Raw genomic sequence first — 56,954 nt, forward strand, 5'->3', positions numbered from 1 at the left:
TGCTGCGGGCTCTTGCAGGGTGCCAACGGCGGTGGGCAACACCGGGCGTGGCAGCCCGGCTTTGGTGCATTCGCGGTCGAGCACGGCAAGGTCGGTGAGCGACGGCGACTGCAGGGCGTAGAACACCGGCCGGCTGCGATCCAGGTTCAGGGTGAAGGACGACTGGTTGATGGTCTCGGAGCGAACCCACAGGTACAACAGGCGACGCAGGGCGCCGAAGATCAGGCGGCGCAGGGGGGAACGGGTCATACGGTGTGTGCTCTGGATGAGATTTTCGAGTGATTGCTCAGTCGGTTAGTGTGCCGTATCTGCGCAAGTTCAGCAAAAAGCGCCCCGGTCATGAAAATTAATTTAAGTGTGTCATATACTCGGTCCGCCGCTTGCAAGAGATTTGTGCAAGCTGCGTCGGCAGGGGGCCGTGACCTCTCTGCATGCCAGGCGATTCCAAAATAAAAATCCGGAGTAGTTCAGATGTCGTCTCGTGAGACTGGAAGTGTAAAGTGGTTCAATGACGCCAAAGGTTACGGCTTCATTCAGCGTGAAGGTGGCGCGGACGTGTTTGTTCACTACCGTGCCATCCGCGGGGAGGGTCATCGCACCCTGCTTGAGGGGCAGCAGGTCGAATACAATCTGACTCAGGGCCAGAAAGGCCTGCAGGCAGAAGACGTAGTCGGGCTGTAAGCGCCGGGCCACAAGCCTCGAGCCTGGGCCCACAAGCGAAAAGGCCCGCCGCCGGACAACCGGGGCGGGCCTTTTCGAAGAAGCAATTTCAGTTGGTACGCCAGGTGATTTCCTCTTCACCGTCGGCACTGATGCGGATCCAGCGATCGGCATCCTCTTCACCTTCTTCCTCGACCCAGGTGCCCGGCGCGCAGCGCACTTCGACGCTCAGCGCGGCAAAGGCGGCGCGCGCGCAGGCGATGTCGTCGTCCCACGGCGTCTGGTCGCTTTCCAGGTAAAGACTGTTCCATTTGCCCACAGCCTTCGGTAACCAGGTAACTGGAATGTTACCGGCCTTGCACTTGTAGGTCTGGCCTTTCTGCTGCCAGTCGCTGCACGGGCCGAGTGCCTCGGTGAGCCAGGCGGCGATCTGCTTGTGGTCGACGTCGGCGTCTTTCAGGTAAATCTCGATATCGGGTTGGCGCATAGGGGCTCCGGGTGCGCTCAGTCTTGGCGCACAAAGTAATCGTAACGCATCGATACCGTGACCTCGAAAGGCTCGGCCTGGTCGATGACGCGCGCGCGTTTATCGGCGCTGGCGCGCCAACCATGCGGGGTCATGGCCAGCAGGTCGGCGCGGGCCTTGCTATCGGCAAGGCTGAGGCGGAATTTCAGGGTTTCGCTATGGGCGTGCTGCATGCCCGCTGGCACCAGTGCCAGGTGTTTGTCGTCGGCGTAGTCGCGCACTTCATCGTAGAGCTTGTGGCGCAACTCGATCAGGTGCTCGTTGGTCGGGCCGACGCGCATCAGGCCGCCGCCGGGGCTCAGCAGGCGCAGGGCTTCCTGCCAGTCCAGCGGGCTGAAGACACTGGCCAGGAACTGGCAACTGGCATCGGCCAGCGGCACCCGGGCCATGCTCGCCACCAGCCAGGTCAGCGCCGGGTTGCGCTTGCAGGCACGCTTGACCGCTTCGCGGGAGATGTCCAGGGCATAACCGTCGGCCTCGGGCAGCGCTGCGGCGATCTGCGCGGTGTAGTAACCCTCGCCACAGCCGATATCCAGCCAGCGTGCCGGTGCGCGTTCAGCGGCAAGCTCGGCCAGGCGCCGGGCTACCGGGGCGTAATGCCCGGCGTTGAGAAAGTCGCGGCGGGCCTCGACCATGGCCTGGTTGTCGCCCGGGTCACGGCTGTTCTTGTGCTGCACCGGCAACAGGTTCAGGTAACCCTGTCGGGCACGGTCGAAACGGTGGCCGGCCGGGCAGGCCACGCCATTGTCGAGGGTGCTCAGCGCGGCGCTGCAGATTGGGCAGGTGAGCATCAGGCAAGCAACCGGGTCAGGGTCTGGTAGTAGATTTCGGTCAGCACGTCGAGGTCGCTGGCCAGGATCCGCTCGTTGACCTGGTGAATGGTGGCGTTGACCGGGCCCAGCTCGACCACCTGGGTGCCGAGGGTGGCGATGAAGCGCCCGTCGGAGGTGCCGCCGCTGGTCGACGCCTTGGTTTCACGGCCGGTGACCGCCTTGATGCTCGCCGATACGGCGTCGAGCAGGTCGCCCGGCTCGGTGAGGAACGGCAGGCCCGACAAGGCCCAGTCCACGTGCCAATCCAGCTGGTGCTTGTCGAGGATGGCGGCAACTCGCTGCTGCAGGCCTTCGACCGTCGATTCGGTAGAGAAGCGGAAGTTGAACAGTGCGGTCAGCTCGCCCGGCACCACGTTGGTGGCGCCGGTGCCGGAGTTGAGGTTGGAGATCTGGAAGCTGGTCGGCGGGAAGAACGCGTTGCCTTCGTCCCAGTGCTCGGCAGCCAGTTCCGCCAGGGCCGGAGTGGCCAGGTGGATCGGGTTCTTCGCCAGGTGCGGGTAGGCCACATGGCCCTGTACGCCGCGCACGGTGAGCTTGGCGCCGAGTGAGCCGCGACGGCCGTTCTTGACCACGTCACCGACCAGGCTGGTGCTCGATGGCTCGCCGACGATGCACCAGTCCAGGCGCTCGTTGCGTGCTGCCAGGCGCTCGACCACGGCCTTGGTGCCGTGGTGGGCCGGGCCTTCTTCATCGCTGGTGATCAGGAAGGCGACCTTGCCGCGATGGTTGGGATAGTCGGCGACGAAGCGCTCGGTGGCCACCACCATGGCCGCCAGGCTGCCCTTCATGTCGGCAGCGCCACGCCCGCAGAGCATGCCATCGGCATCGATCAGGGCGTCGAACGGATCGTTCTGCCAGGCTTGCACCGGGCCGGTCGGGACTACGTCGGTGTGGCCGGCGAAGCACAGCACGGGACCGTCCTGGGTGCCATGGGTGGCCCAGAAGTTGTCGACGTCTTCGATCCGCATCGGTTCGAGCATGAAACCGGCATCGCCCAGGCGCTGCATCATCTGTTTCTGGCAATCGAAGTCCAGCGGGGTTACCGACGGACGGCGAATCAGGTCGCAGGCCAGTTCAAGGGTAGGCGAGAGGTCGGCTGGGGCCGTCATGGGGAGCTCCGGGGCAAGGCAGGGCACGAATTCGAGGGGGGTTATCTTATAGCAAAAGCAGGGGTTGAGGACCTTGGATCTGCGCTGTTTGTCAGCGCCTCATCGCTGGCAAGCCAGCTCCCACAGGTTGGGTGTTTACCCGTCCTGTGGGAGCCGGCCTTGCCGGCGAAAGGGCGGCAAGGCCGCCCCGGGGTCAGGAGGCCTGGGCCGGCTGTGCGGCATCCACCGGCTTGGGCAGCGACGACAGCATGGCCATGATCAGTGCCGCCAGGTACGGCAGCGACTGCACCAGCAGCATGGCCACCCAGAAACGCATGTCGTTGCTCGGCAGGCCCTGAACCAGGTAGATCCCGGCCGCCGCACCCCACAACAGCAACATGATGAACAGCTCTTCACGGGCTTCGGAAAGCGCCACCAGCAAACCATGGCTGTCGGCGTTCTTCGGCGTGCGGAAGAACGGGATGCTGCTGGTGAAGAAACCGTACAGCACCGCCTTGGCAATGGTGTGCGACAGGGCAAGGCCGGCCAGGGCCGCGGCGAAAGCGTCCTTGAGGTTCACGCCTACCGCACGGCGGTAGAGGAACACGATCTTGCCGACCTTGAAGACGAACAGCGCCAGTGGCGGAATGGCGAAGATCAGCAGCGGTGGGTCGACCCGTTGCGGCACGATGATCATCGCCGCCGACCACAGCAGGGCGCCGACGGTGAAGAAGATATTCATGCCATCGGCAATCCACGGCAGCCAGCCGGCGAGGAAGTGATAGCGCTGGCCACGGGTCAGTTCCGAGTCCTTGCCGCGTAGCAGGCTTGCGGCATGGCGCTTGATGATCTGGATGGCGCCGTAGGCCCAGCGGAAGCGCTGCTTCTTGAAGTCGATGAAGGTGTCAGGCATCAGGCCCTTGCCATAGCTCTCGTGGGAATAGGCCGCCGAGTAGCCTTTCTCGAACACCCGCAGGCCGAGCTCTGCATCCTCGCAGATGCACCAGTCGGCCCAGCCCAGCTCTTCGAGCACCGAGCGCCGGGTCATGGTCATGGTGCCGTGCTGGATGATCGCGTCACGGTCGTTGCGGGTGACCATGCCGATATGGAAGAAGCCCTTGTATTCGCTGTAGCACAGCTTCTTGAAGGTGCTTTCGTTCTGGTCGCGGTAGTCCTGGGGCGATTGCACCACGGCGATCTTCGGATCGGCGAAGTGCGGCACCATGTGCTTGAGCCAGTTGCGGTCGACGCAGTAGTCCGAGTCGATCACTGCGATCACTTCGGCATCCTTGGCGGTATGCGGGATCAGATAATTCAGCGCACCGCCCTTGAAACCGGCCAGGGGCGCGACGTGGAAGAACTTGAAGCGCTCGCCGAGCATCTCGCAGTGAGCCTTGATCGGCTCCCAGACCGCCGGGTCCTTGGTGTTGTTGTCGATGATCAGGACTTCGTAGTCCGGATAATCCAGCGCCGCCAGGGCGTTGAGGGTCTGTTTGACCATCTCCGGCGGCTCGTTGTAGCACGGCACATGCACCGAGACCTTGGGACGGTAGGCCGCGTCGGCCTGCACCGGCAAGAATTCCCGGCGGCGTTTGTGAATCCACACCGCTTCGGCCAGCTCATGGGCCTCGGTGAGCAGCACGATAAACACGCCGAGGGCGCCGAGGGCGAGCAGGAAGCCCACGGTCAGGCTGAACCAGGTGCTGTATTGCTGGCTGTAGTCGTAGCCGATCCACACCAGTACCGAACCGCAAAGGAAGGCGATAAAGGTCAGGAAGGTCCGGCCGCGCTGGCGCAGGGCCGAGCCGTCGATCAGCAGCAGGGTCAGCGAGAGCATCGCCAGTACCACCGAACCGACCGCCAGCACGCGCCATTGCGGAATGGCTACAACCGGGCCTTCAAAGTTGAATTTTTGCTGGCGTGCGGCATTGAATACGCCCCAGTAAGCGCCCACCGAGCCTTCGTCGCTGGCTTTCCACGGCTGGTCGTAGGCTTCGATGACAAAGTAGTTGTAGCCCTGGCGGTTGAGCTTGTTGACCAGGGTGCGCAGGTAGATGGCCTGGTCGGCCTGGGTCGCTTCGGCACCGCCACGCATGCGGCCGTTGCTTGGCCAGCCGACTTCAGACAGCAGCAGCGGTTTGCGTGGGAATTGTTGCTTGAGGTCGCGGGCACGGTCGAGGACGAACTGGCCGGCATCCTTCATCGGAATGAATTCCCAGTATGGCAGGATGTGCGCAGCCACCAGGTCGGCATGCTTGGCCAGCTCCGGATGTTCTTTCCAGATGTGCCATTGCTCACTGGTGGTCACCGGTACCTTTACCGCCGCGCGCACCCGGTCCATGTACTGGATCAGCGCCTCCGGGGTGATCTCCTTGCGGAACAGCGCTTCGTTGCCGACCATGACCCGCACGACACTGCGCGAGCTGTTGGCCAGTTCGATGGCTTTCTCGATTTCCCGCTCGTTGCGCTCAAGGTCCGGGCTGATCCACACCCCCAGGGTCACGCGCAGGCCGAACTCTTCGGCCAGGCGCGGAATCTCCGCCTGTGTGCCTTCCACCGTATAGATACGGATGCTGTCGGTCAGCTTGCTGAGCTGTTCGAGGTCCTGGCGCAGTTCGTCCTCGCTCGGGTACTGGCCCTTTTGCGGGCTCTCGCCCTGGCGGAACGGCGAATAGGAGAAACCGGAAATCTGCTCCGGCCAGTTGGGGGCGGAAACCGGGCGGTTGATCAGCGCCCAGAACCCGGTGAATAGCGCGGCGATGGCCATGACTATCACCAGGTTGATACCAAATTTACGCGATGACATAGATAGTTCGGGTTCCGAAAGGTGGAACGGGCGGGCGCCGGAGGGCGCGAATCCTGCGTGCGTCCTGTCCTGGCAATGTGAGAACAGGTCGGTGGCAGAAGATTGGATTGGCTTCAGGAGCTGAAGTTCTTAGCCCGTACTTTTGTCGTCCAAGTCTTTGGATTGCATGGGACATTAAAGCAGGATTACAACTACCTTTACCAATGCACGACTCAGGCGGCGGGTACAGCAGGGTGCCATCGCGTCGTAAGAGGCCTATAATACGCGCCGGTTTTTTCGGGGTTGGGCCATGAGTACAGAAGATCCACGCTTTGCCGGTGTCGCCCGGTTGTACGGTGACAACGGCCTGCAGCGCCTGCGCGAGGCCCACGTAGCCATCGTCGGTATCGGCGGGGTCGGCTCCTGGGCGGCCGAAGCCATGGCCCGTAGCGGCGTGGGCGAAATCTCCCTGTTCGACCTCGATGATGTCTGCGTCAGCAATACCAACCGTCAGTTGCATGCCCAGGAGGGCAATATCGGCCGCGCCAAGGCCGAGGTCATGGCCGAGCGCCTGCGGGCCATCAACCCGGCGTGCAAGGTGCATGCGGTGGTGGATTTCGTCACCAAGGAAACCCTGCCCGAGTACATCGGTGAGCACATCGACTGTGTGATCGACTGCATCGACAGCGTCATGGCCAAGGCCGCGCTGATTGGCTGGTGCAAGCGCCACAAGGTCACCATCATCAGCACCGGTGGTGCTGGAGGGCAGATCGATCCGACCCAGATCCGCGTCGCCGACCTGAACAAGACCTTCAACGACCCGCTGGCTTCGCGGGTGCGTTCGACCCTGCGTCGCGATTATGGTTTTTCCCGCACGGTGACCCGCAACTACAGCGTGCCCTGTGTGTTCTCCACCGAACAGTTGCGCTACCCCAAAGGCGACGGCAGCGTCTGCCTGCAGAAGAGCTTTGTCGGCGAGGGGGTTAAGCTGGACTGCTCCGGCGGCTTCGGCGCGGTGATGATGGTCACTGCAACCTTCGGCATGGTCGCCGCCAGCAAGGCGGTGGAAAAGCTTGTGGGCGGCGCCCGCCGCCCGTCCGAGCGCAAGGCTCAGGCGCCCGCGGCGAGCTGAGACATGCGTTGCAGCACGGCGTTCAGGCCGTTGCTGCGCGAAGGCGAGAGCTGGCGGCCCAGGCCCAGCTGATTGAACCAGGCAGGCAGATCCAGTTGTGCCAGTTCGGCGCTGGACAGCCCTTCGATCCGTACCAGCAGCAGCGCCAGCAAGCCGCGGATGATCCGCGCATCGCTGGCACCCTTGAAGCGCCACTGGCCGTCCTGCTGCTCGGCCACCAGCCAGACCTGGCTTTCGCAGCCATGAACACGATTGGATTCGGACTTTTCCTCTTCGCTCAAGGGCGCCAGACGCTCGCCCCATTGCATCAGCAACCGTGCGCGCTGTTCCCAGCCGGCCGCCTGTTCGAAGACATTCAGGGCTTCCTGTGCGGCCATCGGCAGGCTCATCGCAGCAACTCCAGGGCTTGATCCAGAGCTTCGAAGAAACGCTGCAAGTCGTCGGAGTCGTTGTACAAGCCCAGGGACACGCGGATCGCACCGTCCAGGCCGAGGCTTTTGAGCAATGGCATGGCGCAGTGATGGCCGGCGCGCACGGCGATGCCTTGTTCGGTGAGCATATGGGCCAGATCAGCGTTGTGCACACCGTCGACTACGAAGCTGGCCAGGGCCAGTTGCGGCTGGCCAAGCAGGCGGATGCCTTCGCGGTCGTTGAGGCCGCGCAGCAGATGCCGGTGCAGGCCGGCTTCATGCTCGGCGACCGCATGGGCATCGAGCCCCGCCAGGTAATCGAGACTGGCTCCGAGGCCGATCACGCTGGCAATCGGCGGGGTACCGGCTTCGAAGCCCAGCGGCGCCGGGCGAAAGCTGGCGCTGTGGTAGTCGGCGATCTGCACCATCTCGCCGCCGAATTGCCAATGACGCAGGCGCGCCAGGGCCTCGCTGCGGCCGTAGAGCACGCCGACGCCGTCAGGGCCATACAGCTTGTGGCTGGAGAATACGTAGAAGTCACAGCCCAGCTGGCGTACGTCATGACGGCCGTGGACCACGCCCTGGGCGCCATCGACCACGGTCAGCGCGCCCTGGGCCTGGGCATGGGCCAGCAGGGGCTCCAGCGGCTGCCAGGCACCAAGTACGTTGGACAACTGGCTGACCGCCAGCACCCGGGTGCGCGGGCCAATCAGTTGCAGGGCGATGTTGAGGTCGATCAGGCCGCGGCTGTCCAGTGGCAGCACCACCAGCTTGAGTCCGCGGCGCTGTGCCAACTGTTGCCAGGGCAGCAGGTTGGCGTGGTGCTCCAGGGCGCTAATGGCAATTTCGTCACCGGCCTCGAACAGCGGCTCAAGCCCATAGGCGAGCAGGTTCAGGGCCGAGGTGGCGCCATGGGTGAAGACGATTTGCTGGCTGTCGACGGCGTTCAGCCAGCCGGCGACCTTTTCCCGGCTGCGTTCGAAGGCTTGGGTCGCCAGGGCGCCGGGCAAGTGTTGGGCACGGTGCACATTGGCAGCACCATGGCCGTAGTAGTGGCTCAGGGCATCGAGCAGGATTTGCGGTTTTTGCGTGGTAGCGGCGCTGTCCAGGTAGGTCTGGTGCTGGCGTTGCAGGGCGTCGATGGCTGGAAAGTCAGCGCGCCAGGGGGAGGGCTGGAACATGATGATCGGACCTGAAAATCGGGCCTGGCGTTAGGCCAGACCCGATGGTACCACTTAGTTGTGGGCGTGCAGCGCTTCGTTCAGCTCGATGGCCGACTTGTGGGTCTTGCACTCCACGGCACCGTTCAGCGAGTTGCGGCGGAACAGCAGGTCGGTCTGGCCGGCCAGGTCGCGGGCTTTGACGACCTTGACCAACTGGTTGTTCTCGTCCAGCAGGTTCACCTTGGTGCCGGCAGTGATGTACAGGCCGGCTTCAACGGTGTTGCGGTCGCCCAGCGGGATGCCGATACCGGCGTTGGCGCCGATCAGGCAGCCTTCGCCAACCTTGATGACGATGTTGCCGCCGCCGGACAGGGTGCCCATGGTCGAGCAGCCGCCGCCCAGGTCCGAACCCTTGCCGACGAAGACGCCCGCGGAAACGCGGCCTTCGATCATGCCCGGGCCTTCGGTGCCGGCGTTAAAGTTGACGAAGCCTTCGTGCATGATGGTGGTGCCTTCGCCGATGTAGGCGCCCAGGCGTACACGGGCGCTGTCGGCAATACGCACGCCGGCAGGGACTACGTAATCGGTCATTTTCGGGAACTTGTCCACCGAGAACACTTCCAGCAGCTCGCCCTTCAGGCGCGCTTCCAGTTGCTGCTCGGCAAGCTCCGCCAGGTCGACGGCGCCCTGGCTGGTCCAGGCCACGTTCGGTAGCAGCGGGAAGATACCGGCCAGGTTCAGGCCGTGTGGCTTGACCAGGCGGTGCGAAAGCAGGTGCAGCTTCAGGTAGGCTTCCGGGGTGGACGTCAGCGCGGCGTCTTCGGCCAGCAGGGTGACTACCAGCGGCTTGTTGCTTTCGGCCAGGCGGGTCAGCAGTGCGGCCTGGGCAGCATCGACACTCTTGAGGGCTTCGGCCAGCTGGGCAGCCTGGCTGGTGCTGAAGGCGATCGCCTGGTTGCCGCCTTCATAGCCCAGGACCGGGGCGATGGCAGCGACCAGTTCGGCAGCCGGGTTGATCAGCGGTTGTGCGTAGAAGACTTCCAGCCAGGCGCCTTGACGGTTCTGGGTGCCGACACCGAAGGCCAGGCTGAACAGGGAAGTGGACATGCAGTTACCTCTTGCGAAATTGAATGAAAGCTCGGCGCCGGGTTACTGAAGGGCGGCCGCGTACAGATCAGGCTTGAAGCCGACCAGGGTCCGCTTACCGAGGTCGAGCACAGGGCGCTTGATCATCGACGGTTGGGCCAGCATCAGTTCGATGGCCTTGAGCTGGTCGAGATCGGCCTTCTGGGCGTCGTCTAGTTTGCGGAAGGTGGTGCCAGCACGGTTGAGTACTGTTTGCCAGCCATGTTCATTGCACCAGCGCTCAAGGCTCGCACGGTCAATGCCCTGGGTCTTGTAGTCGTGGAAATCGTAGCCCAGGCCCTGGTTTTCGAGCCAGGTGCGGGCTTTCTTCATGGTGTCGCAGGCCTTGATTCCATAAAGGTGCAATGGCGTGTCGCGTTTGGTCATGTCTTGCCCCCCTGGGAAAAAATGGTGAAGGATTATGCCATGGTCGGCGGCTTTGGGTTGGCGTTGCCACGGCTCTTTGTAGCATTGTGTTACAGGTTCTGGACGGTTCTGCGACTTTTGTGCAGCGGTGCGCCGGCAGCCTAAGCGGCTAATATGTCGTTTCAATGGCAATGCCGTGCCCAGCCCCGCATAAGTTATTGAATGCGTTTGAATTGAACAGGACTCGCTGAATGCAATCAGCCTACACCGTTCTCATCCTGCTGATGCTGGTGAGTGTTTCCAAACTGGTCGGGCGGATGATCCCGCTGCCCCTGCCGCTGGTACAGATTGCCGCTGGCGCCTTGCTGGCGTGGCCGACCCTGGGCCTGCACGTGGCCCTGGACCCGGAATTGTTTCTGTTCTTGTTCCTGCCACCGCTGCTGTTTTCCGATGGCTGGCGGATGCCCAAGCGCGACCTCTGGCGGCTACGCGGGCCGATCCTGACCCTGGCGGTCGGCCTGGTCCTGTTTACCGTAGTAGGTGCCGGCTATTTCATTCACTGGATCCTGCCCAGCATTCCTCTGCCGGTGGCCTTTGCCCTGGCGGCGGTACTGTCGCCCACCGACGCCGTGGCGGTCTCGGCAATCACCCAGGACCGCCTGCCGACGCCCCTGATGCACATGCTCCAGGGCGAGGCGCTGATGAACGACGCCTCGGGCCTGGTGACCTTCAAGTTCGCCCTGGCGGCGGCAATCACCGGCGTGTTCTCCCTGGCCGAGGCCAGCCTGACCTTCGTGCTGGTCGCCGTCGGTGGCCTGGCCATCGGTGTGGCCCTGAGCTGGCTGGTCGGCCGCCTGCGCGCCTGGATGATCGCCCGCGGCTGGGATGACCCGGCCACCCATGTCGTGTTCATGTTGCTGCTGCCGTTTGCCGCTTATGTGCTGGCCGAGCGCCTGGGTGCCTCCGGCATTCTCTCGGCGGTAGCGGCGGGGATGATGCAGAGCTGGCTCGACCTGCTGCCCCGGCAGACCAGCACGCGCCTGCTCAACCGCAGCGTCTGGTCGCTGCTGGAGTTCGCTTTCAACGGTCTGATCTTTCTGTTGTTGGGCTTGCAGTTGCCCGACATCATCAAGGCGGTGACCAGTCACGAAGCCTCGCTGTGGCCGACCTTGCTATGGCGCTGCCTGGATGTAGTGGCGATCTTTGCGGTACTGCTGGCCCTGCGCTTTATCTGGGTGCAGAGCATCTGGCGCCTGATTGGCGTGATCCGCCGCTGGCGCGGTAAAGAAGACCTGGTGCTGGTGCCCAACGCCCGTTCCTGCTGGTTGTTGACCGTCGGCGGCGTGCGCGGGGCAGTGACCCTGGCCGGTGTCATGTCGGTGCCGCTGTTGATCAGCGCCGGCAAGGACTTCCCGGAGCGTGATTTGCTGATTTTCATCGCTGCCGGGGTGATTCTGCTGTCGCTGGTCGCCGCCTGCATCGCCTTGCCGCTGCTGTTGCGCGGTGTCACCAAAAGCCCGGATGACGCCCTGCGCCAGGAAGCCCAGGAGGCCTGGCGACGCACGGCCGAGGCGGCGATTCACGCGCTTGAGGCAGAAGATCTGGCCGAGGCCGGTACCCCGCTGGATGCCTCCCAGGCAGCCCTGGCGGCTGAACTCAAGGCGCGGTTGATGGCTGAATACCGGCATCAGCTCGATACCTTCAACGACAGCGCCGAAGCCCAGGCCCTGGCCGCGCAAATGGACCAACTCGAACGGCGCTTGCGCCTGCGCGCGCTGCGGGCCCAGCGTCTGGAGCTGTACAACCTGCATCGCCAGCATCAGATCGGTGATGACGTGGTGCGTCAGGTGCTGGGGGAGCTGGACATGAGTGAGGCGAATCTGGGGCCGGTGAAGTAAAGCATCGCGGGGCAAGCCCGCTCCTACCATCATCTGTGGGAGCGGGCTTGCCCCGCGATGGGGCCGTTTACTTCTGCAAGAACGCGCGAATCCGCTCGGCTGCTTCTACACACTCGGCCAATGGCGCTACCAATGCCATGCGCACCCGCCCGGCACCCGGGTTGACGCCATCCACTTCGCGCGACAGGTACGAACCCGGCACCACGGTCACGTGTTGGGCTTCGAACAGGTCACGGGTGAACGCGGCGTCATCGCCTGGCACCTTGGCCCACAGGTAGAAGCCGCCGTCCGGACGCTGAACGTCCAGTACCGGGGCGAGGATCGCCAGTACTGCATCGAACTTTTCGCGGTACAGGTCGCGGTTGGCCAGCACGTGTTCTTCATCGTTCCAGGCGGCAATGCTCGCCAGCTGGGTTTGTACCGGCATGGCGCAGCCGTGGTAGGTGCGGTAGAGCAGGAACGGCTTGATGATCTCGGCGTCGCCGGCCACGAAGCCTGAGCGCAGGCCCGGCAGGTTGGAGCGCTTGGACAGGCTGTGGAACACCACGCAACGCTTGAAGTCGCTGCGGCCCAGTTCCACGCAGGCGCTGAGCAGGCCCGGCGGCGGGCTTTGCTCGTCGAAGTACAGCTCGCTGTAGCACTCGTCGGCGGCGATCACGAAATCGTACTGGTCGGCCAGGGCAATCAGCTTTTTCAGGGTCTCCATCGGCACCAGGGCGCCGGTGGGGTTGCCTGGGGAGCAGAGGAAAAGTATCTGGCAGCGCTGCCAGGTCTCGGCCGACACCGCGTCGAAATCCGGGTTGAAGCCGTTGCTGTCCAGGCACGGCAGGTAGTGCGGGGTGGCGCCGGCCAGCAGGGCTGCGCCTTCGTAGATCTGGTAGAACGGGTTGGGGCTGATCACCAGGCCGTCGTCGCTGCGATTGACCACGGCCTGGGTGAAGGCGAACAGCGCTTCACGGGTGCCGTTGACCGGCAGCACGTGTTTGTCGGCATCCAGCCAGCCGGCCGGCACGCCAAAGCGTTGTTCGCACCAGCGGGTAATGGCCTGGCGCAGGGCCGGCAGGCCGACAGTGGTCGGGTACACGGCCATCTGCTTGAGGCTGTCGGCCAGGGCTTGGGCGACGAAGGCCGGCGACTCATGCTTCGGTTCACCGATCGACAGGGCAATGGCGCGTTTGTCCGCTGCTGGCTGAACGCTGCCGAGCAGCGCACGGAGTTTCTCGAACGGGTAGGGCTGAAGCTGGTTCAAAGCATTGTTCATCGGCGCAAGGTCTCGTCAAACGGTCAAATGGTCAGGCGGGTCAAAGGCACCCCGGTCGCCTGGTCGACGCGCAGTTGCTCGACGATCGCATCCTGCAGGCGGCTGCACAGTTGCGGGTCGGACAGGGGCTGGTTGTCGGCGTCGGTAATGAAGAACACGTCTTCGACCCGTTCGCCGAGGGTGGCAATCTTGGCATTTTGCAGCGACAGGTCGAACTCCAGGAAGATTTTGCCGATCCGCGCCAGCAGGCCGGGGCGGTCGGGGGCGCTGAGTTCGAGGATGGTCACCGGGCGCTGGGCATCGTTATGGATGGTCACCTGCGGGGCAAAGGTGAAGTGCTTGAGCTGGCGCGGTACCCGGCGCTGAATGATGGTCGGATAGTCGTCGGGGTTGCGCAGGGCGTCGGTCAAGCCGTCGCGAATCTGCTTGACCCGCACGGGATTGTCGCCGATAGAGCCGCCATCGTTGTCGAGCACGATATAGGTGTCGAGGGTGAACTGGCTGCTCGAGGTGATGATCCGCGCGTCATGGATGTTCAGGTTGAGCTGGTCCATGGCCGCCACGGTCACGGCGAAGAAGTCGTGCTGGTCGGGGGCATAGATGAAGATCTGCGTGCCGCCCTCGAACTCGCGCTGGGTGGTTTCCTTGATCAGTACCAGTGGTCCGCCATCGGCCGGCTGCTGAAGGATGGCATCGCTGTGCCAGGCGACGTCGGCGGCGGTATGGCGCAGAAAGTAGTCATCGCCCAGCTGCGACCACAGTTGCTCGACGTCGTCCGGGTCGGTGCCCTCGCGAATGAGGATGTCCAGGGCCGCGCCCTGGGTCTGGCGAATCTGTTCTTCGCGGTCCAGCGGGTTTTCCAGGCCGCGGCGCAGGGCGCGCTTGGTCTCGGTGTAGAGCTGGCGCAGCAGGCTGGCGCGCCAGGAGTTCCACAGGCTCGGGTTGGTGGCGTTGATATCCGCCACGGTCAGCACGTAGAGGTAGTCCAGGCGGGTCTCATCGCCGACCAGTTGGGCGAAGTCGTGGATCACTTGCGGGTCGGAGAGGTCCTTGCGCTGGGCAGTGGTCGACATCACCAGGTGATGTTGCACCAGCCAGACAATCAGGCGGCTATCCCAGCTCGGCAACTGATGGCGTGCACAGAAGGCCTGGGCATCCACTGCGCCCAGCTCCGAATGGTCGCCCTGGCGGCCCTTGCCGATGTCGTGGTAGAGCCCGGCCAGGTAGATCAGCTCCGGCTTGGGCAGGCGGCCCATGAGCTTGCTGGCCAGCGGGAATTTCTCCGAAACCGGGGTGTACTGCAGTTTGCGCAGGTGCTTGATCAGGTTCAGGGTGTGCGCATCGACTGTATAGATGTGGAACAGGTCGTGCTGCATCTGCCCGATGATCAGGCCGAACTCCGGCAAGTAGCGGCCGAGAATGCCGTAGCGGTTCATTCGTCGCAAGTTGCGGTGGATACCGATCTCGCACTTGAACAGCTCGATGAACAGGCTGGTGTTGCGGATATCGTTACGAAAATCGTCGTCGATCAGGTGCCGGTGTTCACGCAGCAGGCGAATGGTGTCGGCGCGCACGCCCTTGATTTCCGGGTGCTGGGCCATCAGCACGAAGATTTCCAGCATGGCGAACGGCGTGCGCTTGAAAACGTTGGTGCGCACTGCCTCGATATAGCCGTCGTGGAGCTGGAAGCGCGCATTCAGCGGCTGGGCGCTGCCGCTGTCGTCGTCCAGGATGACTTCTTCGAAGTGTTGGATGATCAGGTCGCTGAGCTCGGCGATGCTCATCACCACCCGGTAGTACTGCTGCATGAACTGTTCGATGGCGCGCTTGGGGTTCTCGTCGCCAAAACCGAGCAGGGCGGCGATGCTGCGCTGGTGATCGAACAGCAGGCGGTCTTCGGCGCGCCCGGCCAGCATGTGCAGGGCGTAGCGCACCTTCCAGAGAAACTCCTGGGACGAGGCCAGCAGGTTGTTCTCGCTTTCCAGCAAGAAGCCTTCGCCGGCCAGGGCATGCAGGTTGAGGGTGCCGTATTGGCGGCGGGCGATCCACAGTACCGTCTGGATGTCGCGCAGCCCGCCCGGTGAGCCCTTGACGTTGGGCTCCAGGTTGTACTCGGTGTCGTTGTACTTGTGGTGCCGGGCCTTTTGCTCGGCACGCTTGGCCAGGAAGAATTCCTTGCTCGGCCACATGTGCGCGGTGCTGGTCACCTCGAGCATGCGCTGGCGCAGGTGCTCGGGGCCGGCGATGGTGCGGCTTTCCATTAGGTTGGTGACAACCGTCAGGTCGGCGCGGGCCTGTTCGGCGCATTCATCGACTGAGCGCACGCTCTGGCCCACTTCCAGGCCAATGTCCCAGAGCAGGGTCAAAAAGCGTTCGATCGAGTCACGAAAGACTTCATGGTCGGCGCTGTCGAGCAGGATCAACAGGTCGATGTCGGAGTAGGGGTGCAGCTCGCCGCGCCCGTAACCGCCGGTGGCGATCAGGGCAATATCGGCGTCTTCGCTCCAGGTGAACTGATTCCAGGCCTGTTGCAGGATGTTGTCGACGAACCAGGCGCGGTCCTCGATCAGCCGGCGGATCTCGCGACCGCTGCGAAAACGGTTGTCGAGCACCTCGCCGGCCTGGCGGATGGCTTTCTTGAAGGCAGCGATGGGGCTTGCCTTGAGGGCCAGTTCCGCCTGGAACTGGCCGCGATCGAACAGCTCGGGATCCACCTGGGGCATCGAGAGGCTTTCCTGTAAGAGTCAGGCCGATGTGCGCGGAATAGTGTCGTCTTTACGCAGGGTGAAGATTTCGTAACCGGTCGCGGTCACCACCAGGGTGTGCTCCCACTGGGCCGAGAGCTTGCGGTCCTTGGTGATGGCGGTCCAGCCGTCGCCCAGCACCTTGGTGTCGGCCTTGCCCTGGTTGATCATCGGCTCGATGGTGAAGGTCATGCCTTCCTTGAGCTCCATGCCGGTGCCGGCGCGGCCGTAGTGCAGGATCTGCGGCTCTTCGTGGAACACCTTGCCGATGCCGTGGCCGCAGAACTCGCGCACCACCGAGAAGCCGTTCTTTTCCGCGTGCTTCTGGATCACTTCACCGATGTCGCCCAGGCGGCAGCCCGGCTTGACCAGTTCGATGGCCTTGTACATGCATTCCTGGGTGACCTGGGACAGGCGCTCGGCCCACACCGGCACGCTGCCGACGTGGAACATGCGGCTGGTGTCGCCGTGGTAGCCGTCCTTGATCACCGTGACGTCGATGTTCAGGGTGTCGCCATCCTTGAGCGGTTTGTCACCGGGGATGCCGTGACAGACCACGTGGTTGACCGAGGTGCAGATCGACTTGGGGAAACCCTTGTAGTTGAGTGGCGCCGGGATCGCTTTCTGGACGTTGACGATGTAGTCGTGGCACAGGCGGTCGAGCGCTTCGGTGGTGACACCGGGCTTGACGTGCTCTTCGATCATCTCCAGGACTTCGGCGGCCAGGCGGCCGGCGACGCGCATCTTTTCGATGTCTTCGGCGGTTTTGATGGTAACGGTCATTACAGGCTCTCTACGGCGCAGCAAGGCGCGAATAATCTGGGGAAAGGCCGGATTCTAACAGAGCCATGCCCGATTCAGGCGGCTATGGCGCTGATACAGCCTTTATATAAGGGCCATTCTGGCGCTAATGGGCGGTGTGTGCAAAAGCCTGTGACGTTCTATGGTAATTCGGGTTTCGCTTGGCGGGCTTCTGTGGTATAAAATGCGCCGCTTTCCGGGGATAGCTCCGGAAGCACTAAACCCACACACGTGTCGACACGATGACCTGGGTGCCTTCGATCTTAGGGTCGCGGGTTGGTCATTGGGATACGTGGAGGCCCAACCCGACTTATCAAGGAACTATCATGTCCCAAGTCAACATGCGCGATATGCTGAAGGCCGGTGTGCACTTCGGTCACCAAACCCGTTACTGGAATCCGAAAATGGGTAAGTACATTTTCGGCGCGCGTAACAAGATTCACATCATCAACCTTGAAAAAACCCTGCCAATGTTCAACGAGGCACTGACCTTCGTAGAGCGCCTGGCCCAGGGCAAAAACAAGATTCTGTTCGTCGGCACCAAGCGTTCCGCTGGCAAGATCGTTGCTGAAGAAGCAGCACGTTGCGGTTCGCCGTACGTCGATCACCGCTGGTTGGGCGGCATGCTGACCAACTACAAGACCATCCGTGCTTCGATCAAGCGTCTGCGCGACCTGGAAGTCCAGTCCGAAGACGGCACTTTCGCCAAGCTGACCAAGAAAGAAGCCCTGATGCGTTCGCGCGATCTGGAAAAACTGGATCGCAGCCTGGGTGGTATCAAGGACATGGGCGGCCTGCCTGATGCCCTGTTCGTGATCGACGTTGACCACGAGCGCATCGCTATCACCGAAGCCAACAAGCTGGGCATCCCGGTCATCGGCGTTGTCGATACCAACTCCAGCCCAGAAGGCGTTGACTACATCATCCCAGGTAACGATGACGCCATCCGCGCTATCCAGCTGTACATGGGTTCGATGGCTGACGCCGTTATCCGTGGCCGCAACAACGTTGCTGGCGGTACCGAAGTGTACGCCGAAGAAGCAGCAGCACCGGCTGCCGAAGCCTGAGTAGCTGACGCTTAGCGTCTACTCGGCACGCGAAAAGGGGGCTTTGCCCCCTTTTTGCCACCTTGAAATCCTCTTGTCAGCATCGCCGTTGCAATCTTGTTACTGCATGAGTGCTGGTAAGTGGATTTACAGAATTGAACGCCCGTCAAGTATCGGGTGGAATGGTTGAAAACCTATCCAAGAGGAATTTGAAATGGCAGCAATTACTGCAGCGCTGGTCAAAGAACTGCGTGAGCGTACCGGCGAAGGCATGATGGATTGCAAAAAGGCCCTGGAAAAGGCCGGCGGCGACATCGAGAAAGCCATTGACGACATGCGCGCTTCGGGCGCCATCAAGGCCGCTAAAAAGGCCGGCAACGTTGCCGCTGAAGGCGCTATCGCCATCAAGGCCGACGACAAGTCCGCCGTTCTGCTGGAAGTCAACTCGCAGACCGACTTCCTGGCCCTGCAAGACGACTTCAAAACCTTCGTGGCCGAAAGCGTTGAGCAAGCCTTCGCCGAGAAGCTGACTGACGCGGCTCCGCTGATCGCTTCCCGCGAATCGGCTCGTGAAGCCCTGGTTGCCAAGGTTGGCGAGAACGTCAACATCCGTCGCCTGGTGCGCGTTGAAGGTGACGTTGTCGGCACCTACCTGCACGGCAACAAGATCGGTGTTGCTGTTGTCCTGAAGGGCGGCGACGTCCAGCTGGCCAAAGAAATCGCCATGCACGTGGCTGCAAGCAACCCTGAGTTCCTGCTGCCATCGGAAGTTTCGGCTGAAGCGATCGAGCGCGAGAAGAACGTCTTCCTGACCCTGAACGAAGAGAAGATCAAGGGCAAGCCTGAGAACATCGTCGAGAACATGGTCAAAGGCCGTATCTCGAAGTTCCTGGCCGAAGCCAGCCTGGTCGAGCAAGCGTTCGTCATGAACCCGGAAATCAAGGTCGGCGAGCTGGCCAAGAAAGCTGGCGCTGAAATCGTTTCCTTCACCTACTTCAAAGTAGGCGAAGGCATCGAGAAGCCGGTCGACAACTTCGCTGAAGAAGTTGCCGCTCAGCTGGCTGCTGCCAAGCAATAAGACAGATTCACCTCTGTCGCCCCGAAGAGGCTGCCCGCTCACGCGCGCAGCCTCTTTGTCAAAGCGGGAGCGGTTTACGAGACCGCCTTTCGCTGGCGCAGTAGCTGCGCCACGCTAGAGTTACGCGCAGGCTGAAAACAGCCCGCCAGATTTTTTTACAAACGCCGCAGGAGAGATTCGCAATGGCTCAGCAGGGCAGTGGTTATCAAGCTCGCTATAAACGCATTCTACTCAAGCTTAGCGGCGAGGCCCTGATGGGCTCGGAAGAGTTCGGGATCGACCCCAAGGTCCTGGATCGCATGGCGCTGGAAGTCGGCCAACTGGTCGGTATTGGTGTTCAGGTAGGCTTGGTGATCGGTGGTGGCAACCTGTTCCGTGGCGCGGCGCTCAGTGCAGCCGGCATGGACCGCGTCACTGGCGACCACATGGGCATGCTGGCGACCGTAATGAATGCCCTGGCCATGCGCGATGCGCTGGAGCGGGCGAACATTACCGCGATCGTCATGTCGGCCATCTCCATGGTAGGCGTGACCGATCACTATGATCGCCGCAAAGCCATGCGCCACCTGAACTCGAAAGAAGTGGTCATCTTCGCTGCCGGTACCGGCAACCCGTTCTTCACCACTGACTCCGCCGCTTGCCTGCGCGCCATCGAAATCGATGCCGACGTGGTATTGAAGGCAACCAAGGTCGATGGTGTATACACTGCAGATCCATTCAAAGACCCGCATGCCGAGAAGTTCGATCATCTGACCTACGATGAAGTGCTGGATCGCAAGCTGGGCGTGATGGACCTGACGGCAATCTGCCTGTGCCGCGACCACAAGATGCCGCTGCGCGTCTTCAACATGAACAAGCCCGGCGCCCTGCTGAACATCGTGCATGGCGGCGCTGAAGGAACTCTGATCGAGGAAGTTCAAAAATGATCAACGAAATCAAGAAAGACGCTCAAGAGCGCATGCAAAAGTCGCTGGAGTCCTTGGCGCACGCTTTCAGCCGAATCCGTACTGGCCAGGCGCATCCTAGCGTTCTGGAAGGTGTGATGGTTCCTTACTACGGTGCCGATACGCCGATCAAGCAAGTGGCTAACATCACCGTGAAAGATGCCCGTACCCTGCAGGTCGTGGCGTTCGAGCGCAATATGCTGGGCGCTGTCGACAAGGCTATCGGCAGTGCGGGTCTGAACCTCAACCCGACCAACCTGGGCGAGTTGTTGCTGATCACCATGCCGGCGCTGACCGAAGAGACCCGCAAGGGTTTCACCAAGCAGGCTCGTGACGCCGCTGAAGATGGCCGTATTGCCGTGCGCAATATCCGTCGCGATGCACTGAGCCAGCTCAAGGATCTGGTCAAGGAAAAGGAAATCAGCGAAGACGACGAACGCCGTGCCGCCGACGAAATCCAGAAGCTGACTGACAAATTCGTGGCTGAGATCGAAGTTGCCGTCAAGCAGAAAGAAAAGGACCTGATGGCCGTTTAAGGGTCGGGACTTTTTTCAATGGAAAAGACCAAGCAAGGTGTGTCCCCATCGGTGCCGCGCCATGTCGCGATCATCATGGATGGGAATAATCGCTGGGCGAAGAAGCGCCTGTTGCCCGGTGTTGCCGGGCATAAGGCCGGTGTGGATGCGGTGCGCGCGGTCATCGAGGTATGCGCCGAGGCCAAGGTCGAGGTGCTGACCCTGTTCGCCTTTTCCAGTGAAAACTGGCAGCGCCCGGCTGAAGAGGTCGGGGCGTTGATGGAGCTGTTCTTCTCGGCCTTGCGCCGGGAAGCCAAGCGACTCAACGACAACAACATCAGCCTGCGCATCATCGGTGACCGCTCGCGCTTTCACCCTGAGCTGCAGGCCGCCATGCGTGAAGCCGAAGCGCTGACCGCTGGCAGCAACCGCTTCATCCTGCAGATCGCCGCCAACTATGGCGGTCAGTGGGATATCGCCCAGGCCGCCCAGCGCCTGGCGCGGGAAGTCCAGGCCGGTCACCTGCGTCCGGACGATATCACCCCCGAGCTGCTGCAGACCTGCCTGGCCACAGGCGACCTGCCGCTGCCCGATCTGTGTATCCGTACCGGTGGTGAGCGCCGCATCAGCAATTTCCTGTTGTGGCAGCTGGCCTACGCCGAGTTGTACTTTTCCGACCTGTTCTGGCCGGACTTCAAACACGAGGCCATGCGCACCGCGCTGGCCGATTTCGCTTCGCGCCAGCGCCGCTTCGGGAAAACCAGCGAGCAGGTCGAAGCTGGAGCCCGTGCTTAATGCTTAAACAACGCATCATTACTGCGCTGATCCTGCTGCCGATCGCCTTGTGTGGCTTCTTCCTGCTGAACGGTGGCGATTTTGCCCTGTTCATCGGTGTGGTGGTGACCCTGGGCGCCTGGGAATGGGCACGCCTGGCCGGCCTGGTCGCGCAATCCCTGCGGGTAGCCTATGCGGCGGTCGTCGCCGGGCTGCTGATGCTGCTCTACCTGATGCCCGACCTGGCACCGTGGGTGCTGGGTGCGTCGGTATTGTGGTGGGGGCTGGCCACCTGGCTGGTGCTCACCTATCCGCGCAGCAGCGAGCTGTGGGCCAGTGCTGCCTGCCGCCTGCTGATCGGGCTGCTGATCCTGCTGCCGGCCTGGCAAGGCCTGGTGCTGCTCAAGCAGTGGCCGCTGGGCAACTGGCTGATCATGGCGGTCATGGTGCTGGTCTGGGGTGCGGACATCGGTGCGTATTTCTCCGGCCGCGCCTTCGGCAAGCGCAAACTGGCCCCGCAGGTGAGCCCGGGCAAGAGCTGGGAAGGCGTCTATGGCGGCCTGGTCCTGAGTTTGGTCATCACCGCTGCGGTGGGTATCTACCGTGACTGGAGCGCAGGCGAGCTGATGCTTGGCTTGTTCGGCGCTGCAGTGGTGGTGCTGGTGTCGGTGGTTGGCGACCTGACCGAAAGCATGTTCAAGCGCCGCTCGGGGATCAAGGACAGCAGTAATCTGCTGCCCGGCCACGGTGGCGTGCTGGACCGTATCGACAGCCTCACCGCGGCTATTCCGGTGTTTGCCGTGCTGCTCTGGGCAGCCAATTGGGGCGCGATGTGAGCGGCGTGCAACGTATTACCGTGCTGGGTGCGACTGGCTCCATCGGCCTGAGCACCCTCGATGTGATTGCCCGCCATCCGGATCGTTACCAGGTGTTCGCCCTGAGCGGTTATTCGCGCCTGCAAGAGCTGCTGGCCCTGTGCGTGCGCCATACCCCGGTGTTTGCCGTGGTGCCGACAGCCGAATCTGCGCAGCAACTGCGTGAAGGCCTGGCGGAAGCCGGCTTGGCCACTGAAGTGCTGGTCGGCGAAGAGGGCTTGTGCCAGGTGGCCGCAGCTGCCGAGGTGGATGCCGTGATGGCCGCGATCGTCGGCGCTGCGGGCCTGTGCCCGACCCTGGCGGCAGTCGAGGCGGGCAAGAAGGTGTTGCTGGCCAACAAGGAAGCGCTGGTGATGTCCGGCGCCTTGTTCATGCAGGCGGTACGTCGCAGTGGTGCGGTGCTGCTGCCGATCGACAGCGAGCACAATGCGATCTTCCAGTGCCTGCCGGGTGATTACTCCCGCGGCCTGGCTCAGGTTGGCGTGCGCCGTATCCTGTTGACCGCCTCTGGCGGGCCGTTTCGCGAAACGCCGATGGCCGAGCTTGTGGATGTCAGTCCCGAGCAAGCCTGCGCCCACCCGAACTGGTCCATGGGCCGCAAGATCTCGGTCGACTCGGCGAGCATGATGAACAAGGGCCTGGAGCTGATCGAGGCCTGCTGGCTGTTCGATGCCCGGCCGAGCCAGGTTGAGGTGGTGGTGCACCCGCAAAGTGTGATCCACTCGCTGGTCGATTATGTCGACGGTTCGGTGCTGGCCCAGTTGGGCAATCCGGACATGCGCACGCCGATCGCCAATGCTCTGGCTTGGCCGGAGCGTATCGATTCAGGCGTGGCGCCACTGGACCTGTTCGCGATTGCCCGGCTGGACTTCAAGGCGCCGGACGAGCAGCGTTTCCCTTGCCTGCGCCTGGCCCGTGAGGCGGCCGAGGCGGGTAACAGCGCGCCGGCCATGCTCAACGCGGCCAACGAAGTGGCGGTGGAGGCATTTCTCCAGCGGCGCATCCGCTTCCCCGAGATCGCGAGTATGATCGAACAAGTGCTCGATCAGGAGCCGGTGGTTGCCGTCGAGTCGCTTGATGCGGTGTTTGCCGCTGATCAGCGTGCGCGGCAACTGGCCGGACAATGGTTGGCTCATCACGGTCGCTGAGGCCTGGCGCATCAGTGCGTCAGGCCCGGTGCCGCTGAACGTCATTCGGAGAAAGACATGAGTGCGCTCTACATGATTATCGGCACCCTGGTGGCATTGGGTGTGCTGGTCACCTTTCACGAATTCGGTCACTTCTGGGTGGCCCGGCGTTGCGGCGTCAAGGTTTTGCGTTTCTCCGTCGGTTTCGGCATGCCGCTGCTGCGCTGGCATGACCGCCATGGCACGGAGTTCGTGGTGGCGGCCATTCCGCTGGGCGGCTACGTGAAGATGCTCGACGAGCGCGAAGGCGAGGTGCCGCGCGATCAGGTCGAGCAATCGTTCAACCGCAAGTCCGTGCGCCAGCGCATCGCGATTGTTGCCGCGGGCCCGGTGGCCAACTTTCTCCTGGCGTTTTTCTTCTTCTGGGTCCTGGCCATGGTCGGCACCCAGCAGGAGCGTCCGGTCATCGGTGCGGTCGAGGCGGGGAGTATCGCCGAAGTGGCCGGGCTCACAGCTGGCCAGGAAATTGTTTCCATTGATGGCAAGCCAACCAGTGGCTGGGCGGCAGTCAACCTGCAACTGATCCGCCGTCTGGGTGAAAGCGGCCAGTTGCACATCAGTGTGCGCGAGGAGGGCGCGTCCGTTGACAGCCCGCACGTGCTGACCCTCAATAACTGGCTCAAGGGCGCCGACGATCCGGACCCGATTCGCTCGCTGGGCTTGCGCCCGTGGCGCCCGGTATTGCCGCCGGTGCTGGCTGAACTCGACCCGAAGGGGCCGGCAAATGCTGCCGGGTTGAAAACCGGTGACCGTTTGCTGGCGCTCGATGGTCAGGCGCTGAACAACTGGCAGCAAGTGGTCGATACCGTACGTGGCCGGGCTGGCAGCAAGATCGTCCTGCGCATCGAGCGTGACGGGGCGCCGCTGGAGCTGCCGGTGACGTTGGCCAGCCGCGGTGAAGGCAAATCGGCCACGGGTTATCTCGGTGCCGGGGTCAAAGCGGTGAAGTGGCCAGATGCCATGCTTCGCGAAGTCAGTTACGGGCCGCTCGAGGCCGTAGGGGAGGGGCTTTCGCGGACCTGGAACATGAGTGTCCTGACCCTGGAATCGCTGAAGAAAATGCTGTTCGGCGAGCTCTCGGTAAAAAACTTGAGCGGACCGATAACCATTGCTAAAGTGGCGGGCGCTTCGGCCCAGTCCGGTGTTGGGGATTTCCTGAATTTCCTCGCCTACCTGAGCATTAGCCTGGGGGTTCTTAATTTGCTGCCCATTCCTGTACTGGATGGGGGGCATTTGCTGTTCTACCTGATCGAGTGGGCGCGTGGTCGTCCGCTTTCGGATCGGGTGCAAGGTTGGGGGATCCAGATCGGTATCAGTTTGGTAGTCGGGGTGATGTTGCTTGCCCTGATCAACGATTTGGGTCGACTGTAAAGCTTCGCTCAATTGCGAACCTGCCGCGTCCCGCGGTGGGTCGTTTATTGCCAGTTGGAATAAGAAAGGACTTCATGAAACGTCTGCTGCTAACTGCGGTTCTCGCCGTACTGATGATCGCTGAAGTTCACGCCGAGTCCTTCACCATCTCCGATATTCGTGTCAATGGTCTGCAGCGGGTTTCCGGGGGCAGCGTTTTTGGTGCCTTGCCATTGAACGTCGGCGATGAGGCCGATGACCGGCGCCTGGTGGAATCGACCCGGTCCCTGTTCAAGACCGGTTTCTTCCAGGACATCCAACTGAGCCGGGACGGCAACGTCCTGATCATTACCGTGGTCGAACGTCCTTCGGTTTCGAGCATCGAGATCGAAGGCAACAAGGCGATCAGCACCGAAGACCTGATGAAAGGTCTGAAGCAGTCCGGTCTGTCCGAAGGCGAGATCTTCCAGCGTGCCACCCTTGAAGGTGTGCGCAACGAACTGCAACGCCAGTACGTTGCCCAGGGCCGCTACTCGGCCGAGGTCGACACCGAGGTGGTGCCGCAACCGCGTAACCGCGTGGGCCTGAAGATCAAGATCAACGAAGGCACTGTCGCTGCGATCCAGCACATCAACGTGGTCGGCAACACCGTCTTCCCCGATGAAGACCTGATCGGCCTGTTCGAGCTCAAGACCACCAACTGGCTGTCGTTCTTCAAGAACGATGACAAGTACGCCCGCGAAAAACTCTCCGGTGACCTGGAGCGTCTGCGTTCCTACTACCTGGACCGCGGCTACATCAACATGGACATCGCTTCCACCCAGGTGTCGATCACCCCGGACAAGAAGCACGTCTACATCACCGTCAACGTCAACGAAGGCGAGAAGTACACGGTACGTGACGTCAAGCTCTCCGGTGACCTCAAGGTGCCGGAAGACCAGATCAAGTCGCTGCTGCTGGTCCAACCAGGCCAGGTGTTCTCGCGCAAGGTGATGACCACCACCTCCGAGCTGATCACCCGCCGTCTCGGTAACGAAGGCTATACCTTCGCCAACGTCAACGGTGTGCCACAGCCGCACGACGATGACCACACTGTCGATATCATGTTCGTGGTCGACCCGGGCAAGCGTGCCTACGTCAACCGCATCAACTTCCGCGGCAACACCAAGTCCGAAGACGAAGTGCTGCGTCGTGAAATGCGCCAGATGGAAGGCGGCTGGGCTTCGACCTACCTGATCGACCAGTCCAAGACCCGTCTGGAGCGCCTGGGCTTCTTCAAGGAAGTCAACGTCGAGACCCCGGCCGTACCGGGCACCGACGACCAGGTCGACGTCAACTACAGCGTTGAAGAACAAGCTTCCGGTTCGATCACCGCCAGCGTCGGTTTCGCCCAGAGCGCCGGCCTGATCCTCGGTGGTTCGATCAGCCAGACCAACTTCCTCGGTACCGGTAACAAGGTTTCCATCGGTCTGACCCGCAGTGAATACCAGAGCCGCTACAACTTCGGCTTCGTTGACCCCTACTGGACCGCCGATGGCGTCAGCCTGGGCTACAACGCTTTCTATCGCACCACCGACTACGATGACCTCGACGTCGACGTGGCCAGCTATGCGGTTGACAGCCTGGGTGCCGGTGTCAGTGTTGGCTACCCGATCAGCGAGACCTCGCGCCTGACCTTCGGCCTGACCGTACAGCAGGACGAGATCAAGACCGGCAAGTACACCGTTGACGAGATCTTTGACTTCGTCGACAAGGAAGGCGACAAGTACCTGAACTTCAAGGCCTCGGCCGGCTGGTCCGAGTCGACCCTGAACAAGGGCGTGCTGGCCACCCGTGGTCACTCGCAAAGCCTGGTGCTGGAAGCGACCACTCCGGGTAGTGACCTGTCGTTCTTCAAACTGGATTACCGTGGCCAGCTGTTCAAGCCGATCACCAACGACTACACCCTGCGCCTGCACACCGAGCTGGGCTATGGTGATGGCTTCGGTTCGACCTCCGGTCTGCCGTTCTACGAGAACTACTATGCCGGCGGTTTCAACTCGGTACGTGGCTTCAAGGACAGCAGCCTGGGCCCACGCAGTACCCCGAGCAAGGGCAACAAGCCCGGTACCATTGAAGACCCGGACCAGGATCCGCTGCCGTTCGGTGGTAACGTCCTCGTCCAGGGTGGTGTGGAGCTGCTGTTCCCGCTGCCGTTCGTCAAGGACCAACGCTCGCTGCGCACCTCGGTCTTCTGGGATGTGGGTAACGTTTTCGACACCAACTGCGGTTCCAAGCCGAACTGCGAGAAGGTCGGCCTGTCGGGTCTGGCCAGCTCCGTCGGCCTGGGCGTGACCTGGATTACCGCGCTCGGTCCGTTGAGCTTCAGCCTGGCAATGCCGGTGAAGAAGCCGGACGAAGCCGATACCCAGGTGTTCCAATTCTCTCTGGGTCAGACCTTCTAAGGTCTGCCCCTTGCTAACGACAACGGATTCTGTAGGAGTGCATCGTGCGTAAGTTGACTCAACTGGCAGTACTGGCTGCGACCCTGATCGCAACCCCGGCTTTCGCCGAAATGAAAGTTGCCGTGCTGAACTATCAAATGGCTCTGCTCGAGTCGGACGCGGCGAAGAAGTACGCAGTCGATGCCGAGAAGAAATTCGGCCCGCAGCTGACCAAGCTGAAGAACCTGGAAAGCAGCGCCAAGGGCATTGCCGACCGGATCCGTGCCGGTGGCGACAAGATGGCCCAGCCTGAGCGCGAGCGCCTGGAGCTTGAATACAAGCAGAAAGCCCGTGACTTCCAGTTCCAGTCCAAGGAGCTGAACGAGTCCAAGGCCGTGGCTGATCGCGAAATGCTGAAACAACTGAAGCCGAAGCTGGATGGCGCGGTTGAAGAAGTGATCAAGAAAGGCGGTTTCGACCTGGTTCTCGAGCGTGGCGCGGTCATTGATGTCAAACCTCAGTACGACATCACCCGCCAGGTTATCGAGCGCATGAATCAGTCCCGTTGATCATGACCGTGACCATGAAACTCGGTCAGCTGGCCGAGTTCCTCGGCGCCACCCTGAGTGGCCCCGAGGAGCTGGAAATCACTGGCCTGGCGACCCTTCAGGAAGCCGGGCCGGGGCAGTTGAGCTTTCTCGCCAACCCGCAGTACCGCAAGTACCTGGTTGAAACCCACGCGGCAGCGATCCTGCTCAAGCCGGCCGACGCCGAGGGTTTTGCCGGTAACGCCCTGATCGTTCCCGATCCGTACCTCGCCTACGCGCGCATCTCCCACCTGTTCGATCCAAAGCCCAGGGCTGTAGCGGGAATTCATCCCAGCGCCGTGGTTGCCGCCGATGCCCAGGTCGATGCCAGCGCCAGTGTGGGTGCCTGTGCAGTGATCGAGAGCGGTGCGCAGATCGGCCCGGGCGTGACCATCGGTGCCCAGTGTTTCGTCGGCGCGCGTTGCGTGATCGGCGAGGGCGGCTGGCTGGCCCCGCGGGTGACCCTGTACCACGACGTGCGTATCGGCAAGCGAGTGGTCATTCAGTCGGGCGCGGTGATCGGTGGCGAAGGCTTCGGCTTTGCCAACGAGAAAGGCGTCTGGCAGAAAATCGCCCAGATCGGTGGTGTGAGCATCGGTGACGATGTCGAGATCGGCGTCAACACCGCGGTCGACCGCGGCGCTCTGGCCGATACCCGCATCGGTGACGGGGTCAAGCTCGACAACCAGATCCAGATCGCCCACAACGTGCAGATCGGCGATCATACGGCGATGGCGGCGTGTGTCGGAATTTCCGGCAGCACCAAGATCGGCAAGCACTGCACCATTGCCGGCGGTGTCGGCATGGTTGGACACATCGATGTCTGCGACAACGTTTTCGTATCCGGGATGACCATGGTGACGCGCTCGATTACCGAGCCAGGCGCCTATTCTTCCGGTACGGCGATGCAGCCGCTGGCCGAGTGGCGCAAGAGCGCCGCACGAATTCGCCAGCTGGACGAGATGTCAAAACGCCTTCAACAGCTGGAAAAGCGTCTCGCCGCCGTGACCTCCGGCGATAAAGCTTCATCAGAAGGCTGATACCATTTCCTGATCAAGAGTGAACAGCCCTAGACTGACTCTTTGATTTGCTAAAGGAGCGCCGTGTGAAAACCGGCGCTCCCTATCTTTACTACAGGCTTCCCCCCGAAATGATGGACATCAACGAGATTCGCGAATACCTGCCTCACCGTTACCCGTTCCTGCTGGTGGACCGGGTGGTGGAACTGGACGTCGAGGCCCAGCGCATTCGTGCCTACAAGAATGTCAGCATCAACGAACCTTTCTTCAATGGTCACTTCCCGGCGCATCCGATCATGCCGGGCGTGCTGATCATCGAGGCCATGGCCCAGGCGGCCGGCATCCTCGGCTTCAAGATGCTCGACGTCAAACCTGCGGACGGTACCCTGTACTACTTCGTCGGTTCCGACAAGCTGCGCTTCCGCCAGCCGGTGCTGCCGGGTGACCAGCTGATCCTCGAAGCCAAGTTCATCAGCTGCAAGCGCCAGATCTGGAAGTTCGAGTGCCAGGCGTCGGTCGACGGCAAGCCGGTATGCTCGGCCGAGATCATCTGCGCGGAACGCAAACTATGAGTTTGATTGACCCTCGGGCAATCATCGATCCATCGGCGAAGCTCGCCGACGGAGTCGAGGTAGGCCCTTGGTCGATCATCGGTGCCGGAGTCGAGATCGGCGAGGGGACCGTCATCGGTCCACACGTGATTCTCAAAGGGCCGACCCGCATCGGTCGGCACAACCGCATCTACCAGTTTTCCTCGGTAGGCGAAGACACCCCTGACCTCAAGTACAAGGGTGAAGCCACACGCCTGGTGATTGGCGATCACAACGTGATCCGCGAAGGCGTGACCATCCACCGTGGCACCGTGCAGGACCGCTCGGAAACCACCCTGGGTGATCACAACCTGATCATGGCCTATGCCCATATCGGTCACGACAGCGTCATTGGCAACCATTGCATCCTGGTCAACAACACTGCATTGGCTGGCCATGTGCATGTCGACGATTGGGCGATCCTCTCCGGGTTCACCCTGGTGCATCAGTTCTGCCATATCGGCGCCCACAGCTTTTCCGGCATGGGCACGGCGATCGGCAAGGATGTACCGGCCTACGTCACCGTGTTCGGCAACCCGGCTGAAGCGCGCAGCATGAACTTCGAGGGCATGCGCCGTCGCGGGTTCAGCGAAGACGCCATTCACGCCCTGCGCCGGGCCTACAAGGTGGTCTATCGCCAGGGCCTGACCGTCGAGCAGGCGATTGCCGAGCTTGTCGAGCCGGCTACCCAGTTCCCTGAAGTCGACGTGTTCCTCAAGTCGATCCAGAACTCCACTCGCGGCATCACCCGCTGATATGGCCGAGCTTTGTGTAGCGCTGGTGGCCGGTGAGGCCAGCGGCGATATTCTCGGCGCCGGGCTGATGCGCGCGCTCAGGGCGCGTCATCCGCAAGTACGCTTCATTGGTGTGGGTGGGCCGTTGATGCAGGCTGAAGGCCTGAGCTCGTACTTCCCCATGGAGCGCCTGGCGGTGATGGGTCTGGTCGAGGTGCTAGGGCGCCTGCGCGAGCTGCTCAAGCGTCGCAAGGAACTGATCCAGACCCTGATCGCCGAGCGTCCGGACGTCTTTATCGGTATCGATGCCCCGGATTTCACGCTCAATATCGAACTGAACCTGCGCAAGGCCGGGATCAAGACCGTGCATTACGTCAGCCCTTCGGTCTGGGCCTGGCGGCAGAAGCGCGTGCTGAAGATTCGCGAAGGCTGCGACCTGATGCTCACGCTGTTTCCGTTCGAAGCCAAATTCTATGAAGAGAAGGGTGTGCCGGTACGCTTTGTCGGCCATCCGCTGGCCGACAGCATTCCGCTGGACGCTGACCGTGCCGCTGCGCGCGAACAGCTGGGCCTGGCTGAGGGGCCGCTGGTGGCGTTGATGCCGGGCAGCCGTGGCGGCGAAGTTGGCCGCCTGGGTGCGCTGTTCCTCGATACCGCCCAGCGCCTGTGCGAACTGGTGCCGGGGGTGCGTTTCGTTTCCCCGTGCGCCAATGCCGAACGCCGTGCCCAGCTTGAGCAGATGCTCCAGGGCCGCGACTTGCCGGTGACCCTGCTTGACGGTCGCTCGCACCAGGCCCTGGCCGCCTGCGATGCGGTGCTGATCGCTTCCGGTACTGCGACCCTTGAAGCCTTGCTGTTCAAGCGGCCAATGGTCGTGGCCTATCGTTTGGCCCCGCTGACCTACTGGATTTTGAAACGCCTGGTAAAAAGCCCGTACGTGTCGCTGCCCAACCTGCTGGCCCAGCGCATGCTGGTGCCCGAGTTGCTGCAGGAAGCGGCCAGCGCCGAAGCGCTGGCCCAGACCCTGGCGCCGCTGGTGCATGGCGGTGTGCAGCAGACCGAAGGCTTTGACCAGATTCACCGTACCTTGCGCCGCGATGCCTCGAACCAGGCAGCTGACGCGGTGCTGGCCCTGCTGGAAAACCGATAGATGCAAATGGGATTGGACTTCAACCTGGTCGAGGACCTGGTCGCCGGTGTCGACGAAGTGGGCCGTGGCCCGCTGTGCGGCGCGGTGGTGACCGCTGCGGTGATTCTCGACCCACAGCGGCCGATTCTGGGGCTCAACGACTCGAAAAAGCTCACCGAAGCCAAGCGTGAAAAGCTCTTTGACGAAATCTGTGAAAAAGCCCTGAGCTTCTGCATCGCCCGCGCCGAGGTCGAGGAAATCGACCAGCTCAATATCCTCCACGCCACCATGCTGGCCATGCAGCGTGCAGTCGAAGGTCTGAGCGTCACGCCGAAACTGGCGCTGATCGACGGTAATCGCTGCCCGCAGCTGTCGGTGCCGGCGGCACCGGTGGTCAAGGGCGATAGCCAGGTGCCGGCCATTGCGGCGGCGTCGATCCTGGCCAAGGTCACCCGTGACCGCGAGATGGCGGCGTTCGAGCTGATCTACCCCGGCTACGGCATCGGCGGGCACAAGGGCTACCCGACCCCGGTGCACCTCGAAGCCCTGGCGCGCCTGGGGCCGACGCCGATTCACCGGCGCTCGTTCGCACCCGTGCGTGCCGCTTTCGAAGCCCGCGATGCCATCAACGGCGGGTTTGCCGAGGTCTGACCGGACGCGACGGGCGTCAGTAGTCAGGATCGCCCCGCACTGGCTGTTGTTTTGATCAAGGCCCGGTACAATCCGGGCCTTGTTGTTTTGTGCTGCTATAGGATCATCATGTCGGCTTCTTTCGTTCATCTTCGCCTGCACACCGAATACTCGCTGGTCGATGGCCTGGTGCGGATCAAGCCGCTGGCCAAGGCATTGGCGGCGATGAACATGCCGGCGGTCGCGGTTACCGACCAGAGCAACATGTGCTCGCTGGTCAAGTTCTACAAGAACGCCATGGGCGCCGGTATCAAGCCGATCTGCGGTGCCGACCTGTGGCTGGCCAACAGCGACCCGGATGCACCGCTGTCGCGCATCTGCCTGTTGGCCATGGACGCCAAGGGCTACCGCAACCTTACCGAGTTGATTTCCCGCGGCTGGGTCGATGGCCAGCGCAATGGTCTGGTGATCATCGAGCGCCAGTGGATCGTTGAGGCCAGCGAGGGGCTGATTGCCCTGTCCGCGGCAAAGGAAGGCGACATCGGCATGGCGTTGCTCAATGGCAACCCGGATGAAGCCGAAGCGCTGCTGCGCGACTGGCTGCAGATGTTCCCGGAGCGCTTCTACGTCGAGGTGCAGCGCACCAACCGCGCCGGTGACGAAGAATACCTGCACGCCGCCGTGGCCCTGGCCGACAAGCTGGGCGCGCCGTTGGTGGCGACCAACGATGTACGCTTTATCAAGCAGTCCGACTACGACGCCCACGAAACCCGCGTGTGCATCGGTGAAGGCCGGGCCCTGGACGATCCGCGCCGTTCGCGTAACTACAGCGACCAGCAGTACCTGAAAAGCCCGGAGGAAATGGCCGAGCTGTTCAGCGACCTGCCCGAGGCGATTGCCAACACCGTCGAGATCGCCAAGCGCTGCAACATCCAGGTGCAGTTGGGCAAGCACTTCCTGCCAGACTTTCCGACGCCCAACGGCATGGGTATCGACGACTACCTGCGCCACGTTTCCCACGAAGGCCTGGAAGAACGTCTGGCGGTACTGTGGCCGAAAGAAACCACGCCGAATTACGAAGAGAAGCGCCAGGTCTACCTCGACCGCTTGAAGTTCGAGCTGGATATCATCATCCAGATGGGCTTCCCCGGTTACTTCCTGATCGTTATGGACTTCATCAAGTGGGCCAAGAACAACGGCGTGCCGGTCGGCCCGGGCCGGGGTTCGGGTGCCGGCTCGCTGGTCGCCTACGTGCTGAAGATTACCGACCTCGACCCACTGGCTTATGACCTGCTGTTCGAACGTTTCCTCAATCCGGAACGGGTATCGATGCCCGACTTCGACGTCGACTTCTGCATGGACGGTCGCGACCGGGTAATCGAATACGTGGCCGACGCCTACGGGCGCAACGCCGTGAGCCAGATCATCACCTTCGGCACCATGGCCGCCAAGGCGGTGGTGCGTGACGTGGCGCGGGTGCAGGGCAAGTCCTACGGCCTGGCTGACCGCCTGTCGAAGATGATCCCCTTCGAAGTCGGCATGACCCTGGAAAAAGCCTACGAGCAGGAAGAGATCCTGCGCGATTTCCTCAAGAGCGACGAAGACGCCAAGGAAATCTGGGACATGGCCCTCAAGCTCGAGGGCGTCTGCCGGGGTACCGGTAAGCACGCCGGTGGTGTGGTTATCGCGCCGACCAAGCTCACCGACTTCTCGCCGATCGCCTGTGATGAAGAGGGCGGCGGCCTGGTCACCCAGTTCGACAAGGATGACGTCGAGGCCGCCGGCCTGGTGAAGTTCGACTTCCTGGGCCTGCGGACCCTGACCATCATCAAGTGGGCGATGGAAACCATCAACCGCGAACAGGCCAAGAAAGGCCTGGATGACCTGAACATCGACTTCATCCCGCTGGATGACAAAAAGACCTACGACCTGCTGCAAAAAGCTGAAACCACGGCGGTGTTCCAGCTTGAATCGCGGGGCATGAAGGAGCTGATCAAGAAGCTCAAGCCCGACTGCCTCGAAGACCTGATCGCACTGGTGGCGTTGTTCCGTCCCGGCCCGCTGCAATCGGGCATGGTTGACGACTTCATCAACCGTAAACACGGTCGTGCCGAACTGGCTTACCCGCATTCGGACTACCAGTACGAAGGCCTCAAGCCCGTTCTGGCCCCGACCTACGGCATCATCCTGTACCAGGAACAGGTGATGCAGATCGCCCAGGTGATGGCCGGTTACACCCTCGGCGGTGCGGACATGCTGCGCCGGGCCATGGGTAAGAAAAAACCCGAGGAAATGGCCAAGCAGCGCGGCGGTTTCATCGAAGGTTGTGCCAGCAACAACATCGATCCGGACCTCGCCGGTAACATTTTTGACCTGGTAGAGAAATTCGCCGGTTACGGCTTCAACAAATCCCACTCCGCCGCCTATGGCCTGGTCTCCTACCAGACCGCCTGGCTCAAGACCCACCACCCGGCGCCGTTCATGGCCGCGGTGCTGTCGGCGGATATGCACAACACCGACAAGGTCGTGACCTTGATCGAGGAAGTGCGCAGCATGAAGCTGCGCCTCGATGCGCCGGATGTGAACACCTCCGACTTCAAGTTCACCGTCAATGACGACGGCCGCATCGTCTATGGCCTGGGCGCGATCAAGGGCGTGGGCGAGGGGCCAGTCGAGGCCATCGTCGAAGCCCGCGCGACGGGGCCGTTCAAGGACCTGTTCGACTTCTGCGAGCGGGTCGACCTCAAGCGCATCAACAAGCGCACCCTCGACGCGCTGATCCGCAGTGGCGCGCTGGACCGCCTGGGGCCGTACTTCCACGATGAACTCAAGGCCTACCAGGCCAACATCGACCGCAACCGCGCAGTGCTGCTGTCCGCGATGGAAGAGGCGATCAAGGCGGCCGAGCAGACCGCACGTACTGCCGACAGTGGTCACGCCGACCTGTTTGGCGGGCTGTTCGTCGAAGAGGATGCCGACGTCTACGCCAACCACCGCAAGGCCCGCGAGCTGACCCTCAAGGAGCGCCTGCGTGGTGAAAAAGACACCCTGGGCCTGTACCTGACCGGTCACCCGATCGACGAGTACGAAGGCGAGATCCGCCGCTTTGCCCGCCAGCGCATCATCGACCTGAAACCTGCACGCGACACCCAGACTGTCGCCGGGATGATCATTGCCCTGCGCGTCATGAAGAACAAGAAGGGCGACAAGATGGGTTTTGTCACCCTCGACGACCGCTCCGGGCGGATCGAGGCTTCGCTGTTTGCCGACGCCTTCATGGCCAACCAGGCGCTGCTGCAGACCGATGCTATGGTGGTGGTTGAAGGCGAGGTCAGCAACGATGATTTCTCCGGCGGCCTGCGCCTGCGGGTCAAGCGGGTGATGAGCATGGAAGATGCCCGCACCAACCTGGCCGAAAGCCTGCGCCTGAAGGTGCACACCGATGCCCTCAAGGGCGACCGCCTGAACTGGCTGGGTGAGCTGTTCAAGCGTCATCGCGGCGCCTGCCCGATCACCATGGAATACACCGGCAGCGATGCCAAGGCCATGCTGCAGTTCGGCGAAAGCTGGCGTATCGACCCTGCCGATGGCCTGATTCAAGCCCTGCGTGACCAGTTCGGACGTGAGAACGTCTTTTTGCAATATCGATGAATTTTTAATCTCGACCTGAATGCGCCCGATCCCTTAAGGTAGGGCGCCAAACGGATCAACCGGCCGGCCGCCTGGCCGTAGACCCAAGACGGATGCCTATGAACCCGAATTTTCTGGATTTCGAACAGCCGATTGCTGACCTGCAAGCCAAGATCGAAGAGCTGCGCCTGGTTGGCAATGACAACTCGCTGAACATCGGCGATGAGATCGCCCGTCTGCAAGACAAGAGCAGCACCCTGACCGAAAGCATTTTCGGCAACCTGACCAGTTGGCAGATCGCCCGCCTGGCCCGTCACCCGCGCCGTCCGTACACCCTGGACTACATCGAGCACATCTTCACCGAGTTCGACGAGCTGCACGGTGACCGTCACTTCTCCGATGACGCCGCGATCGTGGGTGGTATCGCCCGCCTGGACGACAAGCCGGTGATGGTCATCGGCCACCAGAAAGGCCGCGAAGTGCGCGAGAAGGTTCGCCGCAACTTCGGCATGCCGCGCCCTGAAGGCTACCGCAAGGCGTGCCGCCTGATGGAAATGGCCGAGCGTTTCAAAATGCCGATCCTGACCTTCATCGACACCCCGGGTGCCTACCCAGGCATCGACGCCGAAGAGCGCAACCAGAGCGAAGCCATTGCCTGGAACCTGCGGGTCATGGCCCGCCTGAAAACCCCGATCATCGCCACCGTAATTGGTGAAGGTGGTTCCGGCGGTGCACTGGCCATCGGTGTCTGCGACCAGCTGAACATGCTGCAGTACTCGACCTACTCGGTGATCTCGCCGGAAGGTTGCGCCTCGATCCTGTGGAAGACCGCCGAAAAGGCCTCGGACGCTGCCGAAGCCATGGGTATCACTGCCGAGCGCCTGAAAGGCCTGGGTATCGTCGACAAGGTCATCGCCGAGCCTCTGGGCGGCGCGCACCGTGATCCGGCGAAGATGTCCGCCAGCGTTCGCGGCGAGCTGATCGAGCAACTGGACATGCTCAAGAAGTTCGACAACGACGCGCTGCTCAAGCGCCGTTATGACCGTCTGATGAGCTACGGGCTCTGATCTGACAATCGCGGGTCAAGCCCGCTCCCACAGGAATTGGATTCACTGCCTGACCTGTGGGAGCTGGCTTTGCCAGCGAACGAGTGCGCAGCACTCGTAAAAGAGGTCTACCCGATGCTCGATCTCTACTCAAGGCTGTCCCCCTGGTTCACCGCCCCCTCCTGGTGCATCGCCCTCTCCGGCGGCCTGGACTCCACCGTCCTCCTGCACTTGCTGGCAACCCTGTCCCGCCAGCAAACCTTGCCTCCACTGCGCGCCATTCACATCCACCACGGCTTGCAAGCTGCGGCTGATGCCTGGCCGGATCATTGCCAGCGCCTGTGCGACGATCTGGGCGTCGAACTGCAGGTCATCCGTGTGCAGGTCGCCCCCCGCGCCAGCATCGAACAGGGCGCCCGTGATGCGCGCTACGCCGCTTTCCGCACTGCCTTGTGTCCCGGCGAAATCCTCCTGACCGGCCAGCACCGCGAAGACCAGGCTGAAACCCTGCTGTTTCGCCTGTTGCGCGGTGCCGGGCTGCGTGGCCTGAGCGCGATGCCCGAGCGGCGGCCGCTAGGGCAGGGCATGTTGGTGCGGCCGTTGCTGGGCGTTTCGCGCAACGAGCTGCAGTGCTACGCCCAGGAACAGCACCTGACCTGGATCGAAGACCCGTCCAACCACGACACGCAGTTCTCCCGCAACTACCTGCGTCACCAGGTGTTCCCGGCGCTCTTGCAGCGCTGGCCGCAAGCGGCGCAAAACCTGGCACGCAGCGCCCAGCACCTGAGCGAAGCCCAGGGCCTGCTCGATGAGCTGGCGCTGGAGGATCTGGCCCAGGCTGCGACCCCGGCACCGTTCGACTGGCTAGGCCTGGACTCGCTGGACCTCGGGGTGCTGCGCCAGCTATCCCCGGCCCGTCAGCGCAACGCCCTGCAGTACTGGCTGGCCCCGCGCACACGCTTGCCCGATAGCCGTCACTGGGCCGGTTGGGACGCCCTGCGCGATGCAGCATCCGACGGACGGCCACTGTGGTGCCTGACCGACGGTGAGCTGCATCGCGCCAATGCACGTATCTGGTGGCTGGAGGGGGATTGGCTGAACCCTGCAGGCGGCCAGGCGGCGTGGCCGAATCCGGGCAAACCGCTGTCGTTGAGCCATAACGGCAGCGTCAGCCTCAGCGGCACGTTGCCGCAGGGGCCATTGCACATTGCCTACCGCCAGGGCGGCGAAACCCTGGCAATCAACGGCCGCGGCCAGCGTGATCTGAAGCGCCTGCTCAACGAGTCGCAGCTGCCGTCATTCGTCCGTTCGCGCCTGCCGTTGCTGTATTGTGGCGAGCAATTGCTGGCGGTGGCCAACCTGCCGGGGTTGAGCCAGGGTGACTGGCAATTGCATTGGCATGCGCCGACGAGCGAGCAAGGTTTGAGATGAAAGGCACATTCGGGTAGACTACGCTCCCTTCTTGATACAGCTTCTGTGGCTTCCCCGAAATCACAGCAGTTGCCGATTACCAAGCAGTTTTTTGCTGGGCGATTCTAAAAATGTTTAGCGAGCTCCTAACCGGGTATCCAACCCCCGGTGTGACCAGACGCGGCAGTTTTTTAAGATGCACTGTGATTGACGCAGGTGATCGGGGGCTTCGGCCTTCCTTCGCTTTCCCCGGCGGCACTGACCGCTTTAACGCAGACTTCTAGGGTTTTTCATGACGCGCTACATATTCGTCACGGGCGGTGTTGTTTCTTCATTGGGGAAAGGCATTGCCTCGGCTTCATTGGCGGCCATCCTGGAGGCGCGGGGGCTCAAGGTCACCATGCTCAAGCTGGACCCGTACATCAACGTCGACCCGGGCACCATGAGCCCGTTCCAGCACGGTGAAGTGTTCGTCACCCACGACGGCGCCGAGACCGACCTGGACCTGGGCCACTACGAGCGGTTCATCCGCACGACCATGACCCAGAACAACAACTTCACCACCGGCCGTATCTACGAGCACGTGCTGCGCAAGGAGCGCCGTGGTGATTACCTGGGCGCGACCATCCAGGTCATTCCGCACATCACCGACGAGATCAAGCGCCGCATCATCAAGGGTGCCGGCGATGCCGACGTGGCCCTGGTGGAAATCGGCGGTACCGTGGGTGACATCGAGTCGCAACCGTTCCTCGAGGCTATCCGTCAGCTGCGCGTCGAAGTGGGCTCCAAGCGCGCCATGCTGATGCACCTGACCCTGGTCCCGTACATCGCCACCGCTGGCGAGACCAAGACCAAGCCGACCCAGCACTCGGTCAAGGAGCTGCGCTCCATCGGCCTGCAGCCGGACGTGCTGATCTGCCGCTCCGACCATCCGGTGGATGTGTCTTCGCGCCGCAAGATCGCCCTGTTCACCAACGTCGAAGAGCGTGCGGTGATCTCCCTGGAAGACGTCGACACCATCTACAAGATCCCGGCCGTGCTGCACGCCCAGGGCCTGGATGACTTCGTCGTCGAGCGTTTCGGCCTGCAATGCAACGGTGCCGACCTGTCCGAGTGGGAAAAGGTCGTCGACGCCAAGCTCAACCCCGAGCACGAAGTCACCATCGCCATGGTCGGCAAGTACATGGAGCTGCTGGACGCCTACAAGTCGCTGATCGAAGCGATGAGCCATGCTGGCATCCAGAACCGTACCAAGGTCAACCTGCGCTACATCGACTCCGAAGACATCGAGAACCAGGGCACCAGCCTGCTCGAAGGCGCCGATGCCATTCTGGTTCCAGGCGGTTTCGGCCTGCGTGGCGTCGAAGGCAAGATCACGGCCGTGCAGTACGCTCGCGAGAACAAAGTCCCGTACCTGGGTATCTGCCTGGGCATGCAAGTGGCGGTCATCGAGTTCGCCCGTAACGTCATGGGCTGGAAAGATGCCAACTCCACCGAGTTCGATCGCAACAGCGGTCACCCGGTCGTCGGCCTGATCACCGAGTGGGAAGATGCCACCGGCGCGGTCGAAACCCGTACCGAAGCTTCGGACCTCGGCGGCACCATGCGTCTGGGCGCCCAGGAGTGCCAATTGGCAAGCGGCTCCAAGGTCCACGATTGCTACGCCAAGGACGTGATCGTCGAGCGTCATCGTCACCGTTACGAAGTGAACAACAAACTGCTGCCGCAGCTGGTTGAAGCCGGCCTGAAAGTCTCCGGTCGTTCCGGCGACGGTGCGCTGGTCGAAGTGGTCGAGTCCCAGGATCATCCATGGTTCGTCGCTTGCCAGTTCCACCCGGAGTTCACCTCGACCCCGCGTGACGGCCATCCGCTGTTCAGCGGTTTCGTCAAGGCGGCACTGGCTCAAAAGAACAAGGCCTGATACATGACCCAGAAGATCATTCGCGTCGGTAACATCGAGATCGCCAACGACAAGCCGTTCGTCCTGTTCGGCGGCATGAACGTGCTGGAATCCCGTGACCTGGCCATGAAGGTCTGCGAAGAGTACGTGCGGGTTACCGAGAAGCTCGGTATCCCCTACGTGTTCAAGGCCAGCTTCGACAAGGCCAACCGTTCGTCGATCAACTCCTACCGTGGCCCGGGCCTGGAAGAGGGGATGAAGATCTTCGAGGAGATCAAGAAGACCTTCAACGTGCCGGTCATCACCGACGTGCACGAGCCGGAGCAGGCTGCCGCGGTGGCCAAGGTCTGCGACATCATCCAGTTGCCGGCCTTTCTCTCGCGCCAGACCGACCTAGTCGTGGCCATGGCCAAGACCGGCGCGGTGATCAACATCAAGAAAGCCCAGTTCCTTGCACCCCAGGAAATGAAACACATCCTGACCAAGTGCGAAGAAGCCGGTAACGATCAGTTGATCCTCTGCGAGCGTGGTTCGAGCTTCGGCTACAACAACCTGGTGGTGGACATGCTCGGCTTCGGCGTCATGAAGCAGTTCGAGTACCCGGTGTTCTTCGACGTGACCCATTCCCTGCAGATGCCGGGTGGCCGCGCCGATTCCGCCGGTGGTCGCCGCGCCCAGGTCACCGACCTGGCCAAGGCGGGCCTGAGCCAGGGCCTGGCCGGCCTGTTCCTCGAGGCGCATCCGGATCCGGACAACGCCAAGTGTGACGGTCCATGCGCCCTGCGCCTGGACAAACTGGAGCCTTTCCTGGCCCAGCTCAAGCAACTTGATGACCTGGTGAAGAGTTTTCCGACGGTAGAAACCGCGTAATCCTCGATTCTCCGGTAAAGTACCCCCCGTTCAACCTCTGACCCTCGGGTCAGGGGTCTGCTTTCGCCGGGCCTGCCTGTTTCAAATTGCCCGGCGAGCGGCAAGATTTTTCTCAGCTGCGTTGTTTTCGTCAATTCTGGAGTGCTTACAACAATGGCAAAAATCGTCGACATCAAAGGTCGTGAAGTTCTCGATTCGCGTGGTAACCCCACCGTAGAAGCGGACGTACTGCTCGACAACGGCATCATCGGCAGCGCCTGCGCGCCGTCCGGTGCTTCCACTGGCTCGCGCGAAGCGCTGGAGCTGCGTGATGGCGACAAGAGCCGTTACATGGGCAAGGGCGTACTGAAGGCAGTTGCCAACATCAACGGCCCGATCCGCGACCTGCTGCTGGGCAAGGACCCGGTTGACCAGAAAGCCCTCGACCGCGCCATGATCGAGCTGGACGGTACCGAGAACAAAGCCAAGCTGGGCGCCAACGCCATCCTCGCCGTGTCCCTGGCTGCCGCCAAGGCCGCTGCCCAGGATCAGGACCTGCCGCTGTACGCGCACATTGCCAACCTCAACGGCACCCCGGGCCAGTACTCGATGCCGGTTCCGATGATGAACATCATCAACGGCGGCGAGCACGCCGACAACAACGTCGACATCCAGGAGTTCATGGTTCAGCCGGTTGGCGCCAAGACCTTCTCCGACGCGCTGCGCATGGGCACCGAGATTTTCCATCACCTCAAGGCTGTGCTGAAGGCCCGTGGCCTGAACACCGCTGTCGGTGACGAAGGTGGTTTCGCGCCTAACCTGGCGTCCAACGAAGACGCACTGTCGGCCATCGCCGAAGCCGTCGCCAACGCCGGTTACAAGCTGGGCACCGACGTGACCCTGGCCCTGGACTGCGCGGCCAGCGAATTCTACGAAGACGGCAAGTACAACCTGTCCGGTGAAGGCAAGTCCTTCGACGCCGCCGGTTTTGCCGACTACCTCAAAGGCCTGACCGAGCGTTTCCCGATCATCTCGATCGAAGACGGCCTGGACGAGTCCGACTGGGCTGGCTGGAAGATTCTGACCGACAAGATCGGTGACAAGGTGCAACTGGTCGGCGACGACCTGTTCGTGACCAACACCAAGATCCTGAAAGAAGGCATCGACAAGAGCATCGCCAACTCGATCCTGATCAAGTTCAACCAGATCGGCTCGCTGACCGAAACCCTGGAGGCCATCCAGATGGCCAAGGCTGCTGGTTACACCGCAGTGATCTCGCACCGTTCGGGCGAAACCGAAGACTCGACCATTGCCGACCTGGCCGTGGGTACTGCTGCCGGCCAGATCAAGACCGGTTCGCTGTGCCGTTCCGACCGCGTCTCCAAGTACAACCAGCTGCTGCGTATCGAAGAGCAACTGGGCAGCAAGGCTGTGTACCGTGGCCGTGCCGAGTTTCGCGGCTAAGCAAGAGATGGTAAAAAGACAGCAGCAAAGCGGCGCCGAACGGTCATACTGATCGTTCAGAGGCCCTTGCTGCAGGTGTCTGAACACAAAGCCTGGCTTCGGCCAGGCTTCGTGCCATCAGCGACCTGCAGATGTGGCGGTCTTTTCCACTGGATACCCTGATGCGCAGTCCTTATTGGTTGTTCCTCGTCTTGCTCCTGCTGCTCGGTGGCCTGCAGTATCGTCTGTGGGTGGGCAATGGCAGCCTGGCCCAGGTCACCGAACTCAAGCAACAGATCGCTGACCAGCACGCTGAAAACGAGCGTTTGCTGGAGCGTAACCGCGTGCTTGATGCCGAAGTGCTGGAGCTGAAGAAAGGTATGGAAACCGTCGAAGAACGGGCTCGCCACGAACTGGGTATGGTCAAGGAGGGTGAAACCCTCTACCAGCTTGCCCAATGAACCAGACCTTGCCGGCCTTCTGGGCCGTGATTCCCGCCGCGGGCGTCGGTGCCCGCATGGCTGCCGACCGTCCCAAGCAGTACCTGCAATTGGGCGGGCAGACCATTCTCGAGCATAGCCTCGACTGTTTTCTTGACCATCCCTGTGTCAAAGGGGTGGTAGTCAGCGTTGCCGCTGACGATCCTTTCTGGCCCGGTTTGCGTTGCGCCAGCGACCCACGCATCCAGCGCGCCGAAGGCGGCCAGGAGCGTGCCGATTCGGTGCTCAACGCCTTGTTGTTGCTGCACGCCCAGGGCGCGGCGGATTCCGACTGGGTGCTGGTGCACGACGCCGCCCGGCCGAACCTGGCACGCAGTGACCTCGACCGCCTGCTGGCGGAGCTTGCCGATGATCCGGTGGGTGGGCTGCTGGCGGTGCCGGCGCGCGACACGCTCAAGCGCGCGGATGCCAATGGCCGGGTCAGCACCACTATCGACCGCAGCACCGTCTGGCAGGCCTATACGCCACAGATGTTTCGCCTCGGTGCCTTGCATAGGGCCCTGGCCGACAGCCTGGTGGCCGATGTGGCGATTACCGACGAGTCTTCGGCTATCGAATGGGCCGGGCAGGCGCCGCGCTTGATCGAAGGGCGCAGCGACAACATCAAGGTCACCCGCCCCGAAGACCTGGAGTGGCTGCGCCAGCGCTGGGCCAAGCGCGGTTGAGCACCGGCATTGCCTGTGATGACCGCTGTGCGCTCGATCGCTGGCAAGCCAGCTCCCACAGGTCCAGGGTACACAGGTCTATTGTGGGAGCCGGCTTGCCGGCGATGATCTATCAGGCACCTCGATACTCAGGCAGTAACGCCAATCCCTCGCGCAGATAATCCACCAGCTTGCGCACCTTCGGCGACAGATGCCGCTGCTGCGGATACAGCGCCCACACCGCTGTATTCGGCGGCTGATGCCCCTCAAGCAGCGACACCAGCGCGCCGCATTTGAGGTGTTCGAGTACGTAATAGTCTGGCAACTGACATAAGCCCATTCCCTGCAACGCCGCATCCAGCACCGCCTGGCCACTGTTGCAGCGCCAGTTGCCTTGAACCCGTTGGCCAATTTCCCGCCCGTCCAGTTGCAGTGCCCAGCTGTCGGCGCTGCCGATCAGGCAATTGTGCCGCGCCAGCTCCGACAGGCTGTGGGGCCGGCCGTAGCGTTCCAGATAGGCAGGTGACGCACACAGGTACATGCGCCGTGGCGCCAGGCGCGTCGCCACCAGCCGCGAATCCTGCAAACGGCCCAGGCGAATCGCCAGGTCCATGCCTTCATGCACCAGGTCCAGGGGACGGTTGCTCAGTTCGATGTCCACCCGCAATTGCGGATACAGCGCCATGAAACGCGTCACCAGCGGCACGATAAAGCGTTCGCCATAGGCCACGGCGCAGGTCATGCGCAGCAGGCCCTTGGGTTCGCTGGTCAGGTCGCCCATGGCGCGCAAGGCTTCTTCGCGGCCATCCTGCAGGCGTTGGCAGTGTTGCAGGAAGGTCTGCCCGGCTTCGCTCAAGGTCACCCGCCGGGTGCTGCGATACAGCAGGCGGGTTTGCAGGCGCTCTTCAAGGCGGGCGATCTGCCGGCTGACGTGGGACGATGACACCCCCAGGCGCTCGGCGGCAGCAGTGAACTGCCCGGACTCGGCGACCGCAACGAACTCGTCGATGCCTTCCCAGCGATTGCTCATTGATTGTCCCTGTACAGCAATAATGTTTTGTCTTTGCCTGGATTATTCATCAAATAACGATGAATTACACTGCAAGCCTGAACTGACCCTTTGCTGGAGAAGATTGATGATCAAGTCCCGTGCCGCCGTTGCCTTCGAGGCCAAGAAACCGCTGGAGATCGTCGAAGTCGACGTGGCCATGCCCAAGGCCGGCGAGGTGCTACTGCGCGTGGTCGCCAGCGGTGTCTGCCATACCGACGCCTACACCTTGTCCGGTGCCGACCCGGAAGGCATCTTCCCGTCGATCCTTGGCCATGAAGGCGGTGCCATTGTCGAAGCCATCGGTGAGGGCGTGACCTCGGTTGCCGTCGGCGATCACGTGATCCCGCTGTACACCCCCGAGTGCGGCCAGTGCAAGTTCTGCCGCTCCGGCAAGACCAACCTGTGCCAGGCCATCCGCGCAACCCAGGGCAAGGGCCTGATGCCCGACGGCACCACGCGTTTCTCCTACAAGGGCCAGCAGCTGTTCCACTACATGGGTACCTCGACCTTTTCCGAGTACACCGTGCTGCCGGAAATCTCCGTGGCCAAGATCCAGAAAGAAGCGCCGCTGGAGAAGGTCTGCCTGCTCGGTTGCGGCGTGACCACCGGTATCGGTGCGGTGCTCAATACCGCCAAGGTCAAGCCGGGCGACACCGTGGCCATCTTCGGCCTGGGCGGCATCGGCCTGTCGGCGATCATCGGTGCGGTCAAGGCCAAGGCTTCGCGGATCATTGCCGTTGACATCAATCCGGGCAAGTTCGAAATCGCCAGGCAGCTGGGCGCCACCGACTGCGTCAACCCGAAAGACTATGACCGCCCGATCCAGGACGTGATCGTCGACCTCACCGATGGCGGTGTGGACTTCTCCTTCGAGTGCGTGGGCAACGTGCAACTGATGCGTGCGGCGCTGGAATGCTGCCACAAGGGCTGGGGCGAGTCGGTGATCATCGGCGTTGCCGGTGCCGGCCAGGAAATCGCCACCCGTCCGTTCCAGCTGGTTACCGGCCGGGTCTGGCGCGGTTCGGCCTTCGGTGGCGTGCGTGGCCGCAGCGAGCTGCCAAGCTATGTGGAAATGTCGGAAAAAGGCGAGATCCCGCTGGATACCTTCATCACCCACACCATGGGCCTGGAAGACATCAACAAGGCATTTGACCTGATGCACGAAGGCAAGAGCATTCGCAGCGTCATCCACTTCTGAGGTCTGCCATGAGCCTGGAAAACATCTCTTGCCAGAAGAGCTTCCGCGGCTGGCATAAACGCTACCGCCATCGCTCCCAGGTGCTCGGTTGCGACATGGTGTTTGCCGTGTACCTGCCACCGCAGGCCGAGCAGGGCGGCAAGCTGCCGGTGCTGTACTGGCTGAGCGGCCTGACCTGCACCGACGAAAATTTCATGCAGAAGGCCGGTGCACACAAGCTGGCTGCCGAGCTGGGATTGATCATCGTCGCCCCCGACACCAGCCCGCGTGGCCCGCAGGTGCCGGCTGATCCGGACGGCGCCTGGGATTTTGGCCTGGGTGCCGGTTTCTACCTCAACGCTACCGAGCAACCCTGGGCCCAGCACTACCGCATGCACGACTATGTGGTGGAGGAGCTGCCGGCGTTGGTCGAGGCGCATTTCCCGGCTTCCGACCAGCGCGGTATCAGTGGTCATTCCATGGGCGGCCATGGCGCGCTGGTCTGCGCCTTGCGCAACCCCGGACATTACCGTTCGGTGTCGGCGTTCGCGCCGATCAGCAACCCGATGGATTGCCCCTGGGGGCAGAAGGCCTTCAGCCGTTACCTGGGTGAGGACCGTACACGCTGGCGCGAATGGGATGCCAGCGTGTTGCTTGCCCAAGCCAGCGAGCGCTTGCCGCTGCTGGTTGACCAGGGCGATCGCGATGACTTCCTCGACAATCAGCTCAAACCGCAGATGCTGGAGCAGGTTGCAAGGGCGGCGGGCCATCCGCTGACCTTGCGGCTGCAGCCGGGGTATGACCACAGCTACTACTTCATCGCCAGCTTCATCGATGACCACTTGCGTCATCATGCCGCAGCGCTGACAGGTGCGGGTAACTGATCCTACAAATCAAGCCCAAGCGCCGGCAAAGCAGGTAGAATCACGCCCTGACTCAATCAGGGCGTTTTTTTATGCGTATTGGCCACGGCTACGATGTGCACCGCTTCGCGGAAGGCGATTTCATCACCTTGGGTGGGGTGCGCATTGCGCACAAGTTCGGGCTGCTGGCCCATTCCGATGGCGACGTCCTGCTGCACGCCCTGAGCGATGCCCTGCTTGGCGCTGCGGCGCTGGGCGATATCGGCAAGCACTTCCCCGACACCGATCCGCAGTTCAAGGGCGCCGACAGCCGCGTGCTGCTGCGCCACGTGGTGCAGATCGTCCAGGCCAAGGGCTGGAAGGTCGGCAATGTCGACGCCACCATCGTCGCCCAGGCGCCGAAGATGGCCCCGCATATCGACACCATGCGCCAGTTGATCGCCCAAGACCTGCAGGTCGAACTGGACCAGGTCAACGTCAAGGCCACCACCACCGAAAAACTCGGCTTCACCGGGCGTGAGGAAGGCATTGCCGTTCACGCCGTTGCCCTGTTGCTGCCGGCATGACCGAACTCGAACTGCTGGGCCCGCGTGCCGCGGGCGAAGCGCTGGGCAGCGCAATCCTCAAGGCGACCGCTGAAGACTTCCAGGTCGATGAAGTGCTCGACATTCCCCTGAGCGGAGCCGGTGAACACTTGTGGCTGTGGGTCGAAAAACGTGACCTGAATACCGAAGAGGCGGCCCGTCGCCTGGCCCGCGCCGCCGGTGTGCCGGTACGCAGCATCAGCTACGCCGGCCTCAAGGATCGCCAGGCCCTGACCCGCCAGTGGTTCAGCCTGCACCTGCCGGGCAAGGCCGACCCGGACCTGAGCGCGGCCGAAAACGAAACCCTGAGTATCCTCAAACAGGCCCGCCACTCGCGCAAACTGCAGCGTGGCGCGCATTCGGCCAACGGTTTTACCTTGCGCCTGACGGGCCTTAAGGCTGAGCGTGCGGCCCTGGATGCACGACTTGAGCAGATCCGCAGCCAGGGCGTACCGAACTATTTCGGCACCCAGCGCTTCGGTCATGGCGGTGGCAATGTGCACGATGCCCGCGACTGGGCCAGCCGCCAGGCGCTGCCAGAACAACGTAACGTCCGTTCGAGGCTGCTTTCCAGCGCCCGCAGCTATCTGTTCAACCAGGTGCTGGCCCAGCGTGTCGCCGATGGCAGCTGGCAGCAGGCCCAGGTCGGTGATCTGCTGGCGTTTACCGACAGCCGCAGCTTTTTTCCGGCGGGCGAGGCCGAATGTTCCGATCCGCGCCTGGCGATTCTTGACCTGCACCCTACCGGTCCGCTGTGGGGCGAAGGGCAGTCGGGCGCCACGGGTGCGGCCGGCGAGCTCGAACAACGTATCGGTGAGCAGCATGCGGCTTTGTGCCAGTGGCTGGCCCGGGCGGGCATGAGTCACGAACGACGCATTCTGCGACTGCCCATTAGCGGGCTGACGTGGCATTATCCCGAGCCTGATATCCTGCAACTGGAATTCGTCCTTCCGGCCGGATGCTTCGCCACCGTGGTGGTGCGCGAGCTTGTTGATCTGGTGCCGGCAGGGCAGACGGACAGCCCATGCGTATTCTGATTTCGAACGACGACGGGGTTACCGCACCCGGTCTCGCCGCGCTGCATGCTGCGCTGGCGGATTATGCCGAATGTGTGGTGATCGCCCCGGACCAGGACAAAAGCGGCGCCAGCAGTTCGCTGACGCTTGATCGGCCGTTGTGCCCGCAAACCTTGGCCAATGGTTTTATCAGCCTCAACGGCACGCCGACCGATTGCGTCCACCTGGGCCTCAACGGCCTGCTGGAGACCACCCCGGACATGGTGGTGTCGGGTATCAACCTGGGGGCCAACCTGGGCGATGACGTGCTGTATTCCGGCACCGTGGCCGCCGCTCTCGAGGGGCGCTTTCTCGGCGGTACCTCGTTCGCTTTCTCGTTGCTCTCGCGCCTGCCCGACAACCTGCCGACGGCCGCCTATTTCGCGCGTAAACTGGTCGAGGCCCATACCAGCCTCGAGCTGCCGCCGCGCACGGTACTCAACGTCAACATCCCCAACCTGCCGCTGGAGCACATCCGCGGCATCCAGTTGACCCGCCTGGGCCATCGCGCACGCGCAGCGGCACCGACCAAGGTGGTCAACCCGCGGGGCAAGGAAGGCTACTGGATCGCCGTGGCCGGTGATGCCGAAGACGGTGGCCCGGGTACGGATTTCCATGCGGTGATGCAGGGCTATGTCTCGATCACCCCGCTGCAGCTCGACCGGACCTTCAACGATGCCTTCGAGCGCCTCGATGGCTGGCTGGAGGGATTACTCTGATGCGCGAACAGGATGATCTGATGCGCCATGGTATCGGTTTTACCTCTGAGCGAACCCGCGAGCGGCTGATCAAGCGCCTGATCGAAGAAGGGGTGTCCAACCCCAAGGTGATCGACGTACTGCGCCGTACGCCCCGTCACCTGTTCGTCGATGAAGCCTTGGCCCACCGTGCCTACGAAGACACGGCGTTGCCGATTGGCAACAACCAGACCATCTCCCAGCCGTTCATGGTTGCGCACATGAGCGAACTGCTGCTCGAAGCCGGCCCGTTGGACAAGGTGCTGGAGATCGGCACCGGGTCCGGTTACCAGACCGCGATTCTCGCGCAACTGGTCGAGCGGGTATTTTCGGTGGAGCGCATCAAGGTTTTGCAGGATCGCGCCAAGGAGCGCCTGATCGAGCTGAACCTGCGCAACGTGGTATTCCGCTGGGGCGATGGCTGCGAGGGCTGGCCGGCACTGGCGCCGTACAACGGCATCATCGTCACCGCCGTGGCGCCAGAGGTGCCCCAGGCCTTGCTCGACCAGCTTGCCCCGGGCGGGCGCATGGTCATACCGGTGGGGCCGGCCGGCGAGACCCAGCAATTGATGCTGATCGTGCGTGAAGAGCACGGTTTCTCGCGACGGGTACTGGGCGCCGTGCGTTTTGTGCCATTGCTGACCGGGCCACTGGCCTGACCGGGCTTTTTTTTCGCTCGGGCGAATTTCGGCGGCATTGCCCTGTCTATCTGGCGGGCTACCATAGTCTGTTGCAGATCACGTTTGGCACAAGGCCTGACGTCCGCAGGGCGGCGCGCTCGGGTATAATTGCAACAATATTGCATTTCTAACATCGGTCACCATTTAGAGGGAGCGGCGGGTGGGTCACACAATCATTCGGCAGCGCAAGGATCCATCAAGCTTCAAGCTTCTGCTGATTGCACTGGCCGTGGGCACGCTGGTGACGGGGTGCTCCAGCACGTCCTCCAACAGCGTTCGCGTGGTCGATCGCAACAACGCCGCCCCTAAACGCCCCGTGGTCACCACCGGTCAGTACGTGGTGCGTCCCGGTGATACGCTGTTTTCCATTGCCTTTCGCTATGGCTGGGACTACAAGGCCCTGGCCGCGCGTAACGGTATCGCACCGCCGTATACCATTCGCCCGGGCCAGGCGATCCGTTTCGACGGCCGCTCCAGTGGCCCGGCGCCGGTTGCCGGCACCACAGTGGTGACCAGCTCGCCATCGTCCTCGAGCAAGACCACCATCATCAAGCGTCCGCTGGACAGCACCGGCAAGCCGATAACGCCTCCGGCCACTACAGCGCCTGCAACCACGCCAAACACCCCGCCAGTTGCCCCGGTGGTGGCTACCACCGCACCCGTGCAAGTCCCCCCTGCAGGGCGCTCCACGGCCGGCTGGGCCTGGCCGGCCAACGGCGTGTTGATTGGAAAATTCGCTTCAAACGGTAGTTTGAATAAAGGCATTGATATCGCCGGTGATTTGGGACAGCCTGTTTTTGCTGCATCTGATGGTTCGGTTGTCTACGCCGGGAGTGGCTTGCGGGGCTACGGCGAGTTGGTAATCATCAAGCACAACGATACCTACGTCAGTGCCTACGGCCACAACCGCAGGCTTTTGGTTCGGGAGGGACAGCAGGTCAAGGTAGGGCAGACAATTGCCGAAATGGGGTCCACGGGTACTGACCGGGTGAAGCTTCATTTTGAAATTCGCCGCCAGGGCAAACCTGTCGATCCGCTGCAATTCCTGCCACGTCGTTGATTGCTAGGCCCGGCCTGTTCCTCGCGTAGAGGGGACAGGCTCCAGCGCTGCCAAGGATATAGGCGTCGCTTGAGTCTGAGTTCGAACTCAGCAAAGGACTATAACAATGGCTCTCAGTAAAGAAGTGCCGGAGTCTGACATCGACGATGATGTTCTCCTGATGGAGACCGGCATTGTTTTGGAAACGGATGATGAGATGTTAGGCGAACCTGCTGTATCTACGGTTCGGACCAGGGCCAAACAAGGCTCTACGCTCAAACAGCACAAGTACATCGACTACACTCGGGCACTTGATGCGACCCAGCTTTACCTCAATGAAATCGGCTTCTCGCCATTGCTCTCACCGGAAGAAGAAGTGCACTTTGCGCGCCTGTCGCAACGTGGCGATCCGGCCGGGCGCAAACGCATGATCGAAAGCAACCTGCGCCTGGTGGTTAAAATCGCCCGGCGTTACGTCAACCGCGGGCTTTCGCTGCTCGACCTGATCGAGGAGGGCAACCTCGGCCTGATTCGTGCGGTCGAGAAGTTCGACCCGGAACGCGGCTTTCGTTTCTCTACCTACGCCACCTGGTGGATCCGGCAGACCATCGAACGGGCGATCATGAACCAGACCCGGACCATCCGTCTGCCCATTCACGTGGTCAAGGAACTCAACGTCTACCTGCGCGCCGCCCGTGAACTGACCCAGAAGCTCGATCACGAACCGTCCCCGGAAGAGATCGCCAGCCTGCTGGAAAAACCGGTCGGCGAGGTCAAGCGCATGCTTGGGCTCAACGAGCGGGTATCGTCGGTGGACGTGTCCCTGGGGCCTGATTCGGATAAAACCCTGCTCGATACCCTGACCGATGACCGTCCTACTGATCCGTGCGAGCTGCTTCAGGATGACGATCTGTCCCAGAGCATCGACCAGTGGCTCAGCGAGCTGACCGACAAGCAGCGCGAGGTGGTGATCCGCCGTTTCGGCCTGCGCGGTCATGAAAGCAGTACGCTTGAAGATGTTGGCCTGGAAATCGGCCTGACCCGGGAACGGGTGCGGCAGATCCAGGTAGAGGGCCTCAAGCGCTTGCGCGAGATCCTCGAGAAGAACGGCCTGTCCAGCGAGTCGCTGTTTCAATAAAACTGCGATATCGTTGTGAAGAGCGCCCCGACAAGTCGGGGCGTTTTTGCATCTGCAGAACACAGATTACCCGTGAACGGCTTCCCGATGGCGTTGTTGAAACATCCGGGTTTGGGCGCAATCCGACGGCGATGTTGGTACTGTTCTAGTTCATGTAAGCCATCGCTTACCCGTGATGTAAGTCATAGCTGTACGCTGTAGTAAATCGTTGTCGTTTTCAGTGTGCGCGTTTGTTTAAGCTACTGATATATAACGAATATTTTGTTTATGACAATATGGTTACCGCAGCTTTTTGAGAGCTTTGTGCTGTTGTGGTAAATCTTGGAAGCGCTAATATTTGTCCTGTGTCTACGGACTGACACAGGCTCTCAAGGATGAAAGCCAAGGACATCGCAGGATGCGATTCATCAGGATGATGAAAGGGAACAGAGGGACTACGGAAAAAATGTGGGCGGGTCAAACCGCCCCTTTTTTTTGCCCGCAATAAACATGAAAAAAGGCCCTTGAAGGGCCTTTTTTGTTGATCCGCGCGCTTAGCGCTCCAGATCGGCGATCTTGCCGGTCTTGCCATCCCATTCGGCGGCATCTGGCAGCGAGTCTTTCTTTTCAGTGATGTTCGGCCAGATTTCCGCCAGCTCGGCATTGAGCTCGATGAAGTTTTCCATGCCGGCAGGCACTTCGTCTTCCGAGAAAATGGCGACGGCGGGGCATTCAGGCTCGCACAGTGCACAGTCGATGCACTCGTCCGGGTGAATGACCAGGAAGTTCGGGCCTTCGTAGAAGCAGTCCACCGGACAGACTTCTACGCAGTCGGTGTACTTGCACTTGATGCAGTTGTCGGTGACGACGAAGGTCATTTCTAATTCTCTCCTCAGGCGACGGCAGCGGTGCCCTTCCAGACAGGGCCGCTCGGTTTGGTTGTTCGGCCGCAGGCCAGGCTAGTAACCTGCAGCGCCGCCAAACCGCGCGGGATTCTATCAGCTTGTGCGGGCGCGCGTTATAACAGAGTCTTCAGTGTATAGAGCATTTCGATAGCTTGACGCGGCGTCATGTTGTCCAGGTCCAGCTTTCCGAGCTTCTCGATGGCCGGATGCGGCAGGCTGGCAAACAGGTCACTCTGGTGCGGTACAGCTGGCGCACCTTGCTGCAAGGCAGGTGTTTCGTGGGGCAGGCTGGCAGTTTCCAGCCGGCCGAGGTGTTCACGGGCACGCTGGATCACCGGCGACGGCACGCCAGCCAGTTGCGCCACGGCCAGGCCGTAGCTCTGGCTGGCAGGGCCGGGCAGCACGTGGTGCAGGAACACGATACGCTCGTTGTGCTCGGTGGCGTTCAGGTGCACGTTGGCCACCAGCGGCTCGCTCTCCGGCAGTACCGTCAGCTCGAAGTAGTGAGTGGCAAACAGGGTGTAGGCACGCAACTGGGCCAGGCGCTCGGCGGCGGCCCAGGCCAGCGACAGGCCGTCGAAGGTACTGGTGCCGCGGCCGACTTCGTCCATCAGCACCAGGCTGCGCTCGGTGGCGTTGTGCAGGATGTTGGCGGTTTCGCTCATCTCGACCATGAAGGTCGAACGGCCGCCCGCCAGGTCATCGCTGGAGCCGATACGGGTGAAGATGCGGTCGACCAGTGACAGCTCGCAGGCAGCGGCCGGGACGAAGCTGCCGATATGCGCCATCAGCACGATCAGTGCAGTCTGGCGCATGTAGGTGGATTTACCGCCCATGTTCGGGCCGGTGATCACCAGCATCCGAGTGTTGTCATCCAGCGCCAGGTCGTTGGCCACGAACGGCGTGGTCAGCACCTGCTCGACCACCGGGTGACGGCCCTGGGTGATGCGCATGCACGGTTCGTCGACGAAGCGTGGGCAGTTCAGGTCCAGGTTCAGCGCCCGCTCGGCGAGGTTGCTCAGTACATCCAGCTCGGCCAGGGCCGCAGCGGTGTCCTGCAGCGGCGCCAGGTGACCGATCAGGTTCTCGAGCAAGGCGTCGTAGAGCATCTTCTCGCGGGCAAGTGCGCGGCTCTTGGCCGACAGCGCCTTGTCTTCGAAGGTTTTCAGCTCTGGCGTGATGAAACGCTCGGCGCCCTTGAGGGTCTGGCGACGGATGTAGTCAGCGGGCGCCTGCTCGGCCTGCTTGCTCGGCAGCTCGATGAAGTAGCCGTGCACGCGGTTGTAGCCGACCTTGAGGTTGGCAAGGCCGGTGCGGGCTTTCTCGCGGGCTTCCAGGTCGATCAGGAACTGCCCGGCGTTCTCGCTCATGGCCAGCAGCTCGTCCAGCTCGCTGTCGTAGCCGGTCTTGAGTACGCCGCCGTCGCGGATTACCGCGGGCGGATTGTCGATGATGGCTTTTGCCAGCAGGTCGGCCAGTTCCGGGTAGGTTCCGGCGATGGCCGCCAGGCGCGCCAGATGCGGCGCCTCCAGCTCGGCCATGGCGTTTTGCAGTTCAGGCAGGGCGCCGAGGGCATCACGCAGGCGTGCCAGGTCCCGTGGCCGGGCGTTGCGCAAGCCGATACGGGCGAGGATCCGCTCGAGGTCGCCGATTTCCTTGAGCTGCGGTTGCAGTTTCTCGAAACGATAGCCATCGAGCAGGCAGCGAATCGAGCCCTGACGCGCCTGCAGCACCTTCAGGTCGCGCAGCGGGCGGTTCAGCCAGCGGGTCAGCAGGCGGCTGCCCATGGCGGTCTGGCAACGGTCAATGACCGATTGCAGGGTGTTGTCGCGGCCGCCGGCCAGGTTCACGTCCAGCTCGAGGTTGCGGCGGCTGGCGCCGTCGAGCACCACGGTGTCGTCCAGGCGTTCATGCTTGAGGCTGCGCAGGTGCGGCAGGGCGGTACGCTGGGTTTCCTTGGCGTAGCCGAGCAGGCAACCCGCGGCGCCGATGGCCAGGGTCAGCTTCTCGCAGCCAAACCCCTTGAGGTCCTGGGTGGCGAACTGCTGGCAAAGGCTTTTACGTGCCGAATCGCGGTCAAAATCCCACGGTGCACGGCGACGGGTGCCACGGCGTTTTTCTGCCGGCAGGCCCTGGGGCCAGTCGTCGGGAATCAGCAACTCGACCGGGTTGATGCGTTCGAGCTCGGCCAGCAGGTTTTCCCAGCCCTTGATTTCGAGCACGCTGAAGTTGCCGCTGGTGATGTCCAGCACGGCCAGGCCGAACAGGCGCTCGTCACCCAGCACGGCGGCGATCAGGTTGTCGCGACGCTCGTCGAGCAGCGCTTCGTCACTGACCGTACCGGGGGTGATGATGCGTACCACCTGGCGCTCGACCGGGCCCTTGCTGGTGGCCGGGTCGCCGATCTGCTCGCAGATCACCACCGATTCGCCCAGCTTCACCAGCTTGGCCAGGTAGCCCTCGGCCGCATGGAAGGGGATACCGCACATGGGAATCGACTGGCCCGCCGACTGGCCGCGGGCGGTCAGGGTGATGTCCAGGAGTTTGGCGGCCTTCTTCGCGTCTTCGTAGAAGATCTCGTAGAAGTCGCCCATGCGGTAGAACATCAGCTGGTCCGGGTGCTGGTTTTTCAGCTTCCAGTACTGCTGCATCATCGGGGTGTGTGCGGAAAGATCGCTCATTGCAAAAACTTGGCTCGCAGTGTCGTTGTAGACCAAAGGCAAGCGGGCAATGGTACAGGGATTTTGCCTGGGCTGCCGAGGGCAAACGGGCGGGCGCGACCATTTGTCCGTGCATATCCGTGCATAACAGGGTTTGCATTCTATTGAAGGCCCCGGCATTATGCATTTTATGCAAAAACGCAACGTAGCATCCGTCTTAAGAGCATTGCTCGATCGCCACGGTCTCTCCCCCACGGAGCTGCACCGGCGTACCGGCGTGCCGCAATCCACCCTGTCGCGCATCCTCAGCGAGAAAATCGTCGATCCGTCCGACAAGCACGTGTCGAAGATCGCCGAGTATTTCGGTGTAAGCACCGACCAGCTGCGCGGTCGCGTCGAGCTCGGCGAAAGCCGTGAAGCCGCGCCGGCGCGTAGCCACGCCGAGTTGCACGACATCAGCCTGTGGGATGACGACACCCCCGTCGAGGACGACGAAGTGTCCATTCCGTTTCTTCGCGAGGTCGAGTTGGCAGCAGGATCAGGAAGATTCGTCATCGAAGAAAGCGAGAAGGCCAGCCTGCGTTTCGGCAAGCGCAGCCTGCGTCACAATGGTGTGCAGTTCGATCAGGCCAAGTGCGTGACGGTGCGCGGCAACAGCATGTTGCCGGTATTGCGTGATGGCGCCACGGTCGGCGTCAATGCCGGCAAGAGCGGCATCGGCGATATCGTCGACGGCGATCTGTATGCCATCAACCACAACGGCCAGTTGCGGGTGAAGCAGCTCTATCGCCTGCCTACCGGCATTCGCCTGCGCAGCTTCAACCGCGATGAGCACCCGGATGAAGACTACAGCTTCCAGCAGATGCAGGAAGAGCAGATCAGCATCCTTGGGCATGTGTTCTGGTGGGGCATGTACGCCCGCTGAGTAGGCTGTTTCTTTTGAAAACCCGCTTTGGCGGGTTTTTTTTCGCCTTCAGAAAAGCAATCCAGCCCAAGCAGATCAAGGCTTACATGCGTAGGTGCATTTTCTTATGCATAAATATTTCCACAAATGCATTGACTGCATATGCATAAATGCATAATCTTTGCCTCACGCCGGTCGACACCGGCAGTGACAAAGGCAGCGATGAACAGGCCTGAACTGTTCAGAGGGTTGGCAACTGGCCCGGGTGCGCAGCGTAAAGCACCAGAAGCAGTTATCCGGCGGGCAGGTGGCCGCGGCCGGAGGAACAATTTGAAGCGGAGTTGCCCAGCGCACCAGTCGTGGCGGGCGGTTCGACAACGCATTACTGAAAAGCCTGGGGAGGCCGGGCTTTTTGGAATGCCGAGTGATCGGTTCTACAACAAACGCCGCTGGCAAGCTGCCGAGCGGAACTACCAAGGAGACAGGACAGTGACAAACGAGCAACAGACGTTGCTGGAAATGCCGATCTGGCTGGTGATCGTCCTGGCCTTGCTGGGCGGCCTTTCCGGAGAGATGTGGCGCGCGGACAAGGCCGGCGCTCGGGGCTGGGCGCTTTTTCGGCGCCTGGTATTGCGCTCGGGGGCCTGCATGGTCTGCGGCGTGTCCACGGTGATGCTGCTGTACGCCAGCGGCATGTCGATCTGGAGCGCCAGCGCCTTCGGCTGCCTTACCGCCATGGCCGGCGCCGATGTCGCCATCGGCCTTTATGAACGATGGGCGGCGAAGCGCTTGGGGGTTGAACCTGCAAGTGGTGCAAAGGGGGAGAGTGAACACTGAGTTCAACACCCGGACAAGGTCTGGCGCTATGGCTGACCAGTCAATACGGCCACTCATTCCAGGCCGTGTTGGCATACCTTCATTGCGGGGGCTGGGCGAGGGAGATAATCGTGTCAGGAAAAATGGATATTTTCATTGGCGTGGTTGATAAACGAGCAGCCAGAGGTTCTATGTTAGGGGGACGGATGCCCATGGATGTTGGGCATCCTTTTTTGCAGCAAAAGCGAATGGTGCATGTCTGACTCTTGGC

52 protein-coding genes (2 of these 52 running past the window's edge) are annotated in these 56,954 nt (G+C 62.0%); 37 read left to right on the forward strand and 15 right to left on the reverse strand.

What is annotated here, in order from left to right:
* On the reverse strand, window positions 1–249 hold the beginning of the coding sequence (gene plsB / locus LOY45_RS05685; protein ID WP_134064022.1) for a glycerol-3-phosphate 1-O-acyltransferase PlsB. It extends 2,238 nt beyond the left edge of the window; 249 of the gene's 2,487 nt are visible here — the first part of the coding sequence; it begins with the start codon at window positions 247–249; the stop codon falls past the left edge of the window.
* Window positions 250–471: 222 nt separating this feature from the next.
* On the opposite strand from plsB, the gene LOY45_RS05690 reads away from it, so the two are divergent.
* Window positions 472–681, forward strand: a complete 210-nt coding sequence (locus LOY45_RS05690; protein WP_038996759.1) for a cold-shock protein — start codon at window positions 472–474, stop codon at window positions 679–681.
* Window positions 682–769: 88 nt separating this feature from the next.
* Here the strand turns inward: LOY45_RS05690 and LOY45_RS05695 are convergent, their stop codons facing one another.
* From LOY45_RS05695 to LOY45_RS05710, 4 genes are all read right to left on the reverse strand, one after another.
* Window positions 770–1,147 carry a hypothetical protein gene (locus tag LOY45_RS05695; protein ID WP_115088400.1) on the reverse strand — a complete coding sequence of 126 codons (378 nt, stop codon included), beginning with the start codon at window positions 1,145–1,147 and terminating at the stop codon, window positions 770–772.
* Window positions 1,148–1,164: 17 nt separating this feature from the next.
* A complete protein-coding gene (locus tag LOY45_RS05700) occupies window positions 1,165–1,977 on the reverse strand; it encodes a putative RNA methyltransferase (RefSeq protein ID WP_115088399.1) in 813 nt (270 codons plus the stop codon).
* On the reverse strand, window positions 1,977–3,128 hold the full coding sequence (gene dapE, locus LOY45_RS05705; protein ID WP_115088398.1) for a succinyl-diaminopimelate desuccinylase: 1,152 nt from the start codon (window positions 3,126–3,128) through the stop codon (window positions 1,977–1,979). Before dapE ends, LOY45_RS05700 begins: the two co-directional genes overlap by 1 nt.
* Window positions 3,129–3,321: 193 nt before the next feature.
* Entirely contained in the window at window positions 3,322–5,913 is a 2,592-nt protein-coding gene (locus tag LOY45_RS05710) for a glycosyltransferase (protein WP_115088397.1), read from the reverse strand.
* Between the two features lie 289 nt (window positions 5,914–6,202).
* Here LOY45_RS05710 and tcdA point away from each other — a divergent pair, with 289 nt between their 5' ends.
* Window positions 6,203–7,024 (forward strand): tRNA cyclic N6-threonylcarbamoyladenosine(37) synthase TcdA, encoded by an 822-nt coding sequence (tcdA, locus tag LOY45_RS05715; protein ID WP_134064020.1) that lies wholly within the window; start codon window positions 6,203–6,205, stop codon window positions 7,022–7,024.
* On the opposite strand, the gene LOY45_RS05720 is transcribed toward tcdA, so the two are convergent.
* The 4 genes from LOY45_RS05720 to LOY45_RS05735 are packed head-to-tail and all read right to left on the reverse strand — an operon-like array spanning window position 7,003 to window position 10,109.
* Window positions 7,003–7,413 (reverse strand): SufE family protein, encoded by a 411-nt coding sequence (locus LOY45_RS05720; protein ID WP_115088395.1) that lies wholly within the window; start codon window positions 7,411–7,413, stop codon window positions 7,003–7,005. The genes tcdA and LOY45_RS05720 overlap by 22 nt on opposite strands.
* Window positions 7,410–8,615: an aminotransferase class V-fold PLP-dependent enzyme gene (locus tag LOY45_RS05725; RefSeq protein ID WP_115088394.1), complete on the reverse strand. Its 1,206-nt coding sequence runs from the start codon at window positions 8,613–8,615 to the stop codon at window positions 7,410–7,412. Before LOY45_RS05725 ends, LOY45_RS05720 begins: the two co-directional genes overlap by 4 nt.
* Window positions 8,616–8,669: 54 nt before the next feature.
* Window positions 8,670–9,704 (reverse strand): 2,3,4,5-tetrahydropyridine-2,6-dicarboxylate N-succinyltransferase, encoded by a 1,035-nt coding sequence (gene dapD / locus LOY45_RS05730; protein WP_258578855.1) that lies wholly within the window; start codon window positions 9,702–9,704, stop codon window positions 8,670–8,672.
* A 42-nt stretch (window positions 9,705–9,746) separates the two neighbouring features.
* Window positions 9,747–10,109, reverse strand: coding sequence for an ArsC family reductase (locus tag LOY45_RS05735; RefSeq protein WP_115088392.1), 363 nt, complete (start codon window positions 10,107–10,109; stop codon window positions 9,747–9,749).
* Window positions 10,110–10,339: 230 nt separating this feature from the next.
* Here LOY45_RS05735 and LOY45_RS05740 point away from each other — a divergent pair, with 230 nt between their 5' ends.
* Window positions 10,340–11,986: a Na+/H+ antiporter gene (locus LOY45_RS05740; RefSeq protein ID WP_134064016.1), complete on the forward strand. Its 1,647-nt coding sequence runs from the start codon at window positions 10,340–10,342 to the stop codon at window positions 11,984–11,986.
* A 67-nt stretch (window positions 11,987–12,053) separates the two neighbouring features.
* Here the strand turns inward: LOY45_RS05740 and dapC are convergent, their stop codons facing one another.
* Genes dapC through map form a run of 3 tightly spaced genes read right to left on the reverse strand, consistent with a single transcriptional unit; the run spans window position 12,054 to window position 16,774 of the window.
* Window positions 12,054–13,247: a succinyldiaminopimelate transaminase gene (dapC, locus tag LOY45_RS05745; protein WP_115088389.1), complete on the reverse strand. Its 1,194-nt coding sequence runs from the start codon at window positions 13,245–13,247 to the stop codon at window positions 12,054–12,056.
* Window positions 13,248–13,270: 23 nt separating this feature from the next.
* Window positions 13,271–15,970, reverse strand: coding sequence for a [protein-PII] uridylyltransferase (locus tag LOY45_RS05750; protein ID WP_115088388.1), 2,700 nt, complete (start codon window positions 15,968–15,970; stop codon window positions 13,271–13,273).
* 21 nt (window positions 15,971–15,991) lie between these two features.
* Window positions 15,992–16,774 (reverse strand): type I methionyl aminopeptidase, encoded by a 783-nt coding sequence (map, locus tag LOY45_RS05755; RefSeq protein ID WP_115088387.1) that lies wholly within the window; start codon window positions 16,772–16,774, stop codon window positions 15,992–15,994.
* Window positions 16,775–17,118: 344 nt separating this feature from the next.
* On the opposite strand from map, the gene rpsB reads away from it, so the two are divergent.
* From rpsB to ispD, 23 genes are all read left to right on the forward strand, one after another.
* A complete protein-coding gene (gene rpsB, locus LOY45_RS05760; protein ID WP_115088386.1) occupies window positions 17,119–17,859 on the forward strand; it encodes a 30S ribosomal protein S2 in 741 nt (246 codons plus the stop codon).
* A gap of 193 nt (window positions 17,860–18,052) precedes the next feature.
* The gene (gene tsf, locus LOY45_RS05765; protein ID WP_115088385.1) at window positions 18,053–18,916 is read left to right on the forward strand and encodes a translation elongation factor Ts; all 864 of its coding nucleotides are present in this window, start codon (window positions 18,053–18,055) and stop codon (window positions 18,914–18,916) included.
* Between the two features lie 182 nt (window positions 18,917–19,098).
* Entirely contained in the window at window positions 19,099–19,842 is a 744-nt protein-coding gene (pyrH, locus tag LOY45_RS05770) for a UMP kinase (protein WP_038614006.1), read from the forward strand.
* Window positions 19,839–20,396 carry a ribosome recycling factor gene (gene frr, locus LOY45_RS05775; protein WP_038996742.1) on the forward strand — a complete coding sequence of 186 codons (558 nt, stop codon included), beginning with the start codon at window positions 19,839–19,841 and terminating at the stop codon, window positions 20,394–20,396. The genes pyrH and frr overlap by 4 nt, the downstream gene beginning before the upstream one ends.
* Before the next feature lie 18 nt (window positions 20,397–20,414).
* Entirely contained in the window at window positions 20,415–21,170 is a 756-nt protein-coding gene (gene uppS / locus LOY45_RS05780) for a polyprenyl diphosphate synthase (protein WP_115088384.1), read from the forward strand.
* Window positions 21,170–21,985, forward strand: a complete 816-nt coding sequence (locus LOY45_RS05785; RefSeq protein ID WP_115088383.1) for a phosphatidate cytidylyltransferase — start codon at window positions 21,170–21,172, stop codon at window positions 21,983–21,985. The genes uppS and LOY45_RS05785 overlap by 1 nt, the downstream gene beginning before the upstream one ends.
* Window positions 21,982–23,172 (forward strand): 1-deoxy-D-xylulose-5-phosphate reductoisomerase, encoded by a 1,191-nt coding sequence (gene ispC, locus LOY45_RS05790; RefSeq protein WP_115088382.1) that lies wholly within the window; start codon window positions 21,982–21,984, stop codon window positions 23,170–23,172. Before LOY45_RS05785 ends, ispC begins: the two co-directional genes overlap by 4 nt.
* Before the next feature lie 57 nt (window positions 23,173–23,229).
* Window positions 23,230–24,582, forward strand: a complete 1,353-nt coding sequence (gene rseP / locus LOY45_RS05795; RefSeq protein WP_115088381.1) for an RIP metalloprotease RseP — start codon at window positions 23,230–23,232, stop codon at window positions 24,580–24,582.
* 74 nt (window positions 24,583–24,656) lie between these two features.
* Window positions 24,657–27,005, forward strand: coding sequence for an outer membrane protein assembly factor BamA (bamA, locus tag LOY45_RS05800; RefSeq protein WP_258578856.1), 2,349 nt, complete (start codon window positions 24,657–24,659; stop codon window positions 27,003–27,005).
* A 44-nt stretch (window positions 27,006–27,049) separates the two neighbouring features.
* Window positions 27,050–27,553: an OmpH/Skp family outer membrane protein gene (locus LOY45_RS05805; protein ID WP_038996736.1), complete on the forward strand. Its 504-nt coding sequence runs from the start codon at window positions 27,050–27,052 to the stop codon at window positions 27,551–27,553.
* Window positions 27,554–27,555: 2 nt separating this feature from the next.
* A complete protein-coding gene (gene lpxD, locus LOY45_RS05810; protein WP_115088379.1) occupies window positions 27,556–28,611 on the forward strand; it encodes a UDP-3-O-(3-hydroxymyristoyl)glucosamine N-acyltransferase in 1,056 nt (351 codons plus the stop codon).
* A 110-nt stretch (window positions 28,612–28,721) separates the two neighbouring features.
* Window positions 28,722–29,162, forward strand: a complete 441-nt coding sequence (fabZ, locus tag LOY45_RS05815; protein WP_010224833.1) for a 3-hydroxyacyl-ACP dehydratase FabZ — start codon at window positions 28,722–28,724, stop codon at window positions 29,160–29,162.
* Window positions 29,159–29,935, forward strand: coding sequence for an acyl-ACP--UDP-N-acetylglucosamine O-acyltransferase (gene lpxA / locus LOY45_RS05820; protein WP_115088378.1), 777 nt, complete (start codon window positions 29,159–29,161; stop codon window positions 29,933–29,935). Before fabZ ends, lpxA begins: the two co-directional genes overlap by 4 nt.
* Window position 29,936: 1 nt before the next feature.
* Entirely contained in the window at window positions 29,937–31,064 is a 1,128-nt protein-coding gene (gene lpxB, locus LOY45_RS05825; RefSeq protein ID WP_115088377.1) for a lipid-A-disaccharide synthase, read from the forward strand.
* A complete protein-coding gene (gene rnhB, locus LOY45_RS05830; protein WP_115088376.1) occupies window positions 31,065–31,694 on the forward strand; it encodes a ribonuclease HII in 630 nt (209 codons plus the stop codon).
* 108 nt (window positions 31,695–31,802) lie between these two features.
* Entirely contained in the window at window positions 31,803–35,324 is a 3,522-nt protein-coding gene (dnaE, locus tag LOY45_RS05835) for a DNA polymerase III subunit alpha (RefSeq protein ID WP_115088375.1), read from the forward strand.
* Window positions 35,325–35,422: 98 nt separating this feature from the next.
* The gene (locus LOY45_RS05840) at window positions 35,423–36,370 is read left to right on the forward strand and encodes an acetyl-CoA carboxylase carboxyltransferase subunit alpha (RefSeq protein ID WP_134064008.1); all 948 of its coding nucleotides are present in this window, start codon (window positions 35,423–35,425) and stop codon (window positions 36,368–36,370) included.
* 114 nt (window positions 36,371–36,484) lie between these two features.
* On the forward strand, window positions 36,485–37,780 hold the full coding sequence (tilS, locus tag LOY45_RS05845; protein WP_258578857.1) for a tRNA lysidine(34) synthetase TilS: 1,296 nt from the start codon (window positions 36,485–36,487) through the stop codon (window positions 37,778–37,780).
* A 271-nt stretch (window positions 37,781–38,051) separates the two neighbouring features.
* Complete coding sequence (locus tag LOY45_RS05850; protein WP_115088372.1) at window positions 38,052–39,680, forward strand: CTP synthase; 1,629 nt, start codon at window positions 38,052–38,054, stop codon at window positions 39,678–39,680.
* Window positions 39,681–39,683: 3 nt separating this feature from the next.
* Window positions 39,684–40,529, forward strand: a complete 846-nt coding sequence (gene kdsA / locus LOY45_RS05855; RefSeq protein ID WP_115088371.1) for a 3-deoxy-8-phosphooctulonate synthase — start codon at window positions 39,684–39,686, stop codon at window positions 40,527–40,529.
* Between the two features lie 153 nt (window positions 40,530–40,682).
* Window positions 40,683–41,972, forward strand: a complete 1,290-nt coding sequence (gene eno / locus LOY45_RS05860) for a phosphopyruvate hydratase (RefSeq protein WP_115088370.1) — start codon at window positions 40,683–40,685, stop codon at window positions 41,970–41,972.
* A 161-nt stretch (window positions 41,973–42,133) separates the two neighbouring features.
* Window positions 42,134–42,412, forward strand: coding sequence for a cell division protein FtsB (ftsB, locus tag LOY45_RS05865; RefSeq protein ID WP_038996723.1), 279 nt, complete (start codon window positions 42,134–42,136; stop codon window positions 42,410–42,412).
* On the forward strand, window positions 42,409–43,116 hold the full coding sequence (gene ispD / locus LOY45_RS05870; RefSeq protein ID WP_115088369.1) for a 2-C-methyl-D-erythritol 4-phosphate cytidylyltransferase: 708 nt from the start codon (window positions 42,409–42,411) through the stop codon (window positions 43,114–43,116). Before ftsB ends, ispD begins: the two co-directional genes overlap by 4 nt.
* 112 nt (window positions 43,117–43,228) lie before the next feature.
* Here ispD and LOY45_RS05875 read toward each other — a convergent pair whose 3' ends face one another.
* A complete protein-coding gene (locus LOY45_RS05875) occupies window positions 43,229–44,125 on the reverse strand; it encodes a LysR substrate-binding domain-containing protein (RefSeq protein ID WP_258578858.1) in 897 nt (298 codons plus the stop codon).
* 106 nt (window positions 44,126–44,231) lie between these two features.
* On the opposite strand from LOY45_RS05875, the gene LOY45_RS05880 reads away from it, so the two are divergent.
* The 8 genes from LOY45_RS05880 (at window position 44,232) to rpoS (ending at window position 51,419) form a co-directional block, all read left to right on the forward strand.
* Window positions 44,232–45,344, forward strand: coding sequence for an S-(hydroxymethyl)glutathione dehydrogenase/class III alcohol dehydrogenase (locus tag LOY45_RS05880; RefSeq protein ID WP_233673338.1), 1,113 nt, complete (start codon window positions 44,232–44,234; stop codon window positions 45,342–45,344).
* 8 nt (window positions 45,345–45,352) lie between these two features.
* Window positions 45,353–46,207: an S-formylglutathione hydrolase gene (gene fghA / locus LOY45_RS05885; protein WP_258578859.1), complete on the forward strand. Its 855-nt coding sequence runs from the start codon at window positions 45,353–45,355 to the stop codon at window positions 46,205–46,207.
* Window positions 46,208–46,278: 71 nt separating this feature from the next.
* On the forward strand, window positions 46,279–46,752 hold the full coding sequence (gene ispF, locus LOY45_RS05890; RefSeq protein ID WP_115088365.1) for a 2-C-methyl-D-erythritol 2,4-cyclodiphosphate synthase: 474 nt from the start codon (window positions 46,279–46,281) through the stop codon (window positions 46,750–46,752).
* Window positions 46,749–47,807 carry a tRNA pseudouridine(13) synthase TruD gene (gene truD, locus LOY45_RS05895; RefSeq protein ID WP_115088364.1) on the forward strand — a complete coding sequence of 353 codons (1,059 nt, stop codon included), beginning with the start codon at window positions 46,749–46,751 and terminating at the stop codon, window positions 47,805–47,807. The genes ispF and truD overlap by 4 nt, the downstream gene beginning before the upstream one ends.
* Window positions 47,795–48,544, forward strand: coding sequence for a 5'/3'-nucleotidase SurE (gene surE, locus LOY45_RS05900; protein ID WP_115088363.1), 750 nt, complete (start codon window positions 47,795–47,797; stop codon window positions 48,542–48,544). Before truD ends, surE begins: the two co-directional genes overlap by 13 nt.
* On the forward strand, window positions 48,544–49,221 hold the full coding sequence (locus tag LOY45_RS05905) for a protein-L-isoaspartate(D-aspartate) O-methyltransferase (RefSeq protein WP_115088362.1): 678 nt from the start codon (window positions 48,544–48,546) through the stop codon (window positions 49,219–49,221). Before surE ends, LOY45_RS05905 begins: the two co-directional genes overlap by 1 nt.
* A 181-nt stretch (window positions 49,222–49,402) precedes the next feature.
* The gene (locus LOY45_RS05910; protein ID WP_115088361.1) at window positions 49,403–50,302 is read left to right on the forward strand and encodes a peptidoglycan DD-metalloendopeptidase family protein; all 900 of its coding nucleotides are present in this window, start codon (window positions 49,403–49,405) and stop codon (window positions 50,300–50,302) included.
* 106 nt (window positions 50,303–50,408) lie between these two features.
* Complete coding sequence (gene rpoS / locus LOY45_RS05915; RefSeq protein WP_115088360.1) at window positions 50,409–51,419, forward strand: RNA polymerase sigma factor RpoS; 1,011 nt, start codon at window positions 50,409–50,411, stop codon at window positions 51,417–51,419.
* 533 nt (window positions 51,420–51,952) lie between these two features.
* Here rpoS and fdxA read toward each other — a convergent pair.
* Window positions 51,953–52,276: a ferredoxin FdxA gene (gene fdxA / locus LOY45_RS05920; RefSeq protein ID WP_038996711.1), complete on the reverse strand. Its 324-nt coding sequence runs from the start codon at window positions 52,274–52,276 to the stop codon at window positions 51,953–51,955.
* A 140-nt stretch (window positions 52,277–52,416) separates the two neighbouring features.
* Window positions 52,417–54,984, reverse strand: coding sequence for a DNA mismatch repair protein MutS (gene mutS / locus LOY45_RS05925; RefSeq protein WP_115088359.1), 2,568 nt, complete (start codon window positions 54,982–54,984; stop codon window positions 52,417–52,419).
* 160 nt (window positions 54,985–55,144) lie between these two features.
* Here mutS and LOY45_RS05930 point away from each other — a divergent pair, with 160 nt between their 5' ends.
* From LOY45_RS05930 to LOY45_RS05940, 3 genes are all read left to right on the forward strand, one after another.
* Window positions 55,145–55,888 carry a LexA family transcriptional regulator gene (locus tag LOY45_RS05930; protein WP_115088356.1) on the forward strand — a complete coding sequence of 248 codons (744 nt, stop codon included), beginning with the start codon at window positions 55,145–55,147 and terminating at the stop codon, window positions 55,886–55,888.
* Between the two features lie 468 nt (window positions 55,889–56,356).
* Window positions 56,357–56,704: a phage holin family protein gene (locus tag LOY45_RS05935; protein ID WP_115088354.1), complete on the forward strand. Its 348-nt coding sequence runs from the start codon at window positions 56,357–56,359 to the stop codon at window positions 56,702–56,704.
* A 234-nt stretch (window positions 56,705–56,938) separates the two neighbouring features.
* Window positions 56,939–56,954, forward strand: partial view of a hypothetical protein gene (locus tag LOY45_RS05940; RefSeq protein ID WP_233673339.1) — the beginning only. It continues 533 nt past the right edge of the window; the window shows 16 of its 549 coding nt (coding positions 1–16); its start codon is at window positions 56,939–56,941; its stop codon lies beyond the right edge, outside the window.

The organism is Pseudomonas wadenswilerensis (assembly GCF_024749185.1).
Classification (GTDB): domain Bacteria; phylum Pseudomonadota; class Gammaproteobacteria; order Pseudomonadales; family Pseudomonadaceae; genus Aquipseudomonas; species Aquipseudomonas wadenswilerensis.

Excerpts from the sequence above, each read along its gene's own strand:
- LOY45_RS05690 (WP_038996759.1), top strand. The coding sequence starts at position 472 with ATGTCGTCTCGTGAGACTGGAAGTGTAAAGTGGTTCAATGACGCCAAA.
- LOY45_RS05695 (WP_115088400.1), bottom strand. The coding sequence starts at position 1,147 with ATGCGCCAACCCGATATCGAGATTTACCTGAAAGACGCCGACGTCGAC.
- LOY45_RS05700 (WP_115088399.1), bottom strand. The coding sequence starts at position 1,977 with ATGCTCACCTGCCCAATCTGCAGCGCCGCGCTGAGCACCCTCGACAAT.
- dapE (WP_115088398.1), bottom strand. The coding sequence starts at position 3,128 with ATGACGGCCCCAGCCGACCTCTCGCCTACCCTTGAACTGGCCTGCGAC.
- LOY45_RS05710 (WP_115088397.1), bottom strand. The coding sequence starts at position 5,913 with ATGTCATCGCGTAAATTTGGTATCAACCTGGTGATAGTCATGGCCATC.
- tcdA (WP_134064020.1), top strand. The coding sequence starts at position 6,203 with ATGAGTACAGAAGATCCACGCTTTGCCGGTGTCGCCCGGTTGTACGGT.
- LOY45_RS05720 (WP_115088395.1), bottom strand. The coding sequence starts at position 7,413 with ATGAGCCTGCCGATGGCCGCACAGGAAGCCCTGAATGTCTTCGAACAG.
- LOY45_RS05725 (WP_115088394.1), bottom strand. The coding sequence starts at position 8,615 with ATGTTCCAGCCCTCCCCCTGGCGCGCTGACTTTCCAGCCATCGACGCC.
- dapD (WP_258578855.1), bottom strand. The coding sequence starts at position 9,704 with ATGTCCACTTCCCTGTTCAGCCTGGCCTTCGGTGTCGGCACCCAGAAC.
- LOY45_RS05735 (WP_115088392.1), bottom strand. The coding sequence starts at position 10,109 with ATGACCAAACGCGACACGCCATTGCACCTTTATGGAATCAAGGCCTGC.
- LOY45_RS05740 (WP_134064016.1), top strand. The coding sequence starts at position 10,340 with ATGCAATCAGCCTACACCGTTCTCATCCTGCTGATGCTGGTGAGTGTT.
- dapC (WP_115088389.1), bottom strand. The coding sequence starts at position 13,247 with ATGAACAATGCTTTGAACCAGCTTCAGCCCTACCCGTTCGAGAAACTC.
- LOY45_RS05750 (WP_115088388.1), bottom strand. The coding sequence starts at position 15,970 with ATGCCCCAGGTGGATCCCGAGCTGTTCGATCGCGGCCAGTTCCAGGCG.
- map (WP_115088387.1), bottom strand. The coding sequence starts at position 16,774 with ATGACCGTTACCATCAAAACCGCCGAAGACATCGAAAAGATGCGCGTC.
- rpsB (WP_115088386.1), top strand. The coding sequence starts at position 17,119 with ATGTCCCAAGTCAACATGCGCGATATGCTGAAGGCCGGTGTGCACTTC.
- tsf (WP_115088385.1), top strand. The coding sequence starts at position 18,053 with ATGGCAGCAATTACTGCAGCGCTGGTCAAAGAACTGCGTGAGCGTACC.
- pyrH (WP_038614006.1), top strand. The coding sequence starts at position 19,099 with ATGGCTCAGCAGGGCAGTGGTTATCAAGCTCGCTATAAACGCATTCTA.
- frr (WP_038996742.1), top strand. The coding sequence starts at position 19,839 with ATGATCAACGAAATCAAGAAAGACGCTCAAGAGCGCATGCAAAAGTCG.
- uppS (WP_115088384.1), top strand. The coding sequence starts at position 20,415 with ATGGAAAAGACCAAGCAAGGTGTGTCCCCATCGGTGCCGCGCCATGTC.
- LOY45_RS05785 (WP_115088383.1), top strand. The coding sequence starts at position 21,170 with ATGCTTAAACAACGCATCATTACTGCGCTGATCCTGCTGCCGATCGCC.
- rseP (WP_115088381.1), top strand. The coding sequence starts at position 23,230 with ATGAGTGCGCTCTACATGATTATCGGCACCCTGGTGGCATTGGGTGTG.
- bamA (WP_258578856.1), top strand. The coding sequence starts at position 24,657 with ATGAAACGTCTGCTGCTAACTGCGGTTCTCGCCGTACTGATGATCGCT.
- lpxD (WP_115088379.1), top strand. The coding sequence starts at position 27,556 with ATGACCGTGACCATGAAACTCGGTCAGCTGGCCGAGTTCCTCGGCGCC.
- fabZ (WP_010224833.1), top strand. The coding sequence starts at position 28,722 with ATGATGGACATCAACGAGATTCGCGAATACCTGCCTCACCGTTACCCG.
- lpxA (WP_115088378.1), top strand. The coding sequence starts at position 29,159 with ATGAGTTTGATTGACCCTCGGGCAATCATCGATCCATCGGCGAAGCTC.
- lpxB (WP_115088377.1), top strand. The coding sequence starts at position 29,937 with ATGGCCGAGCTTTGTGTAGCGCTGGTGGCCGGTGAGGCCAGCGGCGAT.
- rnhB (WP_115088376.1), top strand. The coding sequence starts at position 31,065 with ATGCAAATGGGATTGGACTTCAACCTGGTCGAGGACCTGGTCGCCGGT.
- dnaE (WP_115088375.1), top strand. The coding sequence starts at position 31,803 with ATGTCGGCTTCTTTCGTTCATCTTCGCCTGCACACCGAATACTCGCTG.
- LOY45_RS05840 (WP_134064008.1), top strand. The coding sequence starts at position 35,423 with ATGAACCCGAATTTTCTGGATTTCGAACAGCCGATTGCTGACCTGCAA.
- tilS (WP_258578857.1), top strand. The coding sequence starts at position 36,485 with ATGCTCGATCTCTACTCAAGGCTGTCCCCCTGGTTCACCGCCCCCTCC.
- LOY45_RS05850 (WP_115088372.1), top strand. The coding sequence starts at position 38,052 with ATGACGCGCTACATATTCGTCACGGGCGGTGTTGTTTCTTCATTGGGG.
- kdsA (WP_115088371.1), top strand. The coding sequence starts at position 39,684 with ATGACCCAGAAGATCATTCGCGTCGGTAACATCGAGATCGCCAACGAC.
- eno (WP_115088370.1), top strand. The coding sequence starts at position 40,683 with ATGGCAAAAATCGTCGACATCAAAGGTCGTGAAGTTCTCGATTCGCGT.
- ftsB (WP_038996723.1), top strand. The coding sequence starts at position 42,134 with ATGCGCAGTCCTTATTGGTTGTTCCTCGTCTTGCTCCTGCTGCTCGGT.
- ispD (WP_115088369.1), top strand. The coding sequence starts at position 42,409 with ATGAACCAGACCTTGCCGGCCTTCTGGGCCGTGATTCCCGCCGCGGGC.
- LOY45_RS05875 (WP_258578858.1), bottom strand. The coding sequence starts at position 44,125 with ATGAGCAATCGCTGGGAAGGCATCGACGAGTTCGTTGCGGTCGCCGAG.
- LOY45_RS05880 (WP_233673338.1), top strand. The coding sequence starts at position 44,232 with ATGATCAAGTCCCGTGCCGCCGTTGCCTTCGAGGCCAAGAAACCGCTG.
- fghA (WP_258578859.1), top strand. The coding sequence starts at position 45,353 with ATGAGCCTGGAAAACATCTCTTGCCAGAAGAGCTTCCGCGGCTGGCAT.
- ispF (WP_115088365.1), top strand. The coding sequence starts at position 46,279 with ATGCGTATTGGCCACGGCTACGATGTGCACCGCTTCGCGGAAGGCGAT.
- truD (WP_115088364.1), top strand. The coding sequence starts at position 46,749 with ATGACCGAACTCGAACTGCTGGGCCCGCGTGCCGCGGGCGAAGCGCTG.
- surE (WP_115088363.1), top strand. The coding sequence starts at position 47,795 with ATGCGTATTCTGATTTCGAACGACGACGGGGTTACCGCACCCGGTCTC.
- LOY45_RS05905 (WP_115088362.1), top strand. The coding sequence starts at position 48,544 with ATGCGCGAACAGGATGATCTGATGCGCCATGGTATCGGTTTTACCTCT.
- rpoS (WP_115088360.1), top strand. The coding sequence starts at position 50,409 with ATGGCTCTCAGTAAAGAAGTGCCGGAGTCTGACATCGACGATGATGTT.
- fdxA (WP_038996711.1), bottom strand. The coding sequence starts at position 52,276 with ATGACCTTCGTCGTCACCGACAACTGCATCAAGTGCAAGTACACCGAC.
- mutS (WP_115088359.1), bottom strand. The coding sequence starts at position 54,984 with ATGAGCGATCTTTCCGCACACACCCCGATGATGCAGCAGTACTGGAAG.
- LOY45_RS05930 (WP_115088356.1), top strand. The coding sequence starts at position 55,145 with ATGCATTTTATGCAAAAACGCAACGTAGCATCCGTCTTAAGAGCATTG.